This window comes from Lysobacter sp. HA35, assembly GCF_054061195.1.
Window position 1 is genome coordinate 1,852,006 of record NZ_JBSSDY010000001.1, and the last position, 57,671, is coordinate 1,909,676.

At 67.1% G+C, this 57,671-nt stretch carries 39 protein-coding genes (1 of these 39 running past the window's edge); 13 read left to right on the top strand and 26 right to left on the bottom strand.

Translation table 11 applies throughout. The annotated features are described in order from the left end of the window. The 6 genes from ACVWZN_RS09180 to pilG form a co-directional block, all read right to left on the bottom strand. Positions 1–1,499 carry the 5' portion of a chemotaxis protein CheB gene (locus ACVWZN_RS09180; protein ID WP_456953540.1) on the bottom strand. The gene continues 25 nt to the left of window position 1, outside the view, so 1,499 of the gene's 1,524 nt are visible here — the first part of the coding sequence; it begins with the start codon at positions 1,497–1,499; the stop codon falls past the left edge of the window. Beyond that, the gene (locus ACVWZN_RS09185; protein WP_456953541.1) at positions 1,492–7,920 is read right to left on the bottom strand and encodes an Hpt domain-containing protein; all 6,429 of its coding nucleotides are present in this window, start codon (positions 7,918–7,920) and stop codon (positions 1,492–1,494) included. Before ACVWZN_RS09185 ends, ACVWZN_RS09180 begins: the two co-directional genes overlap by 8 nt. 112 nt (positions 7,921–8,032) lie before the next feature. Further along, positions 8,033–10,054 (bottom strand): methyl-accepting chemotaxis protein, encoded by a 2,022-nt coding sequence (locus ACVWZN_RS09190; protein ID WP_456953542.1) that lies wholly within the window; start codon positions 10,052–10,054, stop codon positions 8,033–8,035. A 33-nt stretch (positions 10,055–10,087) separates the two neighbouring features. Beyond that, a complete protein-coding gene (locus ACVWZN_RS09195) occupies positions 10,088–10,636 on the bottom strand; it encodes a chemotaxis protein CheW (RefSeq protein ID WP_456953543.1) in 549 nt (182 codons plus the stop codon). A gap of 1 nt (position 10,637) precedes the next feature. After that, the gene (locus ACVWZN_RS09200) at positions 10,638–11,003 is read right to left on the bottom strand and encodes a response regulator (RefSeq protein WP_027081981.1); all 366 of its coding nucleotides are present in this window, start codon (positions 11,001–11,003) and stop codon (positions 10,638–10,640) included. Positions 11,004–11,021: 18 nt separating this feature from the next. Further along, positions 11,022–11,420, bottom strand: a complete 399-nt coding sequence (gene pilG / locus ACVWZN_RS09205; protein ID WP_027081980.1) for a twitching motility response regulator PilG — start codon at positions 11,418–11,420, stop codon at positions 11,022–11,024. Between the two features lie 171 nt (positions 11,421–11,591). Between pilG and gshB the strand changes: the two genes are divergently transcribed. After that, positions 11,592–12,539, top strand: a complete 948-nt coding sequence (gene gshB, locus ACVWZN_RS09210; RefSeq protein WP_456953544.1) for a glutathione synthase — start codon at positions 11,592–11,594, stop codon at positions 12,537–12,539. A 4-nt stretch (positions 12,540–12,543) separates the two neighbouring features. Further along, a complete protein-coding gene (locus tag ACVWZN_RS09215; protein ID WP_456953545.1) occupies positions 12,544–13,422 on the top strand; it encodes an energy transducer TonB in 879 nt (292 codons plus the stop codon). Positions 13,423–13,555: 133 nt separating this feature from the next. On the opposite strand, the gene tsaB is transcribed toward ACVWZN_RS09215, so the two are convergent. From tsaB to mrcB, 4 genes are read right to left on the bottom strand one after another with little or no spacing between them, the layout of a single operon-like run. Continuing rightward, the gene (tsaB, locus tag ACVWZN_RS09220; RefSeq protein ID WP_456953546.1) at positions 13,556–14,260 is read right to left on the bottom strand and encodes a tRNA (adenosine(37)-N6)-threonylcarbamoyltransferase complex dimerization subunit type 1 TsaB; all 705 of its coding nucleotides are present in this window, start codon (positions 14,258–14,260) and stop codon (positions 13,556–13,558) included. A gap of 18 nt (positions 14,261–14,278) precedes the next feature. Further along, a complete protein-coding gene (locus tag ACVWZN_RS09225) occupies positions 14,279–16,327 on the bottom strand; it encodes an ATP-dependent DNA helicase (protein ID WP_456953547.1) in 2,049 nt (682 codons plus the stop codon). A 1-nt stretch (position 16,328) separates the two neighbouring features. Continuing rightward, positions 16,329–16,856 carry a hypothetical protein gene (locus ACVWZN_RS09230; protein WP_456953548.1) on the bottom strand — a complete coding sequence of 176 codons (528 nt, stop codon included), beginning with the start codon at positions 16,854–16,856 and terminating at the stop codon, positions 16,329–16,331. Then, positions 16,853–19,315 carry a penicillin-binding protein 1B gene (gene mrcB, locus ACVWZN_RS09235; protein ID WP_456953549.1) on the bottom strand — a complete coding sequence of 821 codons (2,463 nt, stop codon included), beginning with the start codon at positions 19,313–19,315 and terminating at the stop codon, positions 16,853–16,855. Before mrcB ends, ACVWZN_RS09230 begins: the two co-directional genes overlap by 4 nt. A gap of 132 nt (positions 19,316–19,447) precedes the next feature. Between mrcB and ACVWZN_RS09240 the strand changes: the two genes are divergently transcribed. Continuing rightward, the gene (locus ACVWZN_RS09240) at positions 19,448–21,532 is read left to right on the top strand and encodes a glycosyltransferase (RefSeq protein WP_456953550.1); all 2,085 of its coding nucleotides are present in this window, start codon (positions 19,448–19,450) and stop codon (positions 21,530–21,532) included. Here ACVWZN_RS09240 and ACVWZN_RS09245 read toward each other — a convergent pair whose 3' ends face one another. Further along, complete coding sequence (locus ACVWZN_RS09245) at positions 21,533–23,698, bottom strand: RelA/SpoT family protein (protein ID WP_456953551.1); 2,166 nt, start codon at positions 23,696–23,698, stop codon at positions 21,533–21,535. It lies immediately after the preceding gene. Between the two features lie 58 nt (positions 23,699–23,756). Here ACVWZN_RS09245 and ACVWZN_RS09250 point away from each other — a divergent pair, with 58 nt between their 5' ends. Then, positions 23,757–24,248: a hypothetical protein gene (locus ACVWZN_RS09250; protein ID WP_456953552.1), complete on the top strand. Its 492-nt coding sequence runs from the start codon at positions 23,757–23,759 to the stop codon at positions 24,246–24,248. Next, entirely contained in the window at positions 24,245–24,712 is a 468-nt protein-coding gene (locus tag ACVWZN_RS09255; RefSeq protein ID WP_456953553.1) for a hypothetical protein, read from the top strand. The genes ACVWZN_RS09250 and ACVWZN_RS09255 overlap by 4 nt, the downstream gene beginning before the upstream one ends. Here the strand turns inward: ACVWZN_RS09255 and hrpA are convergent. Next, positions 24,709–28,866 (bottom strand): ATP-dependent RNA helicase HrpA, encoded by a 4,158-nt coding sequence (hrpA, locus tag ACVWZN_RS09260; protein WP_456953554.1) that lies wholly within the window; start codon positions 28,864–28,866, stop codon positions 24,709–24,711. The two genes, ACVWZN_RS09255 and hrpA, sit on opposite strands and share 4 nt — an antisense overlap. Positions 28,867–28,956: 90 nt before the next feature. On the opposite strand from hrpA, the gene ACVWZN_RS09265 reads away from it, so the two are divergent. After that, positions 28,957–29,493 carry a Dps family protein gene (locus ACVWZN_RS09265; protein ID WP_456953555.1) on the top strand — a complete coding sequence of 179 codons (537 nt, stop codon included), beginning with the start codon at positions 28,957–28,959 and terminating at the stop codon, positions 29,491–29,493. 166 nt (positions 29,494–29,659) lie between these two features. Further along, complete coding sequence (gene recQ / locus ACVWZN_RS09270) at positions 29,660–31,471, top strand: DNA helicase RecQ (RefSeq protein ID WP_456953556.1); 1,812 nt, start codon at positions 29,660–29,662, stop codon at positions 31,469–31,471. A 21-nt stretch (positions 31,472–31,492) separates the two neighbouring features. On the opposite strand, the gene ACVWZN_RS09275 is transcribed toward recQ, so the two are convergent. The 4 genes from ACVWZN_RS09275 to ACVWZN_RS09290 all read right to left on the bottom strand — a co-directional run bounded on the left by ACVWZN_RS09275 (position 31,493) and on the right by ACVWZN_RS09290 (position 36,058). Beyond that, complete coding sequence (locus ACVWZN_RS09275; protein ID WP_027081967.1) at positions 31,493–31,735, bottom strand: hypothetical protein; 243 nt, start codon at positions 31,733–31,735, stop codon at positions 31,493–31,495. A gap of 159 nt (positions 31,736–31,894) precedes the next feature. Next, a complete protein-coding gene (locus ACVWZN_RS09280; protein ID WP_456953557.1) occupies positions 31,895–33,193 on the bottom strand; it encodes a hypothetical protein in 1,299 nt (432 codons plus the stop codon). Next, positions 33,183–35,525 (bottom strand): TonB-dependent receptor, encoded by a 2,343-nt coding sequence (locus ACVWZN_RS09285; RefSeq protein ID WP_456953558.1) that lies wholly within the window; start codon positions 35,523–35,525, stop codon positions 33,183–33,185. Before ACVWZN_RS09285 ends, ACVWZN_RS09280 begins: the two co-directional genes overlap by 11 nt. Positions 35,526–35,608: 83 nt before the next feature. After that, positions 35,609–36,058 (bottom strand): hypothetical protein, encoded by a 450-nt coding sequence (locus tag ACVWZN_RS09290; protein WP_456953559.1) that lies wholly within the window; start codon positions 36,056–36,058, stop codon positions 35,609–35,611. Between the two features lie 85 nt (positions 36,059–36,143). On the opposite strand from ACVWZN_RS09290, the gene ACVWZN_RS09295 reads away from it, so the two are divergent. After that, entirely contained in the window at positions 36,144–36,731 is a 588-nt protein-coding gene (locus ACVWZN_RS09295; RefSeq protein WP_456953560.1) for an NADPH-dependent FMN reductase, read from the top strand. Between the two features lie 6 nt (positions 36,732–36,737). Here the strand turns inward: ACVWZN_RS09295 and ACVWZN_RS09300 are convergent, their stop codons facing one another. Continuing rightward, the gene (locus ACVWZN_RS09300; RefSeq protein WP_456953561.1) at positions 36,738–38,606 is read right to left on the bottom strand and encodes a M56 family metallopeptidase; all 1,869 of its coding nucleotides are present in this window, start codon (positions 38,604–38,606) and stop codon (positions 36,738–36,740) included. Next, the gene (locus ACVWZN_RS09305) at positions 38,599–38,988 is read right to left on the bottom strand and encodes a BlaI/MecI/CopY family transcriptional regulator (RefSeq protein WP_456953562.1); all 390 of its coding nucleotides are present in this window, start codon (positions 38,986–38,988) and stop codon (positions 38,599–38,601) included. The genes ACVWZN_RS09300 and ACVWZN_RS09305 overlap by 8 nt, the downstream gene beginning before the upstream one ends. A gap of 478 nt (positions 38,989–39,466) precedes the next feature. Between ACVWZN_RS09305 and rnk the strand changes: the two genes are divergently transcribed. The 5 genes from rnk (at position 39,467) to ACVWZN_RS09330 (ending at position 44,318) form a co-directional block, all read left to right on the top strand. Then, the gene (rnk, locus tag ACVWZN_RS09310) at positions 39,467–39,874 is read left to right on the top strand and encodes a nucleoside diphosphate kinase regulator (protein WP_027081962.1); all 408 of its coding nucleotides are present in this window, start codon (positions 39,467–39,469) and stop codon (positions 39,872–39,874) included. A gap of 66 nt (positions 39,875–39,940) precedes the next feature. Further along, positions 39,941–40,303, top strand: a complete 363-nt coding sequence (locus ACVWZN_RS09315; protein WP_456953563.1) for a hypothetical protein — start codon at positions 39,941–39,943, stop codon at positions 40,301–40,303. Positions 40,304–40,342: 39 nt separating this feature from the next. After that, positions 40,343–41,713: a hypothetical protein gene (locus tag ACVWZN_RS09320; RefSeq protein WP_456953564.1), complete on the top strand. Its 1,371-nt coding sequence runs from the start codon at positions 40,343–40,345 to the stop codon at positions 41,711–41,713. Between the two features lie 173 nt (positions 41,714–41,886). Beyond that, complete coding sequence (locus ACVWZN_RS09325; RefSeq protein WP_456953565.1) at positions 41,887–42,603, top strand: hypothetical protein; 717 nt, start codon at positions 41,887–41,889, stop codon at positions 42,601–42,603. A gap of 41 nt (positions 42,604–42,644) precedes the next feature. After that, on the top strand, positions 42,645–44,318 hold the full coding sequence (locus tag ACVWZN_RS09330; RefSeq protein ID WP_456953566.1) for an RsbRD N-terminal domain-containing protein: 1,674 nt from the start codon (positions 42,645–42,647) through the stop codon (positions 44,316–44,318). Positions 44,319–44,383: 65 nt separating this feature from the next. On the opposite strand, the gene ACVWZN_RS09335 is transcribed toward ACVWZN_RS09330, so the two are convergent. From ACVWZN_RS09335 to ACVWZN_RS09370, 8 genes are all read right to left on the bottom strand, one after another. After that, complete coding sequence (locus tag ACVWZN_RS09335) at positions 44,384–45,418, bottom strand: DUF2955 domain-containing protein (RefSeq protein WP_456953567.1); 1,035 nt, start codon at positions 45,416–45,418, stop codon at positions 44,384–44,386. Between the two features lie 5 nt (positions 45,419–45,423). Next, positions 45,424–46,533, bottom strand: a complete 1,110-nt coding sequence (locus ACVWZN_RS09340; protein WP_456953568.1) for an HlyD family secretion protein — start codon at positions 46,531–46,533, stop codon at positions 45,424–45,426. Further along, positions 46,530–48,068, bottom strand: coding sequence for an efflux transporter outer membrane subunit (locus ACVWZN_RS09345; protein ID WP_456953569.1), 1,539 nt, complete (start codon positions 48,066–48,068; stop codon positions 46,530–46,532). The genes ACVWZN_RS09340 and ACVWZN_RS09345 overlap by 4 nt, the downstream gene beginning before the upstream one ends. A gap of 6 nt (positions 48,069–48,074) precedes the next feature. Further along, positions 48,075–49,163 carry an AI-2E family transporter gene (locus ACVWZN_RS09350; protein ID WP_196804310.1) on the bottom strand — a complete coding sequence of 363 codons (1,089 nt, stop codon included), beginning with the start codon at positions 49,161–49,163 and terminating at the stop codon, positions 48,075–48,077. A gap of 841 nt (positions 49,164–50,004) precedes the next feature. Then, positions 50,005–51,432 carry a M20/M25/M40 family metallo-hydrolase gene (locus ACVWZN_RS09355; RefSeq protein WP_456953570.1) on the bottom strand — a complete coding sequence of 476 codons (1,428 nt, stop codon included), beginning with the start codon at positions 51,430–51,432 and terminating at the stop codon, positions 50,005–50,007. 92 nt (positions 51,433–51,524) lie between these two features. Further along, positions 51,525–52,442: a cation diffusion facilitator family transporter gene (locus tag ACVWZN_RS09360; protein ID WP_456953571.1), complete on the bottom strand. Its 918-nt coding sequence runs from the start codon at positions 52,440–52,442 to the stop codon at positions 51,525–51,527. 347 nt (positions 52,443–52,789) lie between these two features. Beyond that, a complete protein-coding gene (locus ACVWZN_RS09365; RefSeq protein ID WP_456953572.1) occupies positions 52,790–53,215 on the bottom strand; it encodes a hypothetical protein in 426 nt (141 codons plus the stop codon). A 669-nt stretch (positions 53,216–53,884) separates the two neighbouring features. Beyond that, complete coding sequence (locus tag ACVWZN_RS09370; protein WP_456953573.1) at positions 53,885–56,329, bottom strand: beta strand repeat-containing protein; 2,445 nt, start codon at positions 56,327–56,329, stop codon at positions 53,885–53,887. Positions 56,330–57,671: the final 1,342 nt, after the last annotated feature.

The window sequence follows — 57,671 nt, forward strand, 5'->3', positions numbered from 1 at the left end:
TGTGCAGCGAGTTCGGAGGGCGGCGCACTGATCGCGCCGCGCGAGGCAACGGCGGAAGCAGCGGCGGCGTCGTAGCAACCGTCGGGGGATTGAGCGCCGACGTAGGCGCCGTCGGCGACGAGTCCGGCGATGGCGTCGGTCATGCCGGCGTCCGCGCCGCTGAGGACCAGCACGGCGCTCTTCGCGGCGGGGATGCGTCCGATCAGCGTGTCGAGGTCGCCGGTGGCGAACGTGATCGCGTCTTCCGACACGCCCATGTCGTCGCCCAGTACATAGATCTGGCCGCCCTGGATCGTTTCGCCCGACACCGCGAGCGCGACCGGCAACGACGCAGCGCGCTGCAGCTGGCCGACGAGCTTGTCGTAGCGGCCACCATCGAGGCGCTGGCGGATCAGCACGGGCTTCGTGAAGCGCGCGGGGAGTCCGCTGAGAAGCTGACGCACCGCGTCCGGGCCGCCGATGCCGGCAAGCACGAGCACGACACCCGAGGACACCGGCTTGGTGTCGTCGACGAGTTCGAGGCTTGCAATGCGACGTTCGAGGTCGCCGATGTCGTGCGAACGCGTGGAACCGTTCGACGGCGCGGGAACCGGCGTCACATCATCCGCAAGGCTCAACTCACCAAAGCCCATCGGAGGCAGCGGAGGCGGAACCGCAGGCGCCGGGGCGACGTCGTCGAACGAGACTTCTTCGACGGCGACGAAATCGTCGACCAACCCACCCTGCCATTCCGTTTCCGGAAGCGAAGGCAGTTCGGGCAGCGGCGTGTCGGGCAGCTCGGCGTCGAGTTCGGCGAGCAGCGGATCGAAGTCGCTGGCCGAGAAATCGGGGCCAGTCACCGGCGGCAGGCCGTCGAAACCCGAGGTATCGAATGCGCCATCGAGGTCGAGACCCGCAGTTTCCGACGCCGGCAGGTCGATCGCGCCGGGTTCGAGTTCTAGGCCGTGCACCGACAACACATAGTCCTCGATGCCCGCATCAGCCGATTCGGCCTGCGCAGGATCGAACACCGAGAAATCCTCGCCACCGGTCGCGCCTTCCGGCAGTGAGACTTGCGCCGCGGGCGGGAACTCCGCGTCGTCGGTCGAGATCATTTCCTCGAGCTGCACGGCCAGCGGATCGATCGCCGGTACCACGTCGCCGCCGGCCACGGGCGGCAGCACGTCTTCGCGATGGTTCAACTTGGCAGCCAGGTGACGGCGCCAGCGCGCGGCCTCCCAACCGTCGCGCGCGGCGGCGACGTCGGCTTCCTCGAACATCACTTCGATCGCCGGGTCGCCGAGCATGCTGTCGAAACGGTCCAGCGTGCTCTCGCTTACCGCGTCGAGCACGATCATCAGCACGTCGGGCGACACGCTGCGGATCGCGTCCGGCGACGACGCGCCGGGATCTTCTTCCGCGACGATGTCCGCGCCGATGTCCAGCAGCGCACCGCGCACGCTGTCACGAGCGGCACCGGGACGCGCGAGCAGTGCGACGCGGCGGCTGGTGTCACTCATGCGCATGCACCTGCTCGAGCAACTCGTTGACGTTGCGCATCAGCTCGGGCTCCTGGTACGGCTTGCCGAGGTAACGCTGTACGCCCAGCTCGAACGCACGCTGGCGATGCTTCTCGCCGGTACGCGAGGTGATCATGATGATCGGCACGTCGCGCAGTCGCGAGTCGCTGCGCATCGCGGCAGCGAGTTCGTAACCGTCCATGCGCGGCATTTCGATGTCGAGCAGCATCAGGTCGGGCACGCGTTCGGCCATGCGCTCCAGGGCGTCGATACCGTCCTTCGCCGTGGCGACTTCGTAGCCGTGGCGTTCGAGCACGCGACCGGTGACCTTGCGCATCGTGACCGAGTCGTCGACCACCATGACCAGCGGCACGACGCGCTTCTCGACCTGCAGCACCACTGGCTGGAAATCGCGCGGCAGCGTGGCCTGGCGACGCACCAGCGGCGCGACGTCGAGGATCACGACGACGCGGCCGTCGCCCATGATCGTTGCGCCGAAGATGCCCGGCACCGATGCGACCTGCGGGCCGACCGGCTTGACCACGATTTCGCGGTTGCCGATGACCTGGTCGACGGTGACCGCCGCGCGCAGTTCACCGGCGCGGATCAGCAGCAGCGGAACCTGCAACAGGCCTTCGGCCTTCGCCGCCGTGCCGCCGAGCAGGCGACCGAGGTCGTGGACCGCGTAGTCCTCGCCGCCGTAGCGGTAGATGCCACCGTCTTCGCTTTCGATCGACTTGGCGAGTTCGTCGCGCGAGATACGACCGACGCCGCGCACCGATGCGATCGGCACCGCGAAGGCGGTTTCGCCGATGCGCACGAATACGGCCTGCGTGACCGCGAGCGTCTGCGGCAGGCGCAGGGTGAACGTCGTGCCCGAACCCTTGGTCGTGCGGATGTCGATCGTGCCGCCGAGCTGGCGCACTTCCGACGCGACCACGTCCATGCCGACGCCACGACCGGCGAGGCGGCTGACTTCGTCGGCCGTCGAGAAGCCCGGCTCGAAGATCAGCATGTCGAGATCGGACTCGGCGATCGCCGCGTCGCTGCGGATCAGGCCGCGTTCGACACCGCGACGACGGATCGCGTCGCGATCGAGGCCGCGGCCGTCGTCGCCGACTTCCAGAACGACTTCCGAACCTTCGCGGCGTACCGCGATCCGGATCGTGCCTTCTTCCGACTTGCCGGCGGCGGCGCGCTTTTCAGGCGACTCCAGACCGTGCGCGACGGCGTTGCGGAGCATGTGCTCCAGCGGCGCGGTCATGCGCTCGAGTACGTTGCGATCGAGCTCGCCCTGCGTGCCTTCGAGCTTGAGCAGCACATGCTTGCCCGTTTCGCCGGACGCCTGGCGAACGACGCGACGCAGACGCGGCAGCAGGCCGTCGAACGGCACCATGCGCGTGCGCATGAGGCCTTCCTGCAGGTCGGACGAAACGCGCGACTGCTGGAGCAGCAGCGTTTCGTACTGGCGTGTCAGGTCGTCGAACGTGGTCTGCAGCGACGTCTGGTCGGCCGCGGACTCGGACAGTGCACGCGTCAGCTGCTGCAGCGTGGAGAAGCGGTCGAGTTCCAGCGGGTCGAACGAGGCTTCCACGTCCTCGCGCTGATAGCGCGCGACGATCTGCGCTTCCGTCTCGATTTCGAGGCGACGCAGCTGGTCGCGCATACGCGTGTTGGTCGCTTCCATTTCGCCGATGGCGGAACGGAACGCACCGAGCTGCTGTTCGAGGCGGGCGCGATAGATCGCGACCTCACCGGCGTAGTTGACGAGCCGGTCGAGCAGGTCGGCGCGGATGCGCACCTGTTCCTGCGGCGCGCGAACGGCGATGTCGTCCTCGTCCAGCATCTGCGGCTGTTCGCCGATCGGTGCGGACAGCGGCTTGAGGTCGGCAACCGGTACGGGCGCGACGGGCGCGGCAGGACGCTGCGATTCGGCGACGGGCGCGCGCATGGGCAGGCGTTCGCCACGTGCACGTGCTTCGAACTGCGCGATGAGCGCGAGCGGCATGCCGATCGCACGACGGTCGCCCACGCGGGTGACCATCGCATGCAGTCGATCGAAGCCCTGCTCGAGCAACGACACGCCGTCGCGACCGAGGTCGCTGCGGTGGTCGACAACCGCTTCGAGCAGCGACTCCATGACGTGGCCGAGTTCGCCCACCGCCATGACGCCGGCCATGCGCGCACCGCCCTTGAGCGTGTGCAGGTCGCGCTGCAGGCCGACCAGCGTTTCGCGCTCGCCCGGGTTCTGGCGCAACTGCGCGAGCAGGCCGTCGGAATGATCGAGAAGGTCCGCGCCCTCTTCGACGAAGATGTCGACGAGTTCGGGATCGAGGCCGGTGAGGTCCAGCCCCGTTTCCGGGTCGGCCTCGTCGACGACGCCGGCCGGCATCGAGCCGCCGCTTTCGACAGCCGCCGCCGCGGCAGCGATCGCCGCACGCACCTGCTCCGCCATCTTCTGTTCGGCAGCCGCACGCTCGAGGCGCTCAGCGTCCGCACGCTGCGCGTCCAGGCGGGCCTGTTCGCGCTCCGCGGCTTCGATGCGCTCACGTTCGACGCGCTCGGCTTCCGCACGCTCGGCTTCGACGCGCTCACGCTCGGCGCGTTCGGCGGCAAAGCGTTCTTCGTCGATGCGACGCGCTTCGGCCTGCTCGGCCGCGATGCGCTCGGCTTCGACGCGAGCCGCTTCTTCGGCGGCAAGACGTTCGGCTTCCGCGCGCTCGGCTTCTTCGGCTGCGAGACGTTCGGCCTCGGCCTGCTCCGCGGCGAGACGTTCCTGTTCGATGCGCTCGGCTTCGGCCTGCTCTGCAGCAAGACGTTCGGCTTCCGCGCGCGCGGCCTCTTCGGCAACGCGCTGCGCTTCGGCTTCTTCCGCCGCAAGGCGTTCGGCTTCGGCCTGTTCCGCGGCAATGCGCTCCTGTTCGAGACGCTCGGCTTCCGCCTGCTCCGCCGCAACGCGCTCCTGCTCGATGCGTTCCGCTGCGACCTGTTCGGCGGCGATGCGCTCGGCTTCGGCGTCGAACTGCTCGGCGACGACTTCGTCCGCCTGCGACTCGACGGCGACATCACCGACGTCCACGCGTGCGGCTTCTTCCGCGGCGCGCTGTGCTTCGTCGGCCGCGAGACGCTCGGCTTCCGCCTGCTCGGCGGCAAGGCGCTCCTGTTCCAGGCGCTCGGCTTCGGCGTGTTCGGCGGCGAGACGCTCCTGTTCGACGCGTTCGGCTTCGGCCTGTTCGGCCGCGACACGTTCCGCTTCCGCGCGCGCGGCTTCTTCCGCGACGCGCTGCGCTTCGGCTTCCTCGGCGGCGAGGCGCGCAGCCTCGGCCTGTTCGGCCGCGATGCGCTGCTGTTCTGCACGCTCGGCGGCAATACGCTCCGCTTCGGCCTGCTCCGCGGCGATCCGCTCGGCATCGACGCGCGCGATTTCCTCGGCGACGCGCTGGTGCTCGGCCTGTTCGGCCGCGATGCGCTCGGCTTCGGCCTGCGCCGCTTCCAGCTGTTCGAAATCTTCCGCGGCCGATGCATCGACCGGGTCGACCATCGACGACTGGCGTGCATCCGGCAGGCTGTCGCGCAGCGCGGTCACGCGCTCTGCAAGGCCTTCGAAACGCGGCACGTGCGGACGGTCGGCCTGCAGTCGCGCGAGCGTCGCGCGGATCGCGTCGGCGACCTCGGCGATGGCTTCCACGCCTTCGTGCGTCGCCGGAACCGCGGCGGCCAGCAGGCGCTTGATGTAGACCTCGGTCGGACCGGTGATCGCCGGGATCACCGGCACTTCGGTCATCGCGAACGCGCCATTGAGCGTGTGGATCGCTCGCTGCAGGCGGTCTTCGGCACGCATCGGCTCCCGACGCGCGCTTTCCAGCCAATCGTCGATCGTCGCGAGATGACCGTCGACTTCCGTCGCCAGGATCTCGAGCAGCACCGGGTCGACGTACGCGGGTTCGCCCAGGTCTTCGACCGGCAGCGCGACGACGACCGGTGCGGCTTCCATAACCGGTTCGACCGGCGCGGAGACGGGCGCAGCGGCTGCGGCCGGGCTGTAGAAGACTTCCTCACCCTTCTCGAGGCGATCGGCGACCTGTTCCATGCCGGCAAGGTCCGCGGTCACCGACGCCGTGCCCGCAAGGGCGGCGTGGAACTGCGGCAGCGTGCCGACGGCGTGGTCGATGATCGACGCGACCGCCGCACTCGGCGGACGCGTGCCATCGAGCACGCGGTTGAGCATGTTCTCGATCTTCCAGCTGAACTCGCCGAGGACCTTGGCGCCGACGAGGCGGCCGCTGCCCTTGAGCGTGTGGAAGACGCGACGCACCGAGCGCAGGCGCTCGAGGTCTTCAGGCTTGGACTTCCAGTGCGCGATGTAACCCGCGACGTTGTCCATCTCTTCCGACAACTCTTCGAGGAACACCTCACGGATGTCGTCGTCGATGTCGGCATTCGATTCGAAACCGCCGTACACCACGCCCACCGGCGCGACGGGCGCGGCTGCGACGGGTTCGATCGCGTCGAGCGCGCTGGCGTCGACCGCCACCGGCTCATGCACCACCGGCGTTTCTTCTTCGCGTGCCTGCAGGTCGATCACCGCCAGCGACTCGGCGATGTGCGCGAGCACGGTTTCGTCTTCGCCGGCTTCGACGATCGGCGCGACCGATGCATCGACGGATTCCGGGTGCAGCGCTTCGGCGATCGCTTCGTCGACCGCAGGCTCGGCAGCGACGGGCGCAACGGCTTCGACGTGCACCGGCGCGGCCGGGATCGGCCAGTAATGCAGCGATTCCAGGCTCGACTTGGCGATGTCCAGCATGCCGTCGCGGTTCGGGCGATGGTCGCGCAGCGCTTCGAGGAAGTACTCGAGGCTGGCGAGTGCGTCGGCGAGCGCGTCCAGCTCGGCGCTGGTCGGCACGTGGCCGCGATCGATCAGCTCGCGCTGCGAGTAGCGCGCGATCGCATCGAGGTAATCGGCAGGCGCAGGCAGCTGCACCATGCGCATCGCGCCGGCGACTTCGTCGAGCAGGCGCGGTACTTCCGCGAGCTCGGCGTGGTCCCAACCGGTTTCGACGAAGGCGACGAACGACTGGCGTGCATCGCCGAAGTTGGCGATCGCTTCGCGCACGACGATGTCGAGCACCTTGCGCGATTCGCGGGCAAGTGCGGTGTCGCTCTCGTCCTGGTCTTCGAGGCCGAGACGCGCGACCTGGTCGTCCAGCGAAGCGTCGACATAAAGCAGCGCACCCGCGATATCGAGCAACGCATGCTCGTCCGCCGCACGCTTGCCATTGACGACGTCGGACATCGCATCACGCTGCTGCATGACGACGCCGCGCGCGGTGGCGAGGCCCATCATGCCGAGCGTGTCGCCGACCTGCGTCAGCGCGTCGACCTGCGGGCGCAGTTCGGCCACTTCGATGCGGCCGGTGCGTAGGTGGATGTCGAGCGCGTCCTTGACGCGCATCAGATCTTCCTTGATCGCCGCCGACACGGTGTCCAGCAGCGCGCGATTGCGGCCGCTCAGCGAGCCGCGCGCATGCGCGATTTCGCTTTCGCTGGGACGCTGCGCGTCGAGATCGAAGGTTTCGCGGATGTCGTCCAGGCGCGGATGCGAGGCACCGCTGTGGGCGACGTGATAGAGCAGCTGGCGCGTGGGCTCCGCGGCGAGATCGCCCGCCGACAGTTCCATCGCGTCCTGTGCGGTGTCGTGCACGGCTCGTTCGACGCCGGCGAAGGCCTGGCGCAGGCCGCGGCTGGTCGGCATCGCGCCATCGGCGATCGCCATGGCGACGCCTTCGGCGACCCACAGCATGCGCAGACGCGCTTCATTGCCACCGGCGCGCATGAGCTCGCCGATCGCATCGACGACCGCGCGTGCGTCGGCCGGGTCACCCGCTTCCGGCCATGCGGCCAGTGCGGTGGTCAGGCGCTCGGCGGCAGCGTGCGCGTCGGCGCTGGCGTCATGCGTTTCCGCGGTCGGCACCGGGACATCGATGTCCGGCGCGAACAGCATGCTTTCGCTCAGGCCCGCTTCGCCGCGGGCGGCGCGCAACTCGTTGAGCAGCGGCAGCAGCACGATCGGAATGTCGCGATGTCCGCCCTGCAGGCGCTCGAGATAGTCGGGCAGCTGCACGACGCCGCGCAGCAGCGCGGCGCAGGCTTCGTCGCGGTCGGCGACTTCACCCGCCTGCACGGCGGACGCGAGACGTTCCATTTCCGTCGCGACCATCGCGGGCGCGTCGAGCTCGATCATCTGCAACGTGCCGCGCACCTGGTGCAGGTGCGTGGAACAGGCGCGCATGCGCGCGGAGTCGGCCGGATCTTCCAGGAACGCTTCGATTTCCTGCCGCGCCAGGCGCAGGGTTTCGTCGAGTTCCGGCTTGATCCAGCCGAGGGTCGTCGTATCGATCACTTCACGCATCGCGATCATCGTGCACCTCGCGCCTGCGCGGCCGTGCGCAACGCACTCCCTCGTGGGAGCGCGGTCACGCCGCAGCGGCGGTCAGGTGCGTGCCAATTCATTCTTCAGGTCGTCCGTTCGATCAGGCCGGGAGCTTGAAGTCGGCGACCGAGCGACGCAGGTCGGCCGCCAGCTGCGCGAGGTTTCCAATCGACGCCGCCGTCTGGCTCGCACCCTGCGAGGTCTGCGCGGTAATCGACTGAATCGTGGTCATCGTCTGCGTGATGTTCGTTGCAGCGAAGGACTGCTGCTGGGCGGCCTGCGAGATGCCCTGAATGAGCGTCGAGAGGTCGGTCGAGACCTTTTCGATCTCGCCCAGCGCGGTACCCGCGTCCTCGGCCAGTCGTGCACCGGCGACGACTTCCGACGTCGTCTGCTCCATCGAGCTGACCGCTTCGTTCGTATCGCTCTGAATCGTCTGAACCAGCGTTTCGATTCGCTTCGTCGCGTTCGACGCGCGTTCTGCAAGGCGCTGCACTTCGTCGGCGACGACCGCGAAGCCGCGACCCGCTTCACCGGCCGAGGCCGCCTGAATTGCCGCGTTCAGCGCCAGGATGTTCGTCTGTTCCGAGATGTCGTTAATCAGTTCAACGATCGAGCCGATTTCCTGCGACGACTCGCCGAGGCGCTTGATTCGCTTCGACGTTTCCTGGATCTGGTCACGGATCGAGTCCATGCCCTGAATCGTCTGACGCACCACGCCCGCGCCCTTCGTTGCGATCTGCACCGAGCGCTGCGCAACCTCTGCGGACTCGGCGGAGTTCTTCGAAACCTGGTCAATCGATCGGGCGATTTCGCTGATCGCCTCGGAAGCCGAGCCGATTTCCTGCGCCTGGTGCTCCGCGGCTTCTGCGAGCTGCGTCGCCGTGGCCTGCGTTTCCTGTGCGCTCGCCGCGACCTGCACCGACGTATCGGTAATCGTCTGCACGAGGCTGCGCAGCTGTTCGACTGCGAAGTTAATGGAGTCGGCGATTGCGCCGGTCATGTCTTCGGTGACCGTCGCCTTGACCGTCAGGTCGCCTTCTGCGAGCGAACCCATCTCGTCCAGCAGGCGCATGATGGCCTCCTGGTTACGGTCGTTGAGTTCCTTCGTGGTCTGGTAACGACGCTGCTGCTGCTTGTTGAGCGCGTAGAGCAGGCCGAGCAGCGAGAAGACGGTCAGCAGGCCGGCGACGATCGAGATCCAGATGTTGCCGAGCAGGCTGGTGTCCTTGATCGAGCCGATCGAGGTGAACGCGCCGAACAGCTTCTGCGACTGGTCGAGCAGGTCGCTCGACTTCGCAGTGATGCCAGCGGCCGCGTTCTGCGCGCCGATGAGGTTGCGGGACGACGCCGTGATCGCGTCGAGGTCCTTCTTCATGCCCGCCCACTGCTGCTCGACCTGACCGAGCTGCGCGACGGCCGGACCGGCGGTCAGCGGGAGGATCTTGTTGGCGTCGTCGCCCTTGCGAAGGCCGGCGAGCACCGTCGAGAAGAGGTTGGCGTCGCGACCGAGCGCGTCGCCGGCGACCTGCGCGCCCGGGCCGCCGCTACGGATTTCCGCGATGCGGCGAGCCATGGTTCCGGAGACGACGACCTGGCGCAGTGCGATGTAGACCTGCGACGAAGGCGAACCGGACGCCGACATCGCGCGGACCAGCTCGTCGAGCGTGGCCTGGAAGTTCGGGAGGTTCTGGTTGAACTTGTCGGCGTGGCCGGCCAGTTCGACGATCGCCTGTTCGGAAGCGAGCACCTGGTCGGCGTTCTTGCCGATCGGGCCCCATGCGGTCGCAACGTCGTTGATCGCGCCGCCGGCACGGCTGTCGTCGCCGTAGCTGCTCTGCAGGTTCTTGACGTCGTCTTCGATGCGCGCCTTCGTGTCGCGGAAGGTCTTGAACGCCTCGGCGTTACCGCCGACGGCCTCGGTGCCGCGCACCGCGAGCTGCTGCGAGAGCACCTGCAGTTCCGACGCCGACGAGCTGGCGCCACTGAGGCGGCCGGCCTTGTACGACGCGTAACCGACGTTGGCGCCTAGCACGACCAGCGACGTGATCAGCAACGCCACCCAGGTGTTGACTTTGATGTCACGGCCTTTGCCGGCGACGTTATCCATCGTGGTGCTCATGGTTGAACCTCAGGTCTTCGTGCAGCGGGGCCGTCAGGCGGCGGCTTGTCGGAATTCGGGAGTACGGGCAAGACGGTCGAGGCTGAAAACGCCCCAGTCGTGCTCGCCCAGGTGATAGGCGCGGTCGAGGAAGTTCGCGTAGCGGCCCTGCGCCAGCGGCTCGAACGCATCGTCGTCGAGCTTCTGCTCGTCGACGAACGAACGCTGGCCGAACAGCTCGTCGACCAGCACGGCGACGTCGCCGCCGGCCTGGCGCACGAGCAGCACGCGAAGGCTCTCGTGCAGGACGGTGCGCTCGCCTTCCAGGAACTGCTTCATGTCGACGATCGGCAGCAGCTGGCCGCGGACGTTGGCGACGCCAAGCATCCACGGCTGCGTGCCGGGCACCGGCGTGATCTGGGGAACGGTCAGGATCTCGCGCACTTCGCCGAATTCGGAGGCGAGGCGGCGCGAGCCGATGCGGTAGCCGACACCGCGCCACAGACCCGGCGCGTCGAGCTGCTCCGGCAGGCCCGCGACGTGCGCGAGCGAGCGGCGCTCGTAGTCGACGAGCACGTCGAACGGGCTCATCGCGAGGTTCATGTCAGGCGCCCAGCAGTTCGTTGATGCGCGCGATGAGTTCGTCCTCGCGCGGCGGTTTGACGATGTAGTCCTTCGCGCCCTGGCGAAGGCCCCAGGCGCGATCGGTGTCCATGCCCTTGGTGCTGACGATCAGCACCGGGATAGCCTTGGTTTCGGCGTCGCGCGACAGCGCGCGGGTGGCCTGGAAGCCGTTCATGCCCGGCAGGACGACGTCCATCAGGACGAGGTCCGGGCGCTCGCGGCGGCAGGTTTCGATGCCGTCCTCGGCGCTGCCGGACGTCATGACCTGGTGGCCATTACGTTCCAGGAGCTGGGTCATGACCGCCGACTCGGTCGGCGAGTCTTCGATCAACAGAATGCGTGCCATTGGTGCCCTTCCCCCCGGTCAGGCGGTGACGTGCTTGCGGATCGCGTCGAGCAGTTCTTCGCGGGTGAACGGCTTCGTGAGGTATTGCTCGGAGCCGACGATACGGCCGCGCGCCTTGTCGAACAGGCCGTCTTTCGACGACAGCATGATGACCGGCGTCGACTTGAAGCTCTGGTTGTTCTTGATCAGCGCGCAGGTCTGGTACCCGTCGAGCCGCGGCATCATCACGTCGACGAAAATGATCTGCGGTTGCTGGTCCGCGATCTTCGCCAGTGCTTCGAAGCCGTCCGAGGCGGTCACCACGTCGCAGCCTTCGCGCTTGAGCAGCGTTTCGGCCGTGCGTCGAATGGTCTTCGAGTCGTCGATGACCATGACCTTGAGGCCGCCCAGGCTGCCGGTGCGGGCGTCATCCTGCATTCGTAAATCCCCCAGCGCTGCGTCTGGCAGCGCGCGAAGCCTTTATTTCAAGCCCTGTGGGGCATGTCAAGCAGGCAATTTTCGTCACGACAAAGCTGAAGAAGTGGCACTTTTGGTCAGGTGTCGCCTGACCCACTGTTACCATCGGCAGCCCCGACCGCGGCTTGAGCCATGCCCCTCGACATCGTCGTCGTGATGGATCCGATCGGCTCCATCAAGATCGCCAAGGACTCCACGTTCGCGATGCTGCTGGAGGCCCAGCGGCGTGGCCACCGGCTGTCGTACGTGATGCCGGGAGGCCTTTCGGTTCGCGATGGTCGCGCGATGGCGCGCATCGCGTCACTCCGTGTCGTCGATGATCCGAACGGATGGTTTGAACTGGGAGAGGCGTCACAGGTTGAGCTGGGTACGGGTCACGTCGTGCTCATGCGCAAGGACCCGCCGGTCGACGCGGACTACCTGCACGACACCCAGATCCTCGGTCTTGCGCAGAATGCGGGCGCTTTGATCGTCAACGACCCGCGCGGATTGCGCGACATGAACGAGAAACTGGCGGCGCTGGAGTTCCCGCAGTGCTGCCCTCCGACGCTGGTCAGCCGCGACGCCGCGGCCATCAAGGCCTTCATCGCCGACCACGGTGATGCGGTGCTCAAGCCGCTGGACGGCATGGGCGGCCGCTCGATCTTCCGAGCCCGCCATGGCGACCCGAACACCAACGTCATCCTCGAGACGCTGACCGAAAGCGGCCGGCACCTGGCGATGGCGCAGCGCTACATCCCAGAGATCACCGAAGGCGACAAGCGCATCCTGCTGGTCGATGGCGTGCCGGTGGACTACTGCCTCGCGCGCATTCCGCAGGGCGACGAGTTCCGCGGCAACCTCGCGGCCGGTGGTCGCGGCGAAGGCCGTCCGCTCAGCGAGCGCGACCGCTGGATCGCCGCGCAGGTCGGTCCCGAGATGAAAGCGCGCGGCATGTTGTTCGTCGGGCTCGACGTGATCGGCGATTACCTCACCGAGGTCAACGTCACCAGCCCGACCTGCATCCGCGAACTCGACACGCAGTTCGGGCTCAACATCGCCGGGCTGCTGTTCGACGCGATCGAGGCGAAGGCGCGCTGAGCGCATGACCGTCGTCGGACCCGCGCACGATGCGCCGCTGATCGAGTCGCATCGGCTCGGCTGGACCATGGCGATCTCGCTTGCCGTGCATCTGTTCGTGATTCTCGCGATCGGTTTCGCGCCGGAAAAAGCCGCGCCTGTCGTGCCGACGCTCGATGTGATCTTTACCGAGACGCAGAGCGCGCTGACGCCGAAACAGGCCGACTTCCTCGCACAGGCGAACAACCAGGGCGGCGGCGAACACGAGAAAACGTCACGACCGCATGAGGCGCAGAGCGGCGCATCGCCGCAGCCGGAACCGGGCGTCGCACCGCGCGAATTGCGCGCGCAATCGCCTGCGCCCTCGCCACCGCCGCAGGCGCGCATCGTCAGCAGCACGCGTGGGCCCGCGGTCGCACCGCAGGCGCAGGTGGCGCCGACGCCGACCGATATCCCTGCGCCGGTCGGCACCGCGCGCATCGAACGCGACGAACGCCAGGCGCGCCTCGCCGCCGAAATCCAGCTGCGCTCGGAACGCTATGCCAAACGCCCGAAGCGCAAGTTCGTGTCGGCCAGCACGCAGGAATACGTGTGGGCCGGGTATCTGCGCGAATGGGTTGATCGCGTCGAGCGCGTCGGCAATCTGAATTACCCGGATGCGATCCGTCGCCATCACCTGTCGGGACAGGTCGTCATCACCATTGCGATCCGTCGCAACGGCAGCGTGGAGCGCGCGGACATCGTGCAGTCGAGCGGCATTCCAGCGCTTGACGATGCCGCGATGCGCATCGCTCGGCTTGCGGAGCCCTACCCGCCGCTGCCGCACACGAAGGAGGATCCCGACATCCTCCACGTCACCCGCACGTGGTGGTTCCGTCCTGAAGGGCGGATGGTCGACGACTAATCGGTTGTAGTTGTCGGCGAAGCAGTTGCGGACGTGTTTTCCGCGTTCTTAGTTCAGAGGACGTGACGTTCTTGCCTGTGATACCACGAGCGCCAATACGTGCAACGCATCGAGCGTGCCGCGACGCGCGCCGTCACTTTTTCGAGTCGCGAAGCGCCTGCTGCTCGATCAGCGTGAGTGCAACGTTGTTGCGCAAATACGCCGGCTCTACGCGTTCGGGCGCGATCGCCCCGCCACGCGCGGCGATGCGCAATGCCAGTCGCGCGATGTCAGCGGCGTGCGGCAATGCAGCTGCGTCGATGCTGCCAAGCTGCGGCGCGAGACGTGTAGCAAGCGCACCGTCCTGCGCGGCGAAACCCGTGCCGACGCCATGCCAACCTTCGCCTTCGAGCGCGACGCTCTCGGACGTCATCAAAGCTTCGCCGCCAAGTGACACGAGCTCGTCATCTATCCATCGAAAACGCGCGACGTACAGCTCGCTCATGCGCGCGTCGATCGCCGCGAGCACCGGCTCGCCCGCGTGCGCTCGCGCTGCGGGAAGCGCGAGCGCGGCCAGCGTCGACACCGGCACCAGCGGACGATCGAGCCCGAGCGCAACGCCCTGACCAATCGCGATCGCGAGCCGCACACCCGTGAATGCACCCGGGCCGCGGCCTACGGCGATGGCATCGATCTGCGCACGCGCGATACCCGCGTCCGCGAGCAATGCATCAGCCCAAGGCAATGCAAGCTCCGCATGGCGACGCGGCGCGACCTCGTAGCGCTCGACGATCTCGCCATCGATGGCGAGCGCGACGGAGCAGGCTTCGGTGGCGGTTTCGAAGGCGAGCAGTTTCATGGCGCGGATGGTCGCACTTCAGGCGGTGCCGAGCAGCGGCTGCTGCGGCGATGCGAGATCGGCTGTCGCGCCAAAGAACGCGCGCACATGCTCGATATTCCGCGTCTTCGGGAACGGCGGCATGGAGTTGAAGAACGTCGTGCCGTACTGGCGATTCACGAGGCGCGGGTCGCAGAGCACGAGCACGCCGCGATCGGTCTCGGTGCGGATCAGGCGGCCGACACCCTGCTTCAGCGCGATTACCGCCTGCGGTAACTGCTCGTCGCGGAACGGAACGCCGCCGTTGCGACGGATCGCGTCGAGGCGCGCTTCGAATACCGGATCATCCGGCGCGGCGAACGGCAGTTTGTCGATGACGACGACACTGAGCGCATCGCCCGCGACGTCGACGCCTTCCCGGAAACTCGCGGCGCCGAGCAGCACACCGTTGCCGGAGGCGCGGAATCGCTCGAGCAGCACCGAACGCGGCGCTTCGCCCTGCACGAACAATGGCCACGGGCCGTTGCGTAGCAGCTCGGCCGCTTCACGCAACGCGCGATGCGACGCGAACAGCACGAACGCGCGACCACCCGACGCTTCCAGCACCGGACGCACCGCGTCGATCACCGCCGGCGTGTAATCGCGCGCCGACGGTTCAGGCAGGTTCTTCGGCACGTAGCACAGCGCCTGCTCGTTCCAGTCGAACGGACTTGGCGCGAGCATCGTCTGCGGCTGCCACAGGCCGAGCTTGATCGAGAAATGTTCGAAGCGGCCGCCGACCGCGAGCGTCGCCGACGTGAAAATCCACGCGGCCTGCGTGCGTGCGCGGTGCTGCGCGAGCGGGCCGGCGACATCCAGCGGTGTGCGGCTCAGACGGAAGCCGCGCGCGGTGAGTTCGTACCAGAGCACGCTGCCGTCGTTGCGCGACTTCTTCGGCTTCTCGCCGTCGTCGCCGCTTTCTACTTCGACTTCGGGCTCATCGATCTGGACGGTGTCGTGGTCGGCCTCGTTGCGCCAGCGCGACAGGCGCTCGCGGAATTCGTTCGCGCGCGCAAGACAACTATCGAAACCCGGTGACGTCGACGCGAGCGGACGCAGCGCCTCCTGCATCGCAGCGATCGAATCATCCAGCGCATCGAACGCCGCTTCGACCGCCGGTGCTTCCTGCGCGCGACGACGCGTGCCGCGCACGGGCAACTCGTCCATCGCACTGCGCAGCTGGCGCACGCGGAATTCGAGATCGTTTGCCGGACCCTGCACCGTCGCCAGCGCGCCGGTGACCTGGCGACATTCGAGCAACGCATCGCGCGACAGTTCGACCAGCGGACGCGCACTCAGCGATTCGCCGAAGAACTGCGCGGCGAGCTCAGGTAATTGATGCGCTTCGTCGATGACGAACGCCTCCGCGCCCGGCAGGATTTCGCCGAAGCCTTCCTGTTTGAGCGCGAGGTCGGCGAGCAGCAAATGGTGATTCACGACGACAACGTCCGCGGCCTGCGCGCGCTGGCGTGCCGACACGACGAAACATTCCGAATAGAACGGGCATTCGGTGCCGAGGCAGTTCTCCGCGGTGCTCGTCACTAGCGCATGCAGCGGCGAATCTTCGGGCAGGTCCTCGAGTTCGGCGAGGTCGCCCATGCGCGTGCGCCCCGACCACGAGACGATGCGCTGGAACTGCGCGACCTGTTCGCGGCTGGTGAAGCGCGGCTCGCCCTGCGCCTGACGCATGCGGTAGTGACAGAGATAGTTCGCGCGGCCCTTGAGCAGCGCGCTGGTGTGACCGACGCCGAGCGCGGTGCGAACGCGCGGCAGGTCACGGTGGTAGAGCTGGTCCTGCAGCGCGCGCGTGCCGGTCGAGATGATCGTCTTCTTACCCGACAGCAGCGCCGGCACGAGGTAGGCGAATGTCTTGCCGGTGCCGGTGCCGGCTTCGGCCAGCAACGTGCCGCGCGAATCGAACGCATCGGCGATCGCCGCGGACAGGTCCTGCTGCGCGGGACGCGCGCGGAAGCTCGAGATCTCGGACGCGAGCGGCCCGCCGTCGGCGAGCGCCGCGCGGCTCGCATCGGCCAGGCGGGACGACGTCATGTCAGTAGCGCGGCGGCGGCTTGACCGTGCAGGCGTCGCGCTGCTGCACGAACGCGGCGGCGCGCGCATTCGCAGCGGCATCGCCGGCAGATGCACGGATGCGCTCGACCTGCACCAGTGTTTCCAGCGATCGACGACACAGCGGACCGACTGCCGGGCCGACCGCATGCGCGCGCTGCGCGAAATCGAACGCAGCATCGGTGCGGTGTTCGAACAGTGCGACTTCCGCGCGTTCCTGCAGCAAGGCGGGATCCTGCGGACGCTCGGCCAGCGCACGATCAAGCGCGGTCGCGGCATCGGCAATGCGCCCGGCCTGTTCGTCGCGACGCGCCTGCTCGCGCAAGTCGGCGACCAGCGGATCCTGCAACGGCTGCACTTCGACTTCGGTCGCGACGGCCGCACCTGCGGCCCGTACGGCGGCGACCACTGCCGCGGCGTCGACCGTCGGTGCAGGCGGCGCAGGTGGCGCCGCCGGTTCTGACGCGCAACCCGCGAGCACAACCAGTAGCGCAATCGAAAGACGCTTCATCGACCGTCTCCCGGTGGCGGCGGCGGCGTGGCATCAGTGGGCGGCGGAACACGCTTGGCGGGGTCAGGCTCGTTGGAGCGACCGCCGCCGAACATCGAATTCCAGAAACCGCCACCGCTGTCCTGCTGCTGGTCGCCGGCCTGATCGCTGCCGTCCGATACCGGCTGAGGCGAGCCGTAGACGCAGTTAGTGCGGCCAGGCGCGTAGCCCGGCACGAACGGGAATCGCTCGGAGCCCGGGCAACCCGGATCGGTCGTGTTGTTGCCGGCGACCCATTCCCAGTCGATGCCGTCATCTGGCACCGCGAGCGGCGCGGTAGGGAGATGTGTGAACAGCGCGGACCACACACGCATCGCGCCCGTCGCGCCGTACAGGCCGGTCATCTTGTTCTGATCGTTGCCGACCCAGATCACCGCGAGATGGTCGCCCGTGAAGCCGGCGAACCAGCTGTCGCGGCCGTCGTTCGACGTACCGGTCTTGCCCGCCGGCGACAGGTTGCCGCGGCCGTCGGTGATCAGCTGATGCGCGGTGCCATGATTGACGACCTGCTGCATCGCGTACGTCACCAGCCGCGCGGCAACCGCATCGCCGGGCTGCGCAGGCGCGGCGGCCTTGTCGTAGCGATTGAGCGCGCGACCGTTCGAATCCAGCACGCCGCGCACCGCGCGCAACGGCTGGATCTGCCCGCCGGATGCGAGGAACTGATAGAGCTGCGTCATCGCATACGGGCTTTCGTCGACCGCGCCCAGGATCAGCGACGGATTGACGTTGCCCTCGATCTCGATGCCCGCGAGCGTGCGGATCAGATCCGCTAAACGCTGGGGCGTGACCTGCATGCCGACCCGCACCGTCGCCTGGTTCATCGACTGCGCGAGGGCATCGATCACGCGCACCGTGCCGTGGCTGCGCCCGTCGGAATTGCCCGGCGACCACGACTTGCTGCCCTGGATCTTCACCGTGATCGGCGCGTCCTCGACGTAACTCGCGAGCGACCACTTCGACGGATCGGCTAGCGCGAGCAGATACACGAACGGCTTCAGCAACGAGCCGACCGGTCGCTGCGCTTCGACCGCGCGATTGAAGCCGTGCTCGGTGAATTCGCGCGCGCCGACGGCCGCAACGATTTCGCCGGTGTGCACGTCGGTGACGACGACGCCGGCTTCGAGCGGCGGACGCTTCGGTGATTCGAGCTGTCGCAGCGTCTTGGTCACCGCGCCTTCGGCATAGGCCTGCGCGGACGGCGACATCGCGGTCATCACGCTGAGCCCGGCGCCGACGAGGCCTTCGGACGGGAAGTCGCGTGCGAGCTGGCGTCGCACCAGGTCGACGTAGGCCGGGAAGCGATTCGGCGCGAGGCTGGTGGGATTCGGCGTCACGCCCAGCGGCGCCTTCTGCGCGCGGTCGTGCTCGGCCTGCTCGATCAGGCCCGTCTCCAGCATCTTGTCGAGCACGAAATTGCGGCGCTCGAGCGCACGATCCGCATGCGCACGCGGGTCGTAGTACGACGGGCCGCGCACGATGCCGATCAGCAGCGCGATCTGCTCGGTGTTGAGGTCGCGAAGATCGCGACCGAACCAGAACTCCGCACCCGCCGCGACACCACGAATCGCCTGCGAACCGTGCTGACCGAGGTAGACCTGGTTGAAGTACGCCTCGAGGATCGTGCTCTTGCTGTAGCGCGCTTCGATCAGCAGCGCGTAGATGATTTCCTTGAACTTGCGGTTGAACGTCTGTTCCTGGCCGATGCCGAGCAGGCCCGAACGCGCGAGCTGCTGCGTCAGCGTGCTGGCGCCCTGGCGCTTGTCTCCCGTACGCAGGTTGACGAGCACGGCGCGCGCCATGCCCGAGATGTCGATGCCGAAGTGATGGTTGAAGTCGCGGTCCTCGACCGCCTGCAGGCCGGTGACGAGCAGGTCCGGCACTTCGTTGATGCGGACCAGCCGGCGCTCTTCCTGCTTCTGGCCGTACAGCGTCGCGATGCGTGCGGGATCGAGGCGATGCGCGCGCAGGACGCGATGCGTCGCGGCGTCACGAACGCCCATCACCTTGCCGCCCGACAGCGTGACTTCGACGCGTCGCGCCGGCACCGCGCCGTCGATGTCGGCGAAACCGCGCGACGCGATCGTCCAGCGACCGCCTTCCTGCGCGTACGTTCCTTCGCGCGCGCCGTCCCCCGAGTGGTAGGCCGCGGCGTCGAGTTCGGTCTTCAGCGTCGCCGCGTCCATGACCTGGCCGGGCGCGACTTCGAGCGGACGTGCGTACACGCGCGTCGGCAACTGCCACTGCAACTGCCCGAAACGCTGCCCCACCTCGTGGTTCAGATAAGTGACGTACGGAATCAGGAAGCCCAGCGCGAGCCCGACCAACACCAGTGCGGCGGTGAGCAGGCGGCGGCGCCAGGAAGGCCGCCCGCCGGCATCGGCGGTGTCATCGTCTTCGTCGTAATCGATTCGGGCCACGGAATGCGAGAATGAAGGGCCGGACGCCCGGCTGTCGCGAGTCTAGCGCAGGCGCCCGGACCCACCCTCCGCGCCGCCCGCGCGGTTCACGCACAGTTGGAGCCCGCTCCGGATGGGAAGACGCGCAGGCCAATGAGCTGGGACGGACTGCGTTTCTCATTTGTCCGGGTAATCGGGCTCGCTCGCCGCGCCGGCACCAGCCTGCGCCAGCGCGGCGTCGGCCCGACGCTGGGGCGCATCGGCGACCACCTCAGGCCGACGCCGCGTGCGCGGTCCGCCGCGCTCTACCACCCTGCGCCGCGTCCGTTCGCGCCATTTGCGCTCGCAACTAGCGAGGCGCCGCGCGCGAGCATCGTCGTTCCCGTGTTCAACCAGGTCGAGCACACGCTGACCTGCCTGCGCGCGCTCGCCGAGCATCCGTCATCGACGCCGCACGAGGTGATCGTCGTCGACGATGCGTCGACCGACGCGACGTCAACGCAACTTCCGCAGATCGCAGGCCTGCGATACATCCGTCGCGCCGCGAATGGTGGCTTCATCGACGCCTGCAACGACGGCGCTGCGCAGGCACAAGGCGACGTCACCGTCTTCCTCAACAACGACACCGTGCCGCAGCCCGGCTGGCTGGAAGCACTGCTGTCGACCTTCGAGTCGTTTCCCGACACGGGTATTGCGGGCGCCAAACTCGTCTATCCCGATGGACGCCTGCAGGAAGCCGGCGGGCTGGTGTTCGCCGACGGCAGCGCATCGAATTACGGACGGTTCGAAGATCCGCGCGACCCGCGCTTCGAGGTCGTTCGCGACGCGCACTATTGTTCGGGCGCGGCCATCGCGATCCCGCGTGAGCTGTTCGAACGCATCGGCGGCTTCGATACGCGCTATCGGCCTGCGTACTACGAGGATACGGATATCGCGTTCGTCGTGCGTGCGCTCGGTCGTGCCGTGCGCTATCAGCCGGCGTCGGTTGTCGTGCACTGCGAAGGTATCAGTGCGGGCACCGATGTCCGTCATGGAATGAAGGCCTACCAGATCGCGAATCGTGCGAAGTTCGTCGACAAATGGCGCGATGCGCTGGCCGCGCAGCCTGTACCCGGCGCTGAGCCCGATTCCGTCGCGTTCCGTCGCGGCGTGCTGGTAGTCGACGAGTACCTGCCCGATGCGCGACGCGATTCGGGTTCGCTTCGCCTTATCAACCTGATGCGGATGATGACGTCGCTTGGCGTGCACGTCGCATTCGTGCAGATCGGGCCGGGGCGTGACGACGAGGCGCTCGCGCAACTGCGCGCGCTCGGTATCGAAGCCTGGGATTCGTCATCGACCGGCGGAATCGCGACGTGGCTGCGGCGGCACGGCAAGCGCTTCGACACGGCTTGGCTGTGCCGCTATCCGGTCGCGAGGTCGGTCGGGCCCATCGTGCGAAAGACGATGCCGGACGGGCGCGTCGTGTTCGATACGGTCGATCTGCACTTCCTGCGCGAACGCCGCGCCGCGGAGCTGGCGAACGATGCCGCCGCACTGCGCGCTGCGGAGCGCACTCGTGCAGCGGAACTTGGTGTTATTCGCGAGAGCGACGTCACGCTGGTTGTGAGCGAAGTCGAGCGCGAACTGCTGAGAGGTCAGGCACCGGATGCCACGGTCGATGTGGTGTCGAATGTGCACGATGTCGCCGGCGCAGGCCTTCCATTCCGGGAGCGCCGCGATCTCGTCTTCGTCGGCGGCTTCCGTCATCCGCCGAACGTCGATGCGGTTTTATGGTTCGTTCGCGAGGCCTGGCCACTGTTGCGTGCGCGACGCAGCGATCTCGTCTTCCATTGCATCGGTGCGGGCGCGCCTTCCGAAGTGCAGGCGTTGGCCGGCGTCGAAGGCGTACGCCTGCACGGTCACGTCCCCGACCTCGCGCCTTTCATGGACGGCGTGCGCGTCGCCATTGCGCCGCTGCGCTTCGGCGCCGGCGTCAAGGGCAAGGTCAACCTGAGCATGGCGCATGGACAGCCCGTGGTTGCGAGCTCATGCGCAGTGGAAGGCATGCACCTGCGCGATGGCGACGATGTGCTCGTCGCCGATACTCCAGACGCATTCGCCGAAGCGGTGCTGCGCGCCTATGACGACGAAGCGCTATGGCAGCGCCTGTCAATCAACGGTCTGGAGAACGTGCGTCGCCATTTCTCGGCGGATGCGGCACGCGACGCACTGCGACGTGCGCTCGGACTCGACTGATCAGGCCCGACGCGCCTGTTCCACGCCGGGTATCGCGGCGAGTTTCCCGAGAACTGTCGACAACTGGCCGTAGTCGGCCACGCGAAGTCGCAGCCGCAACGTCACCCGCGAACCTCCGCGCGCATGCTCGGTATTAAGGCTCCCGACGCCCACGCCGTTCTGCGCGACGATATTGGTGACTTCCTTCAACAGCCATTTCCGATCGATGGCGACGAGTTCCACGTCGACGTCGTACGCACTGCCCGCGCGTCGCCATTCGACCGGCAACACGCGCTGTGGTTGCGATGCGGCGAGGCGCTGGAACGCGGCGCAGTCCGGCCGATGCACACTCACGCCACGCGCCTTGGTCAGGTAGCCCGCGATCGGTTCGCCCGGCAGCGGCTGGCAGCAGCGTGCGATCTGCACGAGCAGGTTGCCGACGCCCTCGACGGTGAACTCGCCGCCGCGACTGCGGGCTTTTGGACGTTCCGTTGCAGCCGGCGCAACCGGCGCCGGCGCCACATCGCGCGACGCGCGCTCATGCTCGAGCAGTACGCGCCCGACCTGATGCGGACCGACGTCGCCGAGCGCGACGAGCACGTGCAGGTCCTCGTCCGTCGCCGCATGGAAACGTTCGCGCGCTGGTGCAAGGTCGGCATTGAGCAGCGACAGCCGACGCAGCTCCTTCTCGAGCATCTCGCGACCGGCCTGCTCGTTGCGCACGCGATCGAGCCGGTTGAACCACGTGCGCACTTTCTCCCGCGAACGCGCGCTGGCAAGAAAGCCATTCGATGCGACCAGCCAGTCGCGTCGCGGCTCCGAGACCTTGCCGGTCAGGATCTCGACGTGGTCGCCGCTGCGCAGCTTGTGATCGAGCGGCACGATGCGGCCATCGATCTTCGCGCCACGGCAGCGATGGCCGACATCGGTGTGCACGTGATACGCGAAATCGAGCGGCGTGGCGCCCGTCGGCAGGTCGACCACTTCGCCCTTCGGCGTGAGCACGTACACGCGGTCCTCGACGAGTTCGCTGTCGAGTTCGCCGGCGAGCACGCCCTCCTCGCCCGCAGCATCGAGCAGTCGGCGCATCCACGCGATCTTGCGTTCGAACGCGGCGGTCGCCTGCCCGCTCGAACCACCGGGCCCGCCACCGCCCTCCTTGTACTTCCAGTGCGCGGCGACGCCGAGTTCCGCCTGCCGATGCATGTCGTGCGTGCGGATCTGCACCTCGAGCGTCTTGCCCTCGGGGCCGACCACCGCGGTATGCAGCGAGCGGTAATCGTTGCGCTTGGGCCGCGCGATGTAGTCGTCGAACTCACTCGGGATCGGCACCCATGTCGCGTGCACGATGCCCAGCGCGGCGTAGCACGCGGCAACGTCATCGACCAGAACGCGCACGGCGCGCAGGTCGTACAACTCGCTGATCGGCACGTTCTTGCGCTGCATCTTCTTCCAGATGCTGAAGATGTGCTTCGGGCGACCCGCTACATCGGCCTCGATGCCCTGCGCTATCAGCCCCTTGCGCAGCGTGTCCTTGACGTCCTCGATATAGCGCTCGCGTGCGACGCGTTTTTCGTCGAGCAGGCGCGCGATCTGCTGGTACGTGGCGGGTTCGAGGAAACGGAATGCGAGGTCCTCGAGTTCCCATTTGAGCTGCCAGATGCCGAGGCGGTTCGCTAGCGGTGCGTGGATGTCGCGGGTGAGTGCCGCGAGCGCGCGTCGGTCATCGTCCGGCAATGACGGCGCTTGACGCAGTCGCGCGAGTTGCCGGGCGAGCAGGATCGGCACGACGCGCAGATCGCGCACCATTGCGAGCAGGAGTCGACGCAGGCCCTCGCTGCCGCGACCGCCGGGATGCTTGGCGTGCAGCTCGGACACAGGCTCGGCGGCGCGCTGACTGTCGACCAGGGCAATGACGGCGGGAAAGCGCGTGGCGAAGCCCGCACCCAGCGCATCGCCGAGGCCGGGCCAGTCATGCACCAGCGCGGCAGCCACCATCTCGCCGTCCGCCCCCAGCGTGGCGAGCGATGCCAGCGTCGAATCGATGAGCGTCCACGTCGTTGCGTCGACACCCGGGACGGACGTACCCGCTAGCGCTTCGCGCAGGGGCTCGCCCGGCGCGGACGCGGCGGGATGCGCGAGCGCGTCGGCGAGTGGATGCGTCGGCGGAGGCGACGGCGCGTTCATTCAGGGCTGCGAATCGGAGCGGTCTACACTAGCCCGCATCCGCCCGGAGGAACAGTTCATGTCGCAGTCCCGCACGCGTGCCCTCGTCTTCGCCGTCGCCCTGGCCTGCGGGCTCGGCGCCGCCCACGCGGCGCCGCCGATCCAGCAGCAGATGTCGCCCGAAGAGTTCAAAGCCACGGGCCTCGACAAGCTCAGCGCCGACGAGCTCGCGCACCTCAACACGTGGCTCGGTCGCACGATCGAAAGCGAAACGCAGAAGGCCGCGGTCGCGGCGAAGAAGAAGGTCGAGGACGACAATCGCGGCTTCTTCAACTTCGGTTCGGCGGAGCCGGTGAAGTCGGCGGTGACGGGTGACTTCCGCGGCTTCGCGATCGGCCGCACGTACACACTCGACAACGGGCAGGAGTGGCGTCAGACGGACGAAGCGAGCCTGGCCGGCGTGCGCCTCGCGCATCCCAACGTCACGATTACGCCGAGCGTCGTCGGCAATGCGTGGTACATGACGGTGCAGGGTTACGCGACCCACGCGAAAGTCGTTCGCGTCAAATGAGCATTCCGAGCCGACGTCTCCTGTGCGGCTTCGCCGTCGCAATCGCTGCTGCAATCGCGCTGCCCGCCGCTGCGTCCGGCCCCGCTTACGTGCCTATCGAGCGGCGACTGACATCCGAGCAGTTGCATGCGACCGGCTTGGATCAGCTCTCCGCGACGCAGCTTGCTGCGCTCAATGCCATCCTCGCGTCGGACACTGCACCCGCGCGTCCGCGCGATCAGTCGAGCGCGTTCGGCGACAGCCGTCCGACGATCGAGGCGAAACTCGCGGGGCGCTTCACGGGCTGGACCACCGGCACGGTGTTCACGTTGGACGACGGCTCGCACTGGCAAGTCACGCAAGGCAGCTTCGATAGCCGTGCAGTCGATTCGCCGCGCGTGACGATCAAGCCCGGAATCCTCAGCGGTTGGTACATGTACGTCGAAGGTCAGCCGGTCGTCGCAAGCGTAAAACGCGTTCGCTAACCGCCCAGCTGCGCAAGCCGCTGGGCGAGTTTCTTAGGTGACACGCCGCCGCGTGCGCCCAGCTCCTGCGCGAACAATGAGACGCGCAATTCCTCCAGATCCTGACGGAAACCCTGCCATGCGGGGTCGTCGAGGTCCGCCGTGTCCAGGGCTTGCACGAAGGGACGCAGCTCGAGCATGCGGGCCTGGTCACGCGCGGGGTCGCGCAGCGCGCGTTCGGCGCGTAGCGCCAGCGCTTTCAGGTAACGCGGGTAGTCGCGCAGCAGCGTGGCGGGCGTGTCGCGCAGGAAGCCGGGCGGCGTGAGCGATGCGAGATGTGCGCGCATGTCATCGAGGTTGCCGCTTGCCCAGCCCATCAGCGGTGACTCGAACTTCGCGCGGGCTTCTGCGACGGCGGCGAGGATCGCTTCGGCCTGGCGCAGGCGTTCGGTCGCTTCCGGGAACAATCCCTTGGCGATCTGCTCGCGGCGTGCATCAAACGCGTCGGCATCGCGGATCGCGCCGAGGCCATCCGACGTCAGCGCATCGAACGCGCCGTCGACGAGATCCAGACGCAAGCGGTCGCCTTCCTTGAGCGATGCCGCTTCGCCCGAACGCGGCGCGGCCGACTCGATCGCCGCGTAAAGCAGCGCGGTCTTCGGCGATACCGGCAGCTGCTTACGCGCCTGCCGCATGCGGTCGGTCATGGCGAGACGCAGCAATCGCCGCACGCCGGCGGGATGCGAGCGGTCGGCTTCGGCGCGCTGCGCGAACACCTGCAGCGACGCGCTGTCGCCATCGTCCTGCAGCGCGGGGAATGCGGGCACGCCACCGGCGCCGCGCACGCTTTCGGGAATATGCGTGGACGGGAATGTCGTCAGGCCTTCCTGCGCGAGACCGCTGGACGCCTTCTCGGCGAATGCATCCGCCGCCATTGCGCCGAACCGGTTTCGCAGGTCGTCGAGATCGCGCGACTCGGCGAGCACGTGGCGGCCGTCGCGATCGAGCAGACGCAGGTTGACGCGCAGGTGCGGCTCGATCGTCGACTCATCGAAGTCCATCGCCGCAACCTGCACGCCGGTGAGCTTGGACAGGAAACGCGCGAGCGTGCCGATGAACGCATCTGGCTCGGATGGGCGACCCGCGTTCCACGCGCCATGGCCCTCCGCGAACGCGCGTGCAAAGTCCGGCGCCGGCACGTAGTTGCGACGCAGCGCCTTCGGCAGCGATCGGATCAATGCCGCGGCCTTGTCGCCGACGAAACCCGGCGCGAGCCACGACAACTGCGGTGCGTCGAGCGCATTAAGCAGGTGCAGCGGTACCGCGATAGTCATGCCATCGTCGGGCGCACCGGGCTCGAAGCGGTATTTCACCGCGAGCTGCACGTCGCCCATGCGCAGGAACGGCGGGAAGCGCGACGCCGTGCTCGCCTCGCCGATCATCAGGTCATCGAGCGACCACTCGAGCGCGGCCTTCTCGTTCGCCGGCAGCTTCGCGTACCACGCATCCAGCGCCTGCGCGTTGTGTACGTGCGGTGGCATGCGGTGCAGATACCACTGCGCCATCCAGTCTTCGTCGACAACGAGCCCGGCGCGGCGCTGCTTGGCTTCCTCGTCCTTCGCTTTCTCGTACGTCGCGAGGTTCTTCTTGAGGAAGATCGAGCGCGTGTTGATCTCGCCAGTCACCAGCGCATCGCGCGCGAAGATGACGCGACTTTCCTCCGGGAACATCGCTCCGTAATGGATCGGTCGCTTCGGCGCGAGCACCAGGCCGAACAGCGAGATCTGTTCGCTGCCGATGACGCGTCCTTGAGCGCGCGACCAGCGCGGATCGGACTGTCGACGCGACAGCAGGTGCGGCAATTCGTCGATGGCCCACTGCGGTTCGACGCCGGCGTTCGTCAGGCCCCACACGCGCTCGGTGTCGAGCAGCGTGGCCGACAGCACCCAAGGCGGCGGCTTGCGCGCGAGAGTGGAACCGGGGAATAGCTGGAACTTGCGGCCACGCGGGCCGTCGTAGCCGCGATCGGTGCGCTGGCCGATCTGCGTCGGCAGACCGGCAAGAATCGCGCGATGCAGCTTCGCGAAGTGCTGCGTGGCGGCTTTCGCGCCGTCGTTCGGCGCTGTGTCATCGGCAGGCGTTGCTGTCGCACCCGCCTCGACCGCCGGCGCAGAACCCGGCGCGCTTCTCGCCGCAACGGGCAGCCCGGCATGACTGCGTGTCTTCGCCTTCGGCTCGTTGGCCGGCTTCTTCGCATCGCGCGACATCATGCGAACCGATGCGATCGGCGCGTCGGCGGGCCCGCTCGTCCAGCCGAGCTCTTCCGCCATCAACTTCAGCTGGCGATGCAGCTCGCGCCATTCGCGCATGCGCAGGAAGCCGAGGAAGTTCTTCTCGCACCACGCGCGCAACTTCGACTGGGTGAGGTCGGCGTGCTGCTGTTCGTAGGCTTCCCAAAGCTTGAGGATGCCGACGAACTCCGATCGCGCATCGGCGAACTGCGCATGCGCATTGTCGGCAGCAGCGCGCTGGTCGGATGGACGCTCGCGCGGATCCTGGATGCCGAGGAATGCCGTGATGACCAGCATCTCGCGCAGCACGCCGTGCGTATTCGCAGCGACGAGCATGCGCGAGAGCTTCACGTCGACCGGCAAGCGCGCCATCAGGCGACCGATCGCGGTGAGCTTGCGATCGGTATCGACCGCGCCGAGCTCGGCGAGTTGCTGCCAGCCATCGGCAATCGCACGCGGATCGGGCGGTTCCAGGAACGGGAAATCCTCGATACGCCCGAGCCCCAGCGCGAGCATGCGCAGGATCACGCCGGCCAGTGCGGCGCGACGAATTTCCGGATCCGTGAACTCCGCGCGCGACTGGAAATCGGGCTGGGAATACAGGCGGTAGCAGGTGCCTTCCGACACGCGACCGCATCGCCCCATGCGCTGGTTCGCACTGGCCTGGCTGACGGGTTCGATATGCAGACGATCGAGCTTCGCGCGCGGGCTGTAGCGCTTGACGCGCGCGAGGCCGGGGTCAACGACGTAGCGGATGCGCGGCACCGTCAGCGATGTCTCGGCGACGTTGGTCGCCAGCACGATGCGGCGCTGCGGGCCGGGATTGAACACGCGGTCCTGATCGCGCGTCGAAAGCCGCGCATACAGCGGCAGCACCTCGGTATGCCGGTATTTGCGACGCTCGAGCGCCTGGTGCGCGTCGCGGATCTCGCGTTCGCCGGGCAGGAAGATCAGCACGTCGCCGCGCGGATCCTCGCGGCTGACTTCATCGCAGGCGGCGACGATGGCTTCGTTGACCGTGCGTGCGCCATCGCGTTGCGCTTCGTCGGCCAGCGGCGCACGACGCGCGTTGGTTGTGGACGTCGCATCTGACTCGCCTTCGAGCGGCCGGTAGCGCACCGACACCGGATAGCCGCGGCCTTCAACGCTCACCACCGGTGCGTTCTCGAAATGCGCGGCGAAACGCGCGGTATCGATCGTCGCCGACGTGATGATGACCTTGAGGTCCTTGCGTCGCTGCAGCAGCTGCTTGAGGTAGCCGAGCAGGAAGTCGATGTTGAGCGAGCGTTCGTGCGCTTCGTCGATCAGCAGCGTGTCGTACTTCGACAGCCAGCGATCGGACTGGATCTCGGCCAGCAGGATGCCGTCGGTCATGAACTTGACCACGGTGTCCTCGCCGACGTTGTCGGTGAAGCGCACCTGGTAACCGACGGCGCCACCCATCGGCACCTTCAACTCCTCGGCAACGCGGCGCGCAACCGCACGCGCGGCGATCCGGCGCGGCTGCGTGCAACCGATGATGCCGGCGGTGCCGCGACCGGCTGCGATGCACAGCTTCGGAATCTGCGTGGTTTTGCCCGAGCCCGTTTCGCCCGCGATCACCACGACCGGGTGTTCACGGATCAAGTCGACAATGCGCTCGGCTTCCGTGGCGATCGGCAGCGTCTCGTCGACCGTCGCCGTCGGCAGGTTTCGAGCGCGGGCCTCGCGCTGGGCGACGGAAGCGGCAAGCGCCCGTTCGAACGCCTCGCGTCGGGCCTCGTCGTCCGGGGACTGGCTCCAACGCGTCCACAGCCCGAGCAGGCGGCCGCGATCGCGCGACATCGCGTCGTCCACGCGACGTCGCGCGGCCTGGAGGTCGCGCGTCGGATCGATAGAGGGCATGGATCGGTTCAAGACGAAAGTTCGATTTCACAACCGCCGGTGGCAAGCCTATTGTCGCCGGTGTCACGGCAAGACTTCGGGAGAATGAAGATGCAGAAGGGAACCGACCAGGGCCAGACCAACGGCAACACGCAGATGGCGGGCAGCATGCCGGCGGTGAATATCGGGATCGCCGAGGAGGATCGCAAGGCGGTCGCGGAAGGCCTGTCGCGCTTCCTCGCGGACGCGTTCACGCTTTATCTCAAGACCCACAACTTCCATTGGAACGTCACGGGGCAGATGTTCAACGCCCTGCACGTGATGTTCGAGACGCAATACACCGAGCAGTGGGGCGCGCTGGACGACATCGCCGAGCGCATCCGCGCGCTGGGCTTCAATGCGCCGGGCTCGTACGCGGAGTTCATCCGTCTGAGCTCCCTGCCCGAGGAGCCGGGCCTGACCGAGACGGTGGACTGGCGCGAGATGGTGCGCCAGCTGGTCACCGGCAACGAGGCGGTCTGCCGCACCGCGCGCACCGTGCTCGCCCGCGCCGACGAGGCCAGCGACGACCCGACCGTCGACCTCATGACCCAGCGCCTGCAGACCCACGAAAAGTACGCCTGGATGCTGCGCTCGCTGCTGCAGTAACCGCCGCGTCGCGGACCCGGAGGCCGGCCTTGTGCCGGCCTTCGTCGTTTCAGCCTGCATGGGGCCGGGAAGCCGGATAATTCCCGCACCGGATCGCGTCGCGGCCCGGTAGGCGGCTTGATGTCGCGTCTTTCATCGTTGCGACACGACCGAGCCTTCCGACCGCATGAGCGACACCGCACTCGACCTGCTCCACCGCATCTTCGGCCACACGGCCTTCCGCGGTGAGCAGGCGCACATCGTCGACCACGTGACCGGCGGCGGCGACGCGCTGGTGCTGATGCCCACCGGCGGCGGCAAGTCGCTGTGCTACCAGATCCCCGCGTTGCTGCGCGACGGCTGCGCGATCGTCGTGTCGCCTCTGATCGCGCTGATGCAGGACCAGGTGGAAGCGCTGCGGCAGGTCGGCGTGCGTGCGGCCTTCCTCAATTCGACGCTGGATGCCGAAGCGGCGGCGCGCGTGGAGCGCGAGCTGCTGTCCGGCGAGCTGGACCTGCTCTACGTCGCGCCCGAGCGCCTGCTCACCGGCCGCTTCCTGTCGCTGCTCGACCGCGCCAAGCTGTCGCTGTTCGCGATCGATGAGGCGCACTGCGTCTCGCAGTGGGGCCACGATTTCCGTCCCGAATACCGGCAGCTCACCGTGCTGCACGAGCGCTGGCCCGACGTGCCGCGCATCGCGCTCACCGCGACCGCCGACGCGCCGACGCGTCGCGAAATCGTCGAACGCCTCGCGCTGGACGATGCGAAGCAGTTCGTCAGCTCGTTCGATCGTCCTAACATCCGCTACACCGTCGTGCCGAAAGACGGCGGTGGCACGCGCCAGCTGCTCGATTTCCTGACGCGGCATCCGGGCCAGAGCGGCATCGTCTACGCGATGAGCCGCAAGCGCGTGGAAAGCGTCGCCGAGCAGCTGTGCAAGGCCGGCATGAAGGCCCTGCCCTATCACGCCGGCATGGACGCCTCGATCCGTGCCGCCAATCAGCGCCGCTTCCTGCAGGAAGACGGCATCGTGATGGTCGCGACCATCGCGTTCGGCATGGGCATCGACAAACCTGATGTGCGCTTCGTCGCGCATGTCGACCTGCCGAAATCGGTCGAAGGCTATTACCAGGAGACGGGCCGCGCCGGCCGCGATGGCGATGCGTCGGAAGCGTGGCTGAGTTATGGCCTGGGCGACGTCGTCAGCCTTCGGCAGATGATCGAACAGGGCGAGGCCAGCGGCGAGCGCAAGCAGCTCGAACTGCGCAAGCTCGACGCGCTGCTCGGTTACTGCGAATCCACGGCCTGCCGTCGCCAGGCGCTGCTGCGCTGGTTCGGCGAAGAGCGTGCCGGCGAGTGCGGCAATTGCGACAACTGCATCTCTCCGCCGCAGAGTTGGGACGGCACGGAAGCCGCGCGCAAGGCGCTGTCGTGCATCTATCGCACCGGGCAGCGCTTTGGCGTCGGTCATCTGGTCGATGTGCTGCGCGGCACGCAGACCGACAAGGTGCGCCAGTTCCGCCACGAAACGCTGAGCGTGTTCGGCGTCGGTGCGGACCTCGACGATCGCCAGTGGCGCAGCGTGTTCCGTCAGCTCGTCGCCGGTGGTTTTGTGGATGTCGACGTCGAGCATTTCGGCGCGTTGCGCCTGACCGAAGCGAGCCGGCCGGTGCTGCGCGGCGAAGAGTCGTTGCGATTCCGCACCGAACCGAAGGCGACCACGCGCACGCGCGGCCCGCGTCGTCCGTCGGAAGCCGAGGCGTTCGATCTGGACCCGGCATCGCTCGCGCGTTTCCAGTCGCTGCGCGAATGGCGTTCGCAGATGGCGCGCGAGCAGAACGTACCGGCGTACGTGATCTTCCACGACGCCACGTTGCGGGCGATCGCCGAAGCAGACCCGGCGGATCTCGACGAACTCGCGCGCGTGCCGGGCATCGGCACCAGCAAGCTGGATCGTTACGGCGAGGCGGTCTTGCAGCAGTTGTTCGACGCGGCCTAGCGGCGCGTCACACGGACCGGATTACGCGACGGTCGAATCCGCGCTCGGGCAGCTGCGCAGCAGCGCTTCGTCCGTGCCCTGCGCCACGGCAAATCCGTTGAGACCGATCTCGAGCACCAATACGTCACCGAGCATCGTGAGTTCACGCTCGACCGTGCGCACATAGCGCAGCCCGCCGGGTGCCAGTACCGGAAGCTCGGGAGCGAACCGGGTTGGCACCACGACCAGCGCACCATCGTCGCGTCGGTACAGGTCGAGCTTCACGTCCGTCCCCTTACGGCGGCGTGGGGACCGTAACCGCATCCCGGGTTCGCAGCCTATCGGGACAAGCCCCCACGCACATGAACGGTTCGGACAAGGGGGACGGGTGGCCGCGACCGCCGGACTGGCGGTGTGCACTGCGGACGCCGTCACGCAAATCGCTCAGTGCGCGGCGAGCGTTGCGCCGTGGAGATGCGGATGTCCGTCGACCGCTTCAGTCCACACGAGGTAGGTGCGATCACCGCTCGCAAGCAGCCGTGGCCAACCCGTTCCGCGGCCTCGACCGGCGACGTTCGCGATGTCGCTGATGACCGGCGCGGACGCATCCGCCGGAATCCGCGCGACGCGCAAACGCTGCGCATCGCCCTGCTCCTCCAGCCAGCTCACCCAGGTGCCGTTCGCGTCGGACGCGGCGTCGATGCGGCCGAGCACGTTCGTGCCGGTCGCGAGGTCGCGTGCGGGCCCGAACGTTGCACCTCCATCGTTGCTCGTCGCGAAGCGGACCATCGGCGTGGACGCCGGCATCGTGTACCAGGCTACGGCGAGCGTGTTCCCGCGCGCAGTGATCGCAGGGCCATTGATCGGGCACGCGTCGACGCTCCAATGGTCGTCGTGCACGGGCTTCGGCGCCGTCCATGTGCCGGCATCGCGACGCAGGATGGCGATGTCACGGATCTCGCCTTCGCGACGGGCGCGGTAGACGAGTCGCGGCGAGTCGTTAACATCGACAACGTCGACCTGACAGCAGTCGCAGGTGGACGTGTCGAGCGCGCGTTCGTCGCGGCGTGCGAGCGTGGCGTCGAACGTCGCGGTGCGCAGCATGGTCGCCGCCCCCTGCCCCGCATGCATGTCGTGCGGCATGCCCGCCACTTGATGCGGCGCGCCGGCTTTCGCGCGGCCGTCGAGCCATGCGACGCCGAGTGCATCGCGGCCCTCAGGCCAGAACGCAGCGAAGCCATGTTCGGTCGATGTGCCGTCCGTGTTCACCGCGGCAGGCGCGGACCACGTGCGGCCGCCGTCCGTCGACCGCGCGAGCACGACGTCGCGCGCTTCACCGCCACCGGTGCGACGCAACCATGTCGCCCACAGCGCGCCGTCCGAGGTCTGCCGCACGTGAGGCATGTCGGCCGCATTGCCGATGCCCTCGCCCGCCGCGATCTGCTGCGGCGCGGTCCAAGCCCCGTCGCGCCAGCGGGCGAAGCGCAGGCGTTGCGTGTCGCTGGCCTGTTCGATCCACGACAACAGCAGCGATCCGTCGGGCGCAGCGGCGATATCCGGCTGCTGCGCGGCGTCGACGGGAAGCGTCCATGCGGCGTGCGTGACCGCGGACGTCTTCGCATTCGCTGTCGCAGGCGATGCCGCTGGTGTCGCGGCGTCGCTGGACGCGTGCGGAGAACACGACGCCAACAACATGACGCCGACAAGCAGCGACGCAACGCGCACGCAGGTTTCAGTCGTCATACCGCACCTCCATGGACCACGTGCGCTGGTTGTAGGGATGGAAATTCCAGTACGTGCGGTCGCCGATATTGTCGACGCCGACCGCACCGCTCCAGTGCGCGTTCGCACGGTAGTGCACGCGTGCATCGACGACGAGGAACGGGCTGGTACCGAAGTAGGTGTGGCTGTTCACGTCGCTGTTGTCGAGCGTGTTGAACTGGCGGCCGCTGTATCGCGCGGCGCCGGTGAAGCTCCAGTGCTCGCCCGGGTGATACGTAGCGACGAGGTTCGCACGCCAGCGCGGCACCCGCGGCTGCCACTTGCCTTCGCTCAACGGGAAATTCGCATTCTCTTCGATGATCGAGTCCGCGAAGGTCACGCTGCCGTCGAGATCCAGCGCGTCGATGCCGACATCGGTGAGCGACGACGCAAGCTCGAGTCCGCTCGTGCGGATGAGCCCGACGTTCTGGATGCTGGTGACGTTCGGGACCACCGTGACGTTGGTCTGCGAGTACAGCGCGTCGCGCGTCTGCTCGTGGAAGTACGTCGCGCGCACGCTGCCATGCTCGACGGCGCGCACATACGACAGCTCCGACGTCACCGAGCGTTCCGGCGCAAGGTCGGGCTCGTTGATGACGATCGCATTCGTCGCCGTCGTGCCCTGGAACAGCTCGCTGACCGTCGGATATCGAACCGCGCCGCCGATCGATGCCTTGATCGATGCATCATCGGAGACACGGAACTGCATCGCAGCCTTGGGCGACACGTTCGATGCATGACGCGATTCGTACGGCGTGTCGAGGTTGGCCGTCGCCGTGTAGCCGTTGCGCGCCTCCCAGCGCTCGTGGCGCAAGCCGAGCATCGCGGTCCAGCGCGGCGAGATCGTCCAGGTGTCCTGTAGGTAGGCGCTGCGCAGCTCGGTGGAACCGCCGAAGCCGGACACGCGCGCGCCCGGCGTTCCGCGCAGCCAGTCGGTGGTGTCGCAGACGGTGGTCGCGAGCTTGAACGTGTCGTCCTGCAGACCGGCTTCGACGGCGTGCGCCATGTTCGGCGTCCACGTGGCCGAGGCCGCGAGCGTCGTCCAACCCGTGCCGGCGGCATCGGCGATCCGACCGCCGCCACCGTTCGCCGCCGCGGGCATCGCGATCAGTGGAGACCGCGTGAGGTCGCGCGCGTACTGGTAGCGGCTGGCCGACAACGTGTAGCCGAAACTGCCCTCGCCATCGTGCTTGAGCGTGAGGCCGTGGATGCGATGCAGCTGTTCGTTGCGCGTCGGCGCGACGGCACTCGGCAACAGCGTGTACGGCCGCCCGTCGATCACCACGGGTCCGGCGAATACCGGATTGCCGGCGGCGTCGCGCAGATAGGTTTCTGCATCGCGGTCGGCATCGTTGGTCCACACGCCGAACACGTAGCTCAAGCGCAGCGCGGGCGTGATGTCGTACGCGAGCTTGAGCTTGGCTTCGTCCTGCCGTGTGTCCGTCTGGCCGTAGGCACCGACGAGGAAGTACGGCGCGGTCTTCGTGTTGAGGTCGGGCGATGCGCCGGTTACTACAGTGCCGGCCGGCTTCGCAGGTGCAGCCGTGGTCGGCGGCGTGACGCTCGCAAACGCGATCGGATGGCCATGACTGTCGATGCGATTGACCGACAGCCACGCCGACAACGCACCCCAGCGATCGCCGAACGATGCGCCGAGCGACGTCGCCGGGAACGTGCCGTCGGTGCCGTACACATGGAAATGCTCCACGCTGTAGCCGAGTCGCGCATGCGCTTCGAACTGCATCGGCATGCGCGTGACGTAGTCGACGACTGCACCGACCGAATTGCCGGAATACGCGGCCGAAAACGGCCCGTACAGCACGTCGACGCGCTCGATCTCTTCCGGGTTCACCAGACCCCAGCGCGGCGTGAACGTGGCGCCGTTGCCGAGCAGGTTCGACAACAGGATGCCGTCGGCATACACCAGCGAGCGAGCGCTGTTGTTGGTGCCGGATGCGCGCGTCGCCAGCACCGCGTGGTCGTAGTCGCCGATGTAGCGCTTTCGCACCAGCAGGCTTGGCAGGTACTTCAGCGCGTCCTCGGCATCGGTGGCGTTAATCGTGCGCATCACCTGCGCGCCGGTCACGCCTTCGACGGTGGTCGGAAGACGTGTCGGTAGCGACGTGGGTTGCAGGCCGCGCACGTGCACGGTGCCGAGCTGCGGAACCGGTGCGCGTGGTTTGTCGGATGGGTTGGTCGCCGCGTCGTCAGCGGTGTCTGTTGGATCAGGCGACGCAGCGACGACCGGCAACGCGCACGCGGCCAGCAGCAATGCCGTCGCGAGTCGCAACGGTGTGGATAGCAGGACAGTCATGGAAATCTCGAACGGCACATCGCACGCGCCATGTCGCGCACGCGATGCGGGGAACGGATGCGCGGCGATGCCGCGCGCGGTCGTCAAGCCGTCGAGCGTTGCGGTGGACCTTGTGCGCCCAGCGCGGGCACGGGCGCGTCGACCGGGCGATGCACCACCGCGCGCACCGACCACGGCGCGAGCGCGACAGGCACAGCAGGCGACCACGACAGCACGCCGCCACCGGCCAGGCCCGACAGCAGCGGGCAGTACGGACAGTCGTGTCCGTCGTGCGCCGCCGGCTTGGGCGACGGTACGCCGTGATGCGAGCCCATGCGCGCCATCAGCGCCATGTGCGCGTGGTGTTCCTCCGGCGTCATATGCGCCATCGCCTCGGCCATGGCGGAGTCGTGCGACATCGCATGCTGCGTCGCGCCGCCTTCCTCGCAAGCGACCGCGCGCCCGACCAAACGCCCCGCCGTCGGCAGCAGCGCAAGCAGCAGCATCGCCACGAGGGCGAGCAGCGCGAGGCGGCGATGGGCGACGGCGGACATGCGCGCATTATGCCGGCGGGGTCGCAACGGCCTGTCGACACACGGGCGACGTGGCACTCTCGGGCTTCCGAATGGAGTCGCCCCCATGTCCAGTCCGCGCGTGCTCGTCATCCCGGGGTCCAACCGCACCGGCTCGTTCAACCGCAGCCTGGCGAAACTCGTCGCGCGCGAGCTGCGCGCAAAGAGTGCCGACGTCACCGAGGTCGACCTGCGCGAGTACGCGCTGCCGCTGTACGACGGCGACCTCGAAGCCGAGCACGGCGTGCCCGAACCTGCGCGCCGACTGCATGCGATGTTCCGCGAGAGTTCCGGCGTATTCATCGTCAGCCCCGAATACAACGCCGGCATTCCGCCGCTGACGAAGAACACGATCGACTGGATCTCGCGCGTTCGCGAAGACGGCGGCATCCCGGCTGCGTTCGGCGGCCCGGTGTTCGCGCTCGGTTCGGCGTCGCCGGGTGGGCTCGGCGGTTATCGCGGGCTGATGGCGTTGCGGCAGTCGTTGGAACTCGGGCTCAACGCGCGCGTTTTGCCGACGATGGTGTCGGTCAGTCGCGCCGGCGATGCATTCGATGCGGCCGGCGAGTTCGTCGCGCCTGCCAACGTGCAGGCGGTGCAACGCGCCGTCGCGGCACTGTTCGACGTGACGAGGGCGAGCGTCGCCACGTCCTGATTCGACTCAGCGGTTCTCGATCGGCTGCGCCAGCCCGCGCGACACCGCTTCCTCGATCAGCCGGTCGGTTTCGCGCTGCGCAACCGTCGACGCGGCGCGCTCCTGCTTCTCGAGCTCGTGCATCTGGCCTTCGAGCGCGTGCATGGGCTTGGCTGCCTCGTTCATGCGTCGCTCCAGATCCGCCATCGGCGCCGTCGCCAGTCGCGCCTGCTCCGCGATGATCGAACTCTGACGGCCGATCTCCGCGTTGAGCTTCTCGAGTTGCGCATCCATCGCCGCATCGTGATCCGACAACGCGGCCTGCGCGGCGAGCCGTCCGTATTCCTGTGCAGTCGCGTTCAACTTGACCTCCGCGGCCTTCATCGCCGCGGCGCGCTGCGGGTCGAGCGCCGCTTCGTGCATCGACTGCCCGATCGCGCTCATGTTCGCGCCGTGTGCGCTCATCTGCATGCCGAGCGCGCTCATGCGGTCGGCGATGGCGCGGGTACCGGTCCACGTGCGATTGACGCGTGCGACGAACGCAGGATCGGTGACGCGATAGCGCTTGCCGTCGCGATCGAACATCAGAACGTCGTCATCGATATCCATCGATCCGGCATGCATGGAGTCGCGTGACTGCGCAATGCCGGCGTAAGCATCGCGCTGCGAATCGCCGGCCCGTTCGACCGCGCGCTCGACCTCGCGCGTTTCGATAGGCGCGATCGGCGCCACAGGCTCGACCGGCTCGACCGGACGGCGGCTCGGCGTCGGATCACGTGCAATCGAAGCGCTGGCGGCATCGGCGGCGGCCTGAGCGGCGACTGGTGTCATCGGGATCGCGGCGCTCGTGGCTTTCGGTGCGGGCAACGCAGCAGCGACGGGCGTCGGGGACGCGACAGGTTTGGCCGGCTGCGGCGCGACGGTCGCCTGCGCATACACCGCGAGGCCCAGTCCGACGAGCGCGATGACGGGGATCGCGAGACGGCCACCGGCGGCGGGTGTCGCGGGACGAAGCAGGTTCTGGATGCGGGACATGAGGTCACCTCCTCGGGCGGCGAGCATGGGACGCGGCAATGGCGCCGCGGTGTTGAGTTCGGAAAGTTCGGATAGGGCGATCGCCATGCGGCGCGGTTCGCCGATCGTGTCGGCCGCGATGGCGTCCGCGACAAGTTCACGTTCGGCTCGAACACGCTTCGACAACCACCAGACCACCGGGTGGTAGAACAGCAGCGCTTCCACGATCGACTGCATCAGGTTGACGATGTAATCGTGGCGACGGATGTGCGCGAGTTCGTGCGCGATCAGCGCTTCCACCAGCGCGGCCGGCATCTGCATCGCAAGCGCCGTCGGCAACAACACGACCGGCTTCCACCAGCCGGCGGTGACTGGCGATGCCAAACCGTCCACGAAACGGAGCGGCACGCTGGCGGAAATTCCCATGCGTGCGGCGAGCGCGTCGATGCGCGACTGCCACGCACCGTGCGTGTCGTCCTGCGCCGTACGACGCAGGCGTTCGACCCAGGCAACGCCCATCAGCATGCGGATGCCGAACACGACTGCGCCGCCAGCCCAAATCGCCACGAGCCAAGGCAGCACCCCATCGATCGACGACTGCGGCGATGCGATTGTCGCGACGGGTGTTGCGTGGAAGAACGCGTCGCCCGCGACCGTCGTCACTGCACGTGGCGTCTGCGCGAGACGCATGAAGGTGGCGACCGGCGCGACAACGCACGCAAGCATCGCGACGCAGCCTGCGAGATATCGTGCCTGCGGCCGCCCATGTCGCAATGCAAACAGCGCAGCAGCCGCCGCGACGCCGATCAGCGCGCCCTGCCAGAGAAAATGCAGCAGCGTGCGACCGAGCAACGGGACCAGATCGACCCACGCGTCATTCATCGCCCGACTCCTTCAGGAAACGACGGATTTCCTCGCGCTCTTCGCTCGACACGTGGCCCTTGAGCGCGGCGAGCACGAGATCCTTGCCGGAGCCCGCGAACGCGCGCTGGATCAGGTCGCCGAGCAGGCCGGTACGCAGGGTGTCGGCCTTCTGCACCGCGGTGTACACGTGCGAACGCTGGCTTTCGTCGCGCAGCAGCAGTCCCTTGCCATGCATCACCTGCATCAGGCGCAGCACGGTGGCGTAGGTGGCATCCGGCCGCTCCTGCTGCCGCACCTGATGCACGTCGCGCACGGTCGCCGGCCCGAGCGACCACAGCACGCGCAGCAGTTCGAGTTCGGCGGGCGTGGGCTTCGGCGGCTTGCGGCGGGGCTGGGGCACGGAGGCGCTCGCGATGGGGCTGCGGCGATCCTGCGCCATCTAGACCGGACTGTCTAGACCGATTGGTCTAGGTCATTGGTCATGTTCCGACGGGCGGTTTGGTGGCCGAGACGTACCAGTGCCTCCATTGCCGCAGGGCGTGACGACGTACGTGCAGGATCATGCGAAGGATTCGCCGCGCACTGAGAGCACGCGCGCGCCACCACGTGCTTTAGCGAAGCAGAAACGAGGTTGTGCCACATTCGTTCCGTCATGCATCGCGCGCTTACGCGCTCTGTCTCGATGCAGCGCGAAAGGATGCGCCTCGCCCGACTTGCACACGCGATTCGCAATCGCCAGCGGCAAAAAAGATGTGAAGGCCGTCGCGATCTGAACGATCGCTGTCGTGAACGTGGCGCGTCGATTGACCCTGCACGGAGCCGCGACCTACGGTTGTGCTTGTCACGTCGACGATCGTCGAGCGATTGGGGAAGCCGCCATGCACACGCCGCGCCTGATCATGTCCGTTCGCGATGCGCGACGCCTCGAAGCGCTGCTGGCGTCGCCGGTGTTCGCCGGTTCCGAAGAAGCCGGGCGGCTCGAAGAGGAAATCGCACGCGCCGACGTACGCCAGCCGAGCGAAATTCCGGCGGACGTCGTCACCATGAACTCGAGCGTCGTCGTCGAAGATGAAGGCACCGGCGTCGAGCGCACGGTGCGCGTCGTCTATCCCGATGTGGCGTCCGCATGTCCGCAATACGTGTCGGTATTCGCGCCTGTGGGTGCCGCGTTGCTCGGCCTGAGCGTGGGCGATGCGATCGACTGGCCGATGCCGGGCGGTCGACTGTCGCGTCTGCGCCTGAAAGCCGTGCTGTATCAGCCCGATGCCGCGGGCATGCCCGAGTAAGAGCGCGTCGTGCCGGCCCGACTTTGGCGTCGCATGCGGACGCCGACTCTGCACGTAAGTGGCGTCGTGACTGACGAGGGCGCCTGCGCGGAACGTTTGGACGGCGACGTCTGGACGATGCGTATGCGGCTCGCGCCTTGGTCGCGTCGCGATTGCATGGCGACGGACGAGCCCTTGCACCTCACTCGCCTGGTTACGACCGACGAGCTGATCGCGCTGCAGCACGTGTTGTTGGCCGGCGTTGTGGTCGATGCAGTCGTGCGAATCGAGCCCGGCACGCTGCACGGTGAGATCGTGCGCGTCACGTCGGTTCGCCGCGTTCATGTCGCTGCAGGAGACGGCGGCTTGACCGTCGCAACGGCCGGCGACTCGCGTCGCGCCGTGCCCTTGCCCGTCGAAGCGACCGCAACGGACGACATGCCGACCTAGAATGGCGCGGCATTCGCTTCCACGCCCCAGGAATACCGCTTGAAGACCCGCCTCATCGCTGCAGTCGCCGCGCTCCTCGTCCATGCGACGCCAGCGGCCGCGCAGCACGACACCCACGCCGGCATGGACATGTCGCCGCCGCCGACGGAACAGGCGCCCTCATCTTCTGAACCCTCGACCGAGCAGCACGAGCACATGGGCGACATGTCGATGCCCGCGACGCATCACATGGCGATGTCGATGCAGGGTGCGCTCGGTCCGTACACGATGAACCGCGAGAGCTCCGGCACGTCGTGGCAACCGGATACGTCCAGTCACGCCGGGCTGCACCTCATGCGCGGTGACTGGATGCTGATGTCGCACGGCGTGCTCAACGTGGTTGCCGATCACCAATCCGGTCCGCGTGGCGACGATGCGACGTTCGCGTCCGGCATGTGGATGGGCATGGCGCAGCGGCCGCTGGGCGGCGGCACGTTGCAGCTCAAGGCGATGCTGAGCCCGGATCCGTTGATGGGCGCGCGCGGGTATCCACTGCTGCTCGCCAGCGGCGAGACGGCGAACGGCGTCGATCCGCTCGTCGACCGCCAGCATCCGCACGATGCCTTCATGGAGCTGTCGGCTTCCGTATCGCACAACATCGGCGCGAACCGCATCGTGTTCGCCTACGCCGGTCTTCCCGGGGAGCCCGCGTTCGGCCCACCTGCCTTCATGCATCGCGAAGCGATCATGGATTCGCCCGAGGCGCCGATTACGCATCACTGGCTCGATTCCACGCACATCACCATGGGCGTGCTGACCGGCGGCTTCGTGTTCGACCGCGCGAAAATCGAAGTCAGCCGCTTCAACGCGCGTGAGCCGGACGAGCATCGCTGGAACATCGAAACCGGCGTGCTGGATTCGACGTCGATCCGCGCATCATGGAACCCCACGGACACGCTTGCGCTGCAAGCCAGCTGGGGCGACTTCAAGGACCCGGAGCAACTCGAACCCGGCGTCGACCAGAAGCGCTGGTCGGCAAGCGCGTTGTACGCGCGCGAGCTGTCGTCGGGACGCAAGCTCGCCACCACGCTCGCCTGGGGACGCAAGTCGATCACGCAGCACGGCGAATCGTTCGACGACGACGCGTTCGCTGCGGAAGCATCGATCAAGCAGAACGACTGGACCGTGTTCAGTCGCGGCGAGATCACCGAGAACCGCGAACTCGTCGAAGGCGGCCACGGACACGGCCCGGCGTATCGCGTGGGCAAGGTGTCGGTGGGCGTCGTGCGCGACTTCCGCATCGCGCAGCACCTTTCGTTCGGCGTCGGCGGCCTGGTCGCACTGAACTTTGTTCCGGAAGCGCTCGACGACGCGTACGGCGGCCGTCATCCGACGGGCGCCATGGGTTTCGTGCGACTCAAGCTCGACTGAGCGCACTCCCTCGCAACGCACACACGGGCGTGCGTGAATCCGATCGCAGCGCACGCGCCTGCCTGCCGATCCGCGTCGTGGTGCGCTGCCGTCCTGGAGTAGGTAGATTTCGACCCAGCGGCGGTGCTCTGCCGGCCGTGGCGATCAACTGCCGGGGGATACGGATGAAGCACATGCGTTCTTCGATGCTCGTTGCAGCGCTCGCGATGGCGCTGCGCGCCCACGCCGGCGAATCAGTGTTCTTCCACGGCGACCGCGGCGGCAATCACCCCTTCACGCTGCACGGCGGCAGCTATTCGATCTACGTGCATGCGGCGTACTCACCGCTGGCCGGACGGAGCAGCTGCATCTTCGTTGGCAACCTGCAGCGCGTGTCGCCGACGCACGACTCCACGCAGCTCGGCGGCCCGGCGCCCATCACCTCGACCGGGCCATTCTCGCTCGGGCCCGCGCCGCTCAAATTGCCCGCTGGCACGTATGCGCTGTACATCGCGTCGCAGACCAACTGCCAATGGCACTTCTCGCTCGAATCGGCTGCAGCGCCGCTCGCAGCCGGGAGCATCGGCGCGATGGGTATTGCGGTCGAGCGCGACGGTGACGAAGTTGCGGCGACCTCGGTTCGCGTCGGCGAGCACATGGAGTTCTACGTGCCGTATGGCGGCGGCACCAAGCCCACGGGCGAGGTGTCGGTACTGCACGGCGGCAAGGTCGTACAGCGTTTCCTCGTGACGACAGGGACCGACGCCCGCCTCGGCGGCGCGATCGCGTTCGCCGCCGTCGAATGGGAACGAAGCGATCTGGCGTACGCCGGCGCGAACGTCGCCCGCATGACGCTTACGGTTGGCGGCAAGACCACCACGCGCGAGATGACATTCAATCTCGCGCCCTGAGCGGCCAATAGGTTCAGTACTCGGAATCGCGCCGTCGCGTATTGATTCGTTCTGCCGGTTGCATTCGATTGCCCCGCAGGCGGTTGCGGCAGAGAAAACGGGTCGCATGTAGCCGCATCAAGTCACGCCGACGCATCGCGTACGGCAACTGTAGTGGTCCGACCTACGGCTGGCTTCACGACGTCGCGAACGCCGTTTTGAAAAATGGACGTATCGAAGATGACGCTGCGTCCGCCGTGGACGTCGAGTCGATGCTTCCGACGGCAGATTCCGACGGTTGCCGGTGCGTGCACCACGCCGTCGCGGGCCCGCACACATCACAAACGCGGTTGATCGGCGCACCGCGTTCGCGGTTGCGATCCTTACGCCACACGGTGGCCGCAGGCGCAACGACGCGATGCCCATCGGCGTTGGGTCGCACCGCTCGCTTCACCCTCGCAGGCCACCATGGAGACGTTGTGATCGCAGAAGGAACACTCGCGGCGCTGGCAGCAGAGCTGGAGCAGCGGCGCCCAACTATTCTTGAACACTGGCGGGAGCGTCTGCATAACGACAACACGCTTTCGACGTCGGACTGGACGCGCAAGCAGCTTTACGACCACTTCCCGGATGTGCTCGAAGCATTCTTCCGCATCCTGAAAAGTTGGCCGCAACCAGCGGTCACCGCCGAATCCGACCAGTTCCAGTACGCGCACGCGCATGCGAAAACACGCTGGCTTCAGGGCTATTCGCTGCGCGACGTCATCCGCGAGTGGACGCACTTCAACGCCGCCGTTGTGCTCGAACTCGCCAACGCCCGGATGAAGCGCGCGACCGCAGAAGCGGACGGTTTCATCAAGGCCGAAATGCTGTGGGCGGATCTCGCGGGCGAGCAGCTTTGCGAGAGCGCACTCGAATTCCAGCGGCTGCACCAGGCCGAAGCCGCGACCCGGCTGCAGGAGCTCGGCGAAGTCCTGGACAAGTTCCGGCAACTGAGCGTCGAGCGGGCTCATGGTCTGGGGCGTGCAGTGACCGGTCTTCGAGGCAATCTTTCGACCGTCATGACATCCAGCACGCTGCTCGAAGGCGCACAGACCGATGCGGAACGCGCTGAACTGTACGCACTGGCGCGCGAGAGCGTTTCCGCGCTGGACCGATCGTTGAACGACATGGTGCTGCTGGCGCGGCTGGAAGCGGGTGTCGAGAAGTGCGACGCCGCACCTGTCGACATGGGGTCCGCGCTGATGTTGCTCGTCGCCGGGATGGCACCACACGCCGAGCTTTCCGGAAGCCAGCTGACGTGGGACGGCCCGGAGCCTTACGTCGTCGAGGCAGATGCGGCAAAGGTGCGGCTGCTGGTTCGCCATCTCATGTTGTCGGGCCTGATGTCCGAATCGGTCGGGCCGATCGACGTCGAATGGAGCGATGACCGACGTGACACCAGACGATGGGTGATCGTCGTGCGCCAGCACGTCGGGCATTTCCCGTCCGACGGCACGCCCGCCATCACGCAGGCGATCGCCGACGCCACCGATCGCGCTCAACAGGCCGCGGGTATCGCACCGACCGGATGCGAGCGGGCGTTGATCGAGGGCCGCATTCCCGTCGCGTCGCGAGACGGCGTCAGCCTGCTGCTTGCGAAACACCTCGCCGAGCTTCTGGAAGCGAGCCTCGAGCTGGTGGCTGACGAAGGAATCGTGACGTTCCGGGTGAGCCTGCCACGCGAATACGGCTGAGCGCGGGGACGCCGCCACGGTTGGACTGACGCACCACACGAAGGTGGTCGAGTCGCGAAACTTCTCTACGTCGGCGCCACCTTCTCAACGCGCCGTGCCGTGCGCGCGCCACGCAATCGCTCGAGCACGACGATCGCGCCCCACGCGTACACAGTCACTGCAAGGAACAGCGCCAGCCGCTGCACGAACGCGGCACGCACGCCACCGCCCGAACTGTCCGACACCGCGGGTCCGACGAGGATCAGCATCGTCACGCCGACGTTGATCCAGAACGACGCCGGAAATTGCGTCGCGGCGACGCGATACAACCTGGCGCCGAGATATAGACCGAACAGCAGCGTCCACAGGAAGAACATCCAGAGTTCGGGCCAGGCCTGCAGCGCGATCCAGAACGCGGTGGCAAACACCCCGGCGAGCGCGGTGGACCCGACGAGTTCGATTCCCGCCGCGCGTGCATTGACCGCGGAACCCTGCTGACCCAGCAGGACGGCTTTCATGATGATCGCCATGTACAGCGATGGGTTGGTAAACGCCAGCAGCACCGGCGGCAACACGATGATCATCGTGCGCAACGCGATCCATGCGGCGTCGCTGGTATCGGCAGGTGCAGCCTTTGGAGGCGGCGCAATCGCCGCGTCTTCCGGAAAGAACGGATAGACCAGCCACTGGCATGCGATCGCCACCGCGATGCCGATCATCAACGCCTGCACCACCGACAACGCGACCGCATGTTCGATGAGCGCGGCGGCGGGAATCATCGTCAGGCCGACGGTGAACAGCGTCGACACCAACCCCTTCCCCAGGCCCACGCCCATGTACGTGCTGGCGAAGACGCCAACCGCGACCAGCAACACGCCGGTCAACGGGTAGTAGCGCAGCACCGGCGCCAGCACGAGTCCTGTTCCCAACGTGACGAACACGACCAGCAGGAGCTTGAAAAGCGTCTTCGGCCCCATCGGCGGTGCCGGTTTCGCGGTGAGGAAGATCGCGAACAGCGGCGCGAGGAACGGGAACGGCGTGGCGATGCCATAGGCGATCGCCAGCGACAGCGCCATGACCGCGGCGAACCGGAACGTTCTCCTGGCGCCGAGCGGCATCATCGACGTCAGTACGCGTAGGACAGCAGGCTCGCCACGCGGATGTACAGCTTTCCGAGCAACGCCAGCACGCCGCCACCGCTTCCGTAGGCGAGCACGGAGGCCTGCCCGCCGACGCGCAATGCATCGCGAAGATCCGGATCCTGGCGTGCATCGAACCCGACGATCACCGGGAACCGCTGCGATTGCCGCAACCAGTCGCGGTTGTTGTCGATCGACGGCAACGTGCCGGGCGGCGGCGCGTTGCCCGCACTGACGCCCAGTCCGATGCTGCGCACCTGACCCTTGAACACACGCCCCGGCAGTGCATCGAACACGATGTCGACCGGCGTTCCCACGCGCATGTGGCCGAGGTTGTTCTCGGTGAACTCCGCATCGATCCACACATCGCGGATCGCGATCAGCGTCAGCACCGGGCTGCCCGTGCCGGCATACAGGCCGACGTCGGTGCGAAGGTCGGTGATGACGCCCGCTGCAGGCGCCTTCACCACCGTGTTCGCCATGTCGAGCTGCGCCTTGTCGACGGCGGTCATCGCGGTTTCCAGCGCGGTGTTGTCGCCGACGTTGTCGCCGCCCATCTGTTCGATGGCGCGACGGATGTCGGCTTCGGCGGCGCTCACCTGCGCGGCGGCCTGTTGCAGGCCGGCATCGGCGACTTCCTGCCGGCGCACAGAGATCGTGCCTTCGTCCTCTTCGCGCAGGCGACGCAGGCGCATCGCGTCCTGCCGCGCGGCGAGTTCCGCAGCACGCGCGGCCTGCAGCTTTGCGCGCGAGGCCTGCACCGTCGCACTGCCGGCGCCGAACTGCCGGTGCGCGTTCGCAAGGTCGGATTGCGCCTTCGCCAGCGCGATGCGGTATTGCGACGGATCGATTTCCAGCAATGCCTGCCCGGCCTTGACCGACTGGTCATTGGCGACCGAAATCTTCGTCACCGCTCCGGCGACTTTCGGCGCGACGCCGACCACGTAGCCTTCGACCCGGGCCTGCGACGTGTACGGCGTGTAGCGGTCGGCCAACAGGTACAGCACGAGGCTGAGTGCGATCACGATGCCGACGATGCGCCCGCCTTTGCCGACGGTCGCCTTCGCATCGCCGGGTGGCGCTTGTTCGTCGCTCATTTCGAATCCTTTCCGTGGCTGGCGTCCGCCGGAAGCGGTGCACGCAAGAGGTCGCCCCAACGCGTCCGCGCTTCCATGGTGGCGCGCGTCTGTTCGGGCACGATGTCATCGATCGGCATGTCCACCCAGCCCCCACCGACCGCCTTGTACATCGCGATCACCGCGTTGATGTGCGCGCTGTCGTTGAGAAGCTCGCGCTCGGCCTGCGTGAACAGCACGCGTTGTGCGTCCAGCACGCGATCGAAGCCGAGATAGCCTTCCTTGTACGACGTGTTCGCGAGATCGAGCGATCGCTCCGCGGCGCGCGCCGCACCATGCAGCGGCACCTGCTGCTCGCCGGTCTTGACCACCGCGATGGCCGCATCGTCGATTTCCTGCGCCGCGAGCAGCGCGCTGTTCTGGAACAGCTCGATCGACTGCTGCAGCCGCGCATCCTGCAGGCGCACGTTATTGCGGATGCGACCGTAGTCGAAGATGTTCCATGTCAGTGCCGGACCGCCGGCGATGCGCGTCACGTTCGGCGTGGCGCCCATCGTGTCGGACGACCAGCCGATGCTGCCGAGCAAGGTGATCGCGGGAAAGTAGTCGGCCTTCGCGATGCCGATCTGCGCGGACTGTGCCGCGACCTGCCACGCCGCAGTCCGCACGTCGCGACGACGCAGCAACAGCTGCGCGGGAAGTTCGGTGATGACGGCGGACTCCACGGTCGGCAATGGCCCGCCTGCCGACGCGAGCTCCGGGAGGTCGCCGGGCGGACGCCCCAGCACGGCGGACAGCGCATTGCGAAGCTGGACGAGGTCGGCTTCCTGTTCCGGAATCGTCGCCAGTGTTCCCAGGTACTGCGCTTTCGCCTGCTGGAAGTCGAATTCCGATTCCTGCCCGTGCACGTGCAGGCGTCGGGTGATGTCGAGACTGCGCTTCTGGATGGCCGCGTTCTTGCGCGCGATGTCGATGCGCAGCAACGTAGTGCGATATGCGTAATACAGCGACGCGACCTGCGCACTCAACAGCACCTGCACGTCCTGCTGGTTGGTGATCGAGGCGAAGTAGCCCGCTTCGGCCGACTCGATACCGCGCTTGAACCGGCCCCAGAAATCCAGCTCCCACGCCAGCTCGAAGCCCGCGTTGTAGGCGGTGACGTGCTGATGCGAGTCGGGCCCTGCGCCGCCGCTCTCGCGATTGTCGACATACGTCGCCGAACCGCTGAGACGCTGCACCTGCGGGTACTGGTTGCTGCCCGCGATGCCAAGCACGGCACGGCTTTCGAGAATCCGAAGTCCGGCGATTCGCAGCGATGGGTTTTCGCGACGCGCGGTTTCGATCAGCCCGTTCAGTACCGGGTCGTTGAAAGCGCGCCACCAGAAGTGCAGGTCGACCTGCGTCTGCGCATCGCCATTCGCAACCTCGCCGTAGAGACCGGGCTGCCATGACTGCAGCCAGACGACGTCGGGCTCGCGATAGTCGGGACCCAGCGTGACGCAGCCTTGGAGCAGCACGACCGACGCCAGCATCAACACGGTGCCGATGCGTCGCACGGGCCGCTACTCGGGAATAGCCACGGGCGCGATCACGACGGGCGCGGGGACGGTCGCCTCGGCGACGCCGCGATCGACCCATTGCATGAAGATCTGGTAGCCCACCGCCAGCAGCACCGCACCAAGGAACAGGCCGGCCATGCCGCCGGTCACCATGCCGCCGATCGCACCGATCAGGATCACCAGCATGGGTGCGTCGACACCACGCCCGAGCAGCAGCGGCTTGAGCACGTTGTCCGCAAGCCCGGCGACGACGAACCACGCGCTGAAGATGACTTTGAACACCGTCGAGCTCCCGTCGTCCGCCATCCACAACCATGCCAACGCAGGCAGCGACACCAGCAATGCGGGCACCTGCAAAATGCCGAGGAACATCGCGATCAATGCAAGCACACCGGCGCCGGGCACGCCGGCGAGCATAAAGCCGACGCCGAGCAGGATCGCCTGGATGAAGGCGACGCCGACGACGCCGGTCGCAACCGAACGAATCGTCGCGATGCACAGCGTCTGCATCTGCGGCCCCTGCTCCGCGCTCGTCAACCGGATGAAGATTCGTCGGAACACGTTGTGCGCCGCGTCCGCGTAAACCATCAGGACGCCGGCGACGATGATGCCCAGCAGGAACATGCCGGCGGTCGACGCGCCGCCCGCCGCGATCGCGAGCACCTTCTTCGCGTAGCCGCGCAGCACCTCGCGGTTCTGTTTCAGGAACGACGGCAGATTGCTCGCCGCGGAATTCCATGTCGCGAACACACGCGGACCGACAACCGGCCATTCCGCGACACTCGGGTCCGGCGACTTGATTGCCAGGTTGTCGTCTTCCACGCGCTGGTAGAGCTCGCTCAACTCGCTGGTGACCGTCGCGCCCAGAAGCGCGATCGGCGTGCCGAGCAACAGCAGGCTCGACAGCACGAGCGCGGTGGCAGACCACCCTCGCCGCCCGCCGAACCATCGCACCACGCGCAGGTAAAGCGGATACAGCGCGACCGCCAGGATCATGGCGAGCGTCAACAGACGCGCGAACGGCGAGAACACCCGAACGCACAGGAACACCAGGAGGATGATCAGCACGACGCGGAGCAACGTGTCGGTCAAGTCATGGTTCACGAGCCTGCGAAGGCTTGCCTGGTCGACTTGCATGATGCTGCTCCGGGACGCCGAAACCCGACGGTTCGCCTGATGACATGCGCATGCGTCAGTCGCTCAACGCGTACGGGTCAAACAGGTCCTCGATGCAAACGCGGCCACCATCGGGTTCCATGACCGAGCCGTTTTCGTAGTGCATATCGCTATTGCAGGGCGCAGCTCTCCGCGCGCCTCACGTTATAGGTGAGGCGGCGATTCGTTGCCGTGCTTCCCGGCCGCATCATTCACAACTGAAGTAGCGCTTCGGCCCGTACCCGAAGCACTGTTGCGACCGTCGATGTGGATCTCGCCTAGAGTAATTTCCCTCTAATTTCGCAGCGCTCGACTTGGTAAGACGCCAAGCGCAGTGCAAGCGAAACCGTTCATTCGCTGTTGAATCTCGGCCCGATTGCGTTACCCGTACGTGAGGAATTCTCATTGATGCGAACACATCCGACCGACGGATGTTTTCGGTCGGTGCCGGGCTGGACCGTGCTCTCGGCTTCTATTCTTTTGTCGGTACGTGACGTATGCACCTGCACCCGATCCACGTTCACCCAAGCCACGCCCGATATCGGCTGGAACGGGCGGTATGCGCAATATGTTTCGGGAGACTCACGCTTTACCGATGCAGAAGTGAGGGCGTCGGAAGACGTGGTCGATCCGCCAGATCGCTGACGTTTAAAACGGGCGCGTAACGCGCTCGCGCTCCAATCACCCACGCGCTTGGCGGTCAACGCTGACGCACGCCGCCATGCAGCGACGTGTATTACATCCACGCCGCGCGCACGACCGGCGGTCACGACGAAACCTATTTCGTCGAAGGCGCGTCCGCGTAGCGCTTGACCAGCGCATACAGGAAGCGACGACCATCCATCAGCGACTTGACCGGGATGCGCTCGTCCAGACCATGCGCGTGGCTGCCCTCGGCGTCCTGGAACATGCCGGAAATGCCGTAGGTGGGAATTCCGGCCGCGTTGAGGAAACGTCCGTCGGTCGCGCCGCTCGACATGGTGGGGACAATTGCGACACCGGGCCAGATCGACGCGGCAACGTCGCGCACGGGTGCAAGGATGTCCGCGCCCAGCGGCGGAACGGGTGCGAACACCGCGGCTTCGCCCACGGTCGCGATCTTGATGCCGTCATCGGCCACGACACGCTGCAGGGTGGCCTGCACGTCGGCGATCGTGGTGTCGGGCAGGATCCGGCAGTTCACGTTGGCGGTGACGCTCTGCGGCTGCGCGTTCGGCGCGTGGCCGCCATTGATCATCGTGGCGATGCACGTGGTGCGCAGCATGCTGTTCCAGCTCGGATTGATGTCCCACAGTCGCGACACCGCATCCTCGTTCGGTGTGGCCGCGATGGCTGCGTGCATGTCCGCGGCCACGTCGGCTGACACGAGCTTCGACTGCGCCTCGAAGTACGCGCGCGTGGCCGCGTTCGGGCGGATCGGGAAGCGGAACTCGCCGACCCGTGCGAGCGCGCCGCCCATGAGGCTGATGATGTTGCGCTTCTTCGCGCGCGCGCTGTGCCCGCCGCTGTCGGTCATCGACAACGTGAAGTCCTGATAGACCTTCTCGCCGGCTTGCACCTGCAACGCGACCGCACGGCCCGAGGCATCGAGCTCGCCACCCGCGCCTTCGTTGAGCGCGAACGCGGCATCGAGCACGTCGGGCTTGTCGCGGGTCAGCCAACGCACGCTGTTGAAGACGTCCGCCGTTTCCTCGCCGCAGGTCAGCGCGAGCTTCAGGCTGCGGCGCGGCACGTAGCGCTCCTGCTTCATGCGCACGAGTGCGTCGGTGAACACGGCGGCCATCGCCTTGTCGTCCGCGGCGCCGCGTGCGTAGAACCAGCCGTTGTCCTCGGTCAGCTTGAACGGATCACGCACCCAGTCCTGACGCCGCGCTTCGACGACGTCGATGTGCGCGAGCAGCAGCAGCGGCTTGAGCGACGCCTCGCGTCCGCGCAACACCGCGACCAGTGCACCGTCCTTCGGGCGGTCGGCGGGTGCATAGATGTGCATGTCGTCGGCCGGGAGGCCAGCTGCGGCCAGATGCGCGCGCATGGCCTCTACGGCGCGCGTGCAGTCGCCCGAAGAGCGGGTCGTGTCGATCTCGACCAGCTCCTTGTAGAGCGCGCGAAATGCGGGCTCCGACGGGTCCGGAGTAGCGGCTCCGGCCTGCGACGCGGTCACGGCGAGGACCAGGGACGTGGCGATAGCGAGCGCGTGGCGATTCATGGGCGACCTCGTGGCTTGAACGGCGATCGTCGCACGTTGGCAGCGCCGATCGGTTCGGTGCGATCAGGGTCACGCTTCACGCGCGAACGGACTCAGTCCCGCGCGCTGCCGGCGTCGACCTGCGGCTCGAAGAACGACCAACGCACCTCCGGGTAACGCTGCTTGAGCTTGCGCTCCACCGCGTCGATCGCCTCCACCTGCGCCGACAGCAGAACATCGCCACGCATCTGCACATGCGCGGACACGACGACATCCGCGCCCATCTGCAACGTAATGAGCGACAGCACGCCGGTGATTCCGGGCTGCGACGCGATGAACTCGCGCATCTCGGCTTCGCGCGCGGGATCGATGCTCTGCCCGATCAGCATCGCCTTCACCTCGATGGCCACGAACACGGCGACGACGATGAGCAGCGCGCCGATCAGGATCGTGCCGAGCGCGTCCCACAGTGGGTTGCCCGTGAGCACCGTGAGGGCGATGGCCAGCAGTGCGACCGCGAGCCCGCACATGGCGGCGATGTTCTCGCCGACCACGACGATCAATTCCGCCTGGCGCGTGTCACGGAACCAGCGCCATAGCGAGCGCCCGCGTCGTTCGTCCGCGGCCTCGCGCAGGGCGGCGCGCGTCGACACGCCTTCCGCGACAAGACTGAAGACCAGGATGCCGACCGCCCAGCCCCACTGCGTCACCGGCTCGGGATGCTGCAGTTTGTGCACGCCTTCGTACAGCGAAAACATGCCGCCGACGGTGAACAACATCACCGCGACGAGGAACGACCAGAAATAGACGGCCTTGCCGTGCCCGAGCGGATGGTCGGGCGACGGCGGACGCGCGGCCTGGCGCAGGCCGAGCAGCAACAGCAGCTGGTTCCCGCAATCGGCGAACGAATGCACCGTTTCGGCGAGCATCGCGCCCGACCCGGTGAAAAGCGCCGCAGCGCCCTTGGCCAAGGCGATCGCAAGGTTGGCGCCGAGTGCCACGACGATGGCGCGATGCGTGTTTCCGGACATGCGTCGGCCTCGCGGGGAATGCGCCATGGTCGTCGCTGCTGTGTGGACATGGAGTCAGGCCGCGATGTTGCGGACGTATGGGATGCGCGTGGCAAGCCGCATTCGCGTCGAAGAATCACGGTGGAGCACGGCCGTAGACAGACTGCGCGCGGATTCAAATCGGCTTGGAAAGGGTCGGATCCCGACAGTTGCCGGCGTCGATCGTGTCCGTCGCCCACTTACGCAACCACGACGTCCGCAAACGCCGACCCCACGGAGCACTGCAGCGCGCCGCTGCGATCGACATGGATACTCGTTGCGCGGATCTTCGCAGTCCGACGGGCGACGCCAGCCAGTCGCGTGGCCCGCTACGCCGACATCGCGCCAAGAGACGCGTACAGCGCAGGTCGCCACTCATCCGCGCCCGTGCACGTCAGACGAGCGAACACCCGTTCGATACCGTCCGACTGCTCGAGGATCAACGCCGGAACCACGCCGTCGTCGGGATCGGCGCGGTTGAGAAATGCAGCCACCGCATCGGTGCTGCCGAATGCGTCGCCCAATGCGCGATGCAGACGCACGAGGCGGATGCAGCGCTGCCCGATCGGCGAGCCCGGCTGCACGAGCGCCTGGCCCGACAAAACAGCATTCGCGTGCAGCTCGTCGGAACCGATCACGCGCGCGAGCCGGGTCGCGTCCAGTTGCATCGTGCGCACGACCCGCATGACGTCATACGTCAGCAGCTCCGCTGCCGCCCGGCAATCGAAGAAGTCGTGCACCGTCGCGTCCCCCATGCAGCGACGGTACGAAGGGACGGTGTGAGTACAGCGTCAAACTGCGGGGCCGACGTCAGCGCTCGTTAAACGGATTCAGTGTGGTCGCGCCCGAGCGCCCGACGGGGCAACGTCGCCGCTTCGGCGCGATGCTCGTCGACATGTCGCCTGCTAGCTTGTTTGCGGGATTGTCGGCGCCGCAGTCGCTATGGTGTTCGCGTCGCAAGCTGTTGAACGGGGCAAGGCGTATCTCATCCCGCTCTCCCTGCTGCGCCGGCTTCGAAACTGTGATCGAGTGATCGGTCGCACGGCAGCCAACTCATTTCGGGGGCGCAAGTCGTGACGAATACCGGACCCGCGTCTTCATCTGGCTGACGACCGTCTGCACCCGGTCGATCCGTTTCCGTGCTATTCGCGAGCTACAGCACCATCGGCCGGCACGACTTGATCAGTCGCAGCAGCGACCAGGCCACGTCCGGCTGCCGTGCTGACCGTTGACCGCCTTGGGTGGGAAGCGGGCAGTTGCGCGGTCGTGCCTAGATTGTGTCCGCAGTGGCGAAAAACGAATGCCGCGATCAGGCGATTCTCCGCGGCGCGCCGCGAATTCGTCTCGCGAGTCGGGCGGAGCCTTCCGGTGCAACAAAAAGCCCCGCTCGCGCGGGGCTTTTTGCATACTCAGACACGAAGACGTCAGTGCGGTCGGCCTGCCTTACAGGCCGCCGAACGATCATCGCCTGCCTGACACTTCGCGCGCTCGTCGACGATCGTGAGGGGCGCGGTCTGCTCGTTGGCCGCGTCATGACCATCGTTGAGGAAGCGAACAGCCTGGGCGACCTCGGCGACACCCGCACCTTCGACCGCGATGCGCGCCGGCACGATGGTGAGCGTGGAACCGACGAACGTCAGCTGGTAGTTCGCGGAGGCGTCGAGCGTGCCGCGGCCGATCGAGTACTGGCCCGGCAACTCGCCACCGCTTCGCGAAAGCGCACCGTTGAGCGTGTCGCCCGCAACGAGCGAACCCTGCGTCACCGAGTAGGTCAACGTCGGGTCGGTGCTTCCCATCGGCTTGAGGCTCACATTCGCCGTAACGGTGATCGCGCGACGGAGAATGTCTGCAACCGTCGCGCCGGAAACGACGACCGTGTAGTTGCCGGCGTCCGCACCGGCGAGGCTGACGCCGCCGACGACGACCGACTTCCCGTTGCCTGCGTTCGCGTCATTGAACGTGTAGGTGCCGTTCGCACTCACGTTGTCGCCGGTCAACACGCCGTTAAGCGCGATCGAACCGGTGCCCGCTCGGCTGCCGTCGTAGGTCTTGTTGTTGACCGTCGCGGTGCCCGTGATCGACTTGCGCAGGATGTCGCCGATCGCTGCGGCCGGCACGCTGATCGTGTAGTTGCCCGCGTCCGCGCCGTTCAACGTGACGCCGGACACCGTGACGAGCTTGCCGGTGCCCGCATTCTTGTCGGCAAACGCGAAGGTGCCGCCTGCCGTCACGGTATCGCCGGCGACCACACCACTGACCGCGATGGATCCGCTGCCGGACGTGTTGCCGTCGTAGGTCTTGGTATTGACCGTTGTCGTGCCGGTGACGGCCTTGCGAGTGATGTCGCCGGTGGCGCTGCTTGGGGTCGCCAGCGTGTAGTTGCCCGCGTCGGCACCGCTCAACGTGACGCCCGAGACGGAGACCGTCTTGCCGCTGCCCGCATTCTTGTCGGCGAACGCCAGCGTGCCGCCAGCAGCTGCGACATCGTCGCCTGCAATGGCACCGGTGAGTCCGAAAGTCCCCGTTGCGGCGGTCGTACCGTCGTAAGTCTTGGTATTGACGGTGACCGTGCCGGTGATGGCTTTGCGCAAGATGTCGCCAAGAGCGGAAGCGGGCACGTTGACGACATAGTTGCCTGCGTCCGCACCGCTAAGCGAGACACCGTTGACCGTCACGGTCTTGCCTGTGCCCGCGTTTTTGTCTGCAAAGGTGAACGACGCCGACGCACCGACGTCGTCGCCACCGACCACGCCAGCCAGTGCGACGGTGCCGCTGCCGCTGGCGGTCCCGTCGTACGTCTTGGTGGTGACCACCGCGGTGCCGCTGATCACTTTCTGCAGAATGTCGCCGAGGACGCTCGCCGGAACGCTCAGCGTGTAGTTGTTTGCATCCGCGCCATTGAGCGCGGCGCCGGATACCGTCACGTTCTTGCCGGTGCCCGCATTCTTGTCCGCGTAAACGAACGTGCCGGTCGCGCCGACATCGTCGCCTGCGACTGCACCGTTGAGGCCGATCGTTCCAGTCGCAGCGGTCGTGCCGTCGTAGGTCTTGGTGGTGACGACCGGCGTGCCGGTGATTGCCTTACGAAGGATGTCGCCGAGCGCGCTGGCCGGCAGCGTGATGGAGTAGTTGCCGGCATCCGCGCCCGACAGCGACGCGCCGGACACTGTGGCGGTCTTGCCCGTGCCCGCGTTCTTGTCGTTGAACGTGAGGGTTGCAGTCGCGGCGACGTCGTCACCCGCGACCACGCCGCCGAGCGTCACCGCACCCGTGCCCGCGACATTGCCGTCGTACGTCTTGGTGTTGACGGTGACAGTGCCCGAGATGGCCTTCTGCAGGATGTCGCCCAGTAGCGACGACGGAACGGTGAGCGTGTAGTTGCCAGCGTCGGTGCCCGTAAGCGACACGCCCGACAACGTTACCGACTTGCCGGTACCGGCGTTCTTGTCGGCGAAGGTGAACGTTCCCGCGGCACCGACCGTGTCGCCCGCGACCACGCCAGAAAGCGTGATCGTGCCGCTGCCGTTCGCGCTGCCGTCGTAGGCTTTGGTGGTGACCGTACCGGTGCCGCTGATCGCCTTCTGCAGGATGTCACCCACGGTCGTGGCCGGCACGCTGAGTGTGTAGTTGCCGGCATCGGCGCCTGTCAGCGTCGCGCCGGTCAGGTTTACCGTCTTGCCGACACCCGCGTTCTTGTCGACGAAGGTGAAGGTGCCGGTCGCGCCGACCGTATCGCCCGCGACGATGCCGGCCAAGCCGATGCTGCCGTTGCCGTTTGCAGTTCCGTCGTAGGTCTTGGTGGTCGCGGTCGGTGTTCCGGTCAGTGCCTTGGGGTCGACGGTGACCTTTCCGGCGCCGTTGAAGAACATGTTGTATCCGTTGGTGCCGACGACGGAGCCGCTTGCGATGTTGATCGCATACGGCCCGCCGGCAACGCCGGCATGCGTACCGAAGCCGCTCGATGTCACCGTCGGCGCACCCGTAAACGCAGTGGCCGCGGTGTCGCCGAGGTACGCACCCGTAACGCCGGGCAGGAAAGCCTGTCACCGTGTAGAAGCTACCGGCCGAGCCCGTGAGGTCGGTGCCGTACGTTTTCGTCGTGTCGATCGTCGTGAACGTCAGGTTCGGGTGGTACGCAAAGACGTAGCGGTTACCGGCGATGGAACCCGGCGCCAGCGTGCTGATCGTTTGGCCCCAAATCGCGTTCTGCCCACTGTCCAGACCGTCGTAGTCGGTCGCGCCGTTGAATGGGTATTGCTGGTAGATCACCCAGTGGCCGGTCGCGACGATGCCATCGGTGCCGGACTGGTTGAAGAACTGCGTCGAGGACACCGCAACGTCGTGACCGCGGATCTGGCCGCCTGAATTGATCTGCAGCGAATCACCGACGACTTCGATGCGCGCGTCACCCGCTCCTGCATCGACGACATTGTCGACGGTGAGGGAGGTTAGGTCGCGAAGAACGAGTCCGTTCGAACTGAAGGGACCGATCGAATTGATGTAGTTGTCGCCGGAGAGCGTGGCACTGCCCCCCACGGCGCCACTGAGGCGGATCGTGTCGAGCGCGCCGCTGACGCCGAAGCTGCCCGCGCCCGTGACGTCGAACGCCATTGCATAGCCGCTGCCGAGCTGGACGCCGCCCGTGCCGCCACGCAGGAAGGCCGACCTGAAGACGCCGCCGTGGTAGTCGCCTGCCACCAGCGACCCGATCTGGATGCCGTTCGCATTGATGGTCACGGATGAACTGGGAGACGCGATGGACGCCGCATTGAACGCGCCACCGGCATTCACCGTGAACGAGGTGGGGCCGCCGAGCGCGACCGCGTCGAGGTCGACCGCGCCTACCGTGCTGAGCGACGTGCCATTGAAAGTGCTCGCTCCATTCACGGTCAGCGCGTCGAGCGCCTGCGTCGCGCCGACGTTGTCTGCAAACGTAGTGCCCGTGGCGGACGTGACCGACAGGTCGTACGGAGCCACTCCGCTGTTGAGCGTACCGCTGAACGTGACGCTGCCGCCGGCCGACAAGACCGACGTGTCGCCCGTAAGCAACGCGTTGCCTTGTACCGCGACGTTGCCGATGGCACTCACGCTGCCCGCGAGCGCGACCGTAGGACCGACCAGCGTCATCGAGCCGCGACTAGTGGAGCCGCTACCCAAAGACCAATTGCTGACCGACGTCGCAAGGATGTTGCCGGACACCGAATTCATCAG

Coding starts and splice junctions, on each gene's coding strand:
- ACVWZN_RS09290 (WP_456953559.1), bottom strand. CDS start 36,058: ATGTCCGCCGTCGCCCATCGCCGCCTCGCGCTGCTCGCCCTCGTGGCG.
- rnk (WP_027081962.1), top strand. CDS start 39,467: ATGCACACGCCGCGCCTGATCATGTCCGTTCGCGATGCGCGACGCCTC.
- hrpA (WP_456953554.1), bottom strand. CDS start 28,866: ATGCCCTCTATCGATCCGACGCGCGACCTCCAGGCCGCGCGACGTCGC.
- ACVWZN_RS09255 (WP_456953553.1), top strand. CDS start 24,245: ATGAGCATTCCGAGCCGACGTCTCCTGTGCGGCTTCGCCGTCGCAATC.
- ACVWZN_RS09230 (WP_456953548.1), bottom strand. CDS start 16,856: ATGAAGCGTCTTTCGATTGCGCTACTGGTTGTGCTCGCGGGTTGCGCG.
- ACVWZN_RS09355 (WP_456953570.1), bottom strand. CDS start 51,432: ATGAATCGCCACGCGCTCGCTATCGCCACGTCCCTGGTCCTCGCCGTG.
- ACVWZN_RS09265 (WP_456953555.1), top strand. CDS start 28,957: ATGCAGAAGGGAACCGACCAGGGCCAGACCAACGGCAACACGCAGATG.
- ACVWZN_RS09280 (WP_456953557.1), bottom strand. CDS start 33,193: ATGACGACTGAAACCTGCGTGCGCGTTGCGTCGCTGCTTGTCGGCGTC.
- ACVWZN_RS09335 (WP_456953567.1), bottom strand. CDS start 45,418: ATGATGCCGCTCGGCGCCAGGAGAACGTTCCGGTTCGCCGCGGTCATG.
- ACVWZN_RS09360 (WP_456953571.1), bottom strand. CDS start 52,442: ATGTCCGGAAACACGCATCGCGCCATCGTCGTGGCACTCGGCGCCAAC.
- tsaB (WP_456953546.1), bottom strand. CDS start 14,260: ATGAAACTGCTCGCCTTCGAAACCGCCACCGAAGCCTGCTCCGTCGCG.
- ACVWZN_RS09325 (WP_456953565.1), top strand. CDS start 41,887: ATGCGTTCTTCGATGCTCGTTGCAGCGCTCGCGATGGCGCTGCGCGCC.
- gshB (WP_456953544.1), top strand. CDS start 11,592: ATGCCCCTCGACATCGTCGTCGTGATGGATCCGATCGGCTCCATCAAG.
- ACVWZN_RS09370 (WP_456953573.1), bottom strand. CDS start 56,329: ATGTTCTTCAACGGCGCCGGAAAGGTCACCGTCGACCCCAAGGCACTG.
- ACVWZN_RS09340 (WP_456953568.1), bottom strand. CDS start 46,533: ATGAGCGACGAACAAGCGCCACCCGGCGATGCGAAGGCGACCGTCGGC.
- ACVWZN_RS09200 (WP_027081981.1), bottom strand. CDS start 11,003: ATGGCACGCATTCTGTTGATCGAAGACTCGCCGACCGAGTCGGCGGTC.
- ACVWZN_RS09245 (WP_456953551.1), bottom strand. CDS start 23,698: ATGAACGCGCCGTCGCCTCCGCCGACGCATCCACTCGCCGACGCGCTC.
- ACVWZN_RS09240 (WP_456953550.1), top strand. CDS start 19,448: ATGAGCTGGGACGGACTGCGTTTCTCATTTGTCCGGGTAATCGGGCTC.
- ACVWZN_RS09285 (WP_456953558.1), bottom strand. CDS start 35,525: ATGACTGTCCTGCTATCCACACCGTTGCGACTCGCGACGGCATTGCTG.
- ACVWZN_RS09225 (WP_456953547.1), bottom strand. CDS start 16,327: ATGACGTCGTCCCGCCTGGCCGATGCGAGCCGCGCGGCGCTCGCCGAC.
- recQ (WP_456953556.1), top strand. CDS start 29,660: ATGAGCGACACCGCACTCGACCTGCTCCACCGCATCTTCGGCCACACG.
- ACVWZN_RS09185 (WP_456953541.1), bottom strand. CDS start 7,920: ATGATCGCGATGCGTGAAGTGATCGATACGACGACCCTCGGCTGGATC.
- ACVWZN_RS09215 (WP_456953545.1), top strand. CDS start 12,544: ATGACCGTCGTCGGACCCGCGCACGATGCGCCGCTGATCGAGTCGCAT.
- ACVWZN_RS09365 (WP_456953572.1), bottom strand. CDS start 53,215: ATGGGGGACGCGACGGTGCACGACTTCTTCGATTGCCGGGCGGCAGCG.
- ACVWZN_RS09195 (WP_456953543.1), bottom strand. CDS start 10,636: ATGAACCTCGCGATGAGCCCGTTCGACGTGCTCGTCGACTACGAGCGC.
- ACVWZN_RS09250 (WP_456953552.1), top strand. CDS start 23,757: ATGTCGCAGTCCCGCACGCGTGCCCTCGTCTTCGCCGTCGCCCTGGCC.
- ACVWZN_RS09295 (WP_456953560.1), top strand. CDS start 36,144: ATGTCCAGTCCGCGCGTGCTCGTCATCCCGGGGTCCAACCGCACCGGC.
- pilG (WP_027081980.1), bottom strand. CDS start 11,420: ATGCAGGATGACGCCCGCACCGGCAGCCTGGGCGGCCTCAAGGTCATG.
- ACVWZN_RS09190 (WP_456953542.1), bottom strand. CDS start 10,054: ATGAGCACCACGATGGATAACGTCGCCGGCAAAGGCCGTGACATCAAA.
- ACVWZN_RS09300 (WP_456953561.1), bottom strand. CDS start 38,606: ATGAATGACGCGTGGGTCGATCTGGTCCCGTTGCTCGGTCGCACGCTG.